Annotated in this window: 41 protein-coding genes (1 of these 41 running past the window's edge); 6 read left to right on the top strand and 35 right to left on the bottom strand. The window is 65.8% G+C overall.

The genetic code is table 11. The features are described from left to right. From BLW05_RS31030 to BLW05_RS31000, 7 genes are all read right to left on the bottom strand, one after another. Positions 1–717, bottom strand: the 5' portion of a protein-coding gene (locus BLW05_RS31030; RefSeq protein ID WP_256330570.1) for an acyl-CoA dehydrogenase family protein. Its footprint begins 426 nt before the window's first position; 717 of the gene's 1143 nt are visible here — the first part of the coding sequence; its start codon is at positions 715–717; its stop codon lies beyond the left edge, outside the window. 24 nt (positions 718–741) lie between these two features. Next, entirely contained in the window at positions 742–1983 is a 1242-nt protein-coding gene (locus BLW05_RS31025; RefSeq protein WP_093167926.1) for a thiolase family protein, read from the bottom strand. A gap of 25 nt (positions 1984–2008) precedes the next feature. Continuing rightward, positions 2009–2761 carry an enoyl-CoA hydratase/isomerase family protein gene (locus tag BLW05_RS31020; RefSeq protein WP_371126994.1) on the bottom strand — a complete coding sequence of 251 codons (753 nt, stop codon included), beginning with the start codon at positions 2759–2761 and terminating at the stop codon, positions 2009–2011. A gap of 55 nt (positions 2762–2816) precedes the next feature. Continuing rightward, positions 2817–5264 (bottom strand): efflux RND transporter permease subunit, encoded by a 2448-nt coding sequence (locus BLW05_RS31015; RefSeq protein WP_093167922.1) that lies wholly within the window; start codon positions 5262–5264, stop codon positions 2817–2819. Continuing rightward, positions 5261–6361 carry a WD40/YVTN/BNR-like repeat-containing protein gene (locus tag BLW05_RS31010; RefSeq protein WP_218135251.1) on the bottom strand — a complete coding sequence of 367 codons (1101 nt, stop codon included), beginning with the start codon at positions 6359–6361 and terminating at the stop codon, positions 5261–5263. The genes BLW05_RS31015 and BLW05_RS31010 overlap by 4 nt, the downstream gene beginning before the upstream one ends. A gap of 135 nt (positions 6362–6496) precedes the next feature. Beyond that, positions 6497–7846 (bottom strand): DUF1329 domain-containing protein, encoded by a 1350-nt coding sequence (locus tag BLW05_RS31005; protein ID WP_093168021.1) that lies wholly within the window; start codon positions 7844–7846, stop codon positions 6497–6499. A gap of 17 nt (positions 7847–7863) precedes the next feature. Further along, a complete protein-coding gene (locus BLW05_RS31000; protein WP_093167920.1) occupies positions 7864–9519 on the bottom strand; it encodes a DUF1302 domain-containing protein in 1656 nt (551 codons plus the stop codon). 226 nt (positions 9520–9745) lie between these two features. Here BLW05_RS31000 and BLW05_RS36930 point away from each other — a divergent pair, with 226 nt between their 5' ends. Next, complete coding sequence (locus BLW05_RS36930) at positions 9746–12148, top strand: DUF1254 domain-containing protein (RefSeq protein WP_218135250.1); 2403 nt, start codon at positions 9746–9748, stop codon at positions 12146–12148. 21 nt (positions 12149–12169) lie between these two features. Here BLW05_RS36930 and BLW05_RS30990 read toward each other — a convergent pair whose 3' ends face one another. Genes BLW05_RS30990 through BLW05_RS30975 form a run of 4 tightly spaced genes read right to left on the bottom strand, consistent with a single transcriptional unit; the run spans position 12170 to position 18226 of the window. Continuing rightward, the gene (locus BLW05_RS30990; RefSeq protein WP_371126993.1) at positions 12170–14155 is read right to left on the bottom strand and encodes an alkyl/aryl-sulfatase; all 1986 of its coding nucleotides are present in this window, start codon (positions 14153–14155) and stop codon (positions 12170–12172) included. Beyond that, entirely contained in the window at positions 14155–15756 is a 1602-nt protein-coding gene (locus BLW05_RS30985; protein WP_093167916.1) for an arylsulfatase, read from the bottom strand. The genes BLW05_RS30990 and BLW05_RS30985 overlap by 1 nt, the downstream gene beginning before the upstream one ends. Before the next feature lie 53 nt (positions 15757–15809). Next, positions 15810–16580, bottom strand: coding sequence for an SDR family NAD(P)-dependent oxidoreductase (locus BLW05_RS30980; RefSeq protein ID WP_093167914.1), 771 nt, complete (start codon positions 16578–16580; stop codon positions 15810–15812). Between the two features lie 14 nt (positions 16581–16594). Further along, positions 16595–18226, bottom strand: a complete 1632-nt coding sequence (locus BLW05_RS30975; protein ID WP_093167912.1) for a wax ester/triacylglycerol synthase family O-acyltransferase — start codon at positions 18224–18226, stop codon at positions 16595–16597. A 203-nt stretch (positions 18227–18429) separates the two neighbouring features. Between BLW05_RS30975 and BLW05_RS30970 the strand changes: the two genes are divergently transcribed. Then, the gene (locus BLW05_RS30970; protein ID WP_093167910.1) at positions 18430–19611 is read left to right on the top strand and encodes an alpha/beta hydrolase family protein; all 1182 of its coding nucleotides are present in this window, start codon (positions 18430–18432) and stop codon (positions 19609–19611) included. A gap of 535 nt (positions 19612–20146) precedes the next feature. On the opposite strand, the gene BLW05_RS30965 is transcribed toward BLW05_RS30970, so the two are convergent. From BLW05_RS30965 to BLW05_RS30900, 14 genes are all read right to left on the bottom strand, one after another. Continuing rightward, positions 20147–21292 (bottom strand): acyl-CoA dehydrogenase family protein, encoded by a 1146-nt coding sequence (locus BLW05_RS30965; protein ID WP_093167908.1) that lies wholly within the window; start codon positions 21290–21292, stop codon positions 20147–20149. A 52-nt stretch (positions 21293–21344) separates the two neighbouring features. After that, a complete protein-coding gene (locus tag BLW05_RS30960; RefSeq protein ID WP_093168017.1) occupies positions 21345–23771 on the bottom strand; it encodes an efflux RND transporter permease subunit in 2427 nt (808 codons plus the stop codon). Positions 23772–23787: 16 nt separating this feature from the next. Next, entirely contained in the window at positions 23788–24837 is a 1050-nt protein-coding gene (locus BLW05_RS30955; RefSeq protein WP_218135249.1) for a WD40/YVTN/BNR-like repeat-containing protein, read from the bottom strand. A 146-nt stretch (positions 24838–24983) separates the two neighbouring features. After that, entirely contained in the window at positions 24984–26339 is a 1356-nt protein-coding gene (locus BLW05_RS30950; RefSeq protein ID WP_093167904.1) for a DUF1329 domain-containing protein, read from the bottom strand. Between the two features lie 16 nt (positions 26340–26355). After that, positions 26356–28035: a DUF1302 domain-containing protein gene (locus BLW05_RS30945; protein ID WP_093167902.1), complete on the bottom strand. Its 1680-nt coding sequence runs from the start codon at positions 28033–28035 to the stop codon at positions 26356–26358. Between the two features lie 101 nt (positions 28036–28136). Beyond that, positions 28137–29048, bottom strand: coding sequence for an SDR family NAD(P)-dependent oxidoreductase (locus BLW05_RS30940; protein WP_093167900.1), 912 nt, complete (start codon positions 29046–29048; stop codon positions 28137–28139). A gap of 104 nt (positions 29049–29152) precedes the next feature. Continuing rightward, entirely contained in the window at positions 29153–29605 is a 453-nt protein-coding gene (locus tag BLW05_RS30935) for a MaoC family dehydratase (RefSeq protein WP_093167897.1), read from the bottom strand. Positions 29606–29617: 12 nt separating this feature from the next. Further along, entirely contained in the window at positions 29618–30361 is a 744-nt protein-coding gene (locus BLW05_RS30930) for an enoyl-CoA hydratase/isomerase family protein (RefSeq protein ID WP_371126992.1), read from the bottom strand. A gap of 144 nt (positions 30362–30505) precedes the next feature. Next, on the bottom strand, positions 30506–33214 hold the full coding sequence (locus tag BLW05_RS30925; protein ID WP_093167895.1) for a winged helix-turn-helix domain-containing protein: 2709 nt from the start codon (positions 33212–33214) through the stop codon (positions 30506–30508). Positions 33215–33339: 125 nt separating this feature from the next. Further along, on the bottom strand, positions 33340–34461 hold the full coding sequence (locus BLW05_RS30920) for an acyl-CoA dehydrogenase family protein (RefSeq protein ID WP_093167893.1): 1122 nt from the start codon (positions 34459–34461) through the stop codon (positions 33340–33342). Between the two features lie 10 nt (positions 34462–34471). Further along, a complete protein-coding gene (locus BLW05_RS30915) occupies positions 34472–35686 on the bottom strand; it encodes an acyl-CoA dehydrogenase family protein (protein ID WP_093167891.1) in 1215 nt (404 codons plus the stop codon). Positions 35687–35700: 14 nt separating this feature from the next. Then, on the bottom strand, positions 35701–36783 hold the full coding sequence (locus tag BLW05_RS30910; protein WP_093167889.1) for a thiolase C-terminal domain-containing protein: 1083 nt from the start codon (positions 36781–36783) through the stop codon (positions 35701–35703). Between the two features lie 23 nt (positions 36784–36806). Further along, positions 36807–38048 carry a thiolase family protein gene (locus BLW05_RS30905; RefSeq protein ID WP_093167887.1) on the bottom strand — a complete coding sequence of 414 codons (1242 nt, stop codon included), beginning with the start codon at positions 38046–38048 and terminating at the stop codon, positions 36807–36809. A gap of 97 nt (positions 38049–38145) precedes the next feature. After that, complete coding sequence (locus BLW05_RS30900) at positions 38146–39288, bottom strand: acyl-CoA dehydrogenase family protein (protein WP_093167885.1); 1143 nt, start codon at positions 39286–39288, stop codon at positions 38146–38148. A gap of 191 nt (positions 39289–39479) precedes the next feature. Between BLW05_RS30900 and BLW05_RS30895 the strand changes: the two genes are divergently transcribed. Next, positions 39480–41051: a class I adenylate-forming enzyme family protein gene (locus BLW05_RS30895; RefSeq protein ID WP_093167883.1), complete on the top strand. Its 1572-nt coding sequence runs from the start codon at positions 39480–39482 to the stop codon at positions 41049–41051. A 76-nt stretch (positions 41052–41127) separates the two neighbouring features. Here BLW05_RS30895 and BLW05_RS30890 read toward each other — a convergent pair whose 3' ends face one another. From BLW05_RS30890 to BLW05_RS30870, 5 genes are all read right to left on the bottom strand, one after another. After that, complete coding sequence (locus tag BLW05_RS30890; protein ID WP_218135248.1) at positions 41128–42474, bottom strand: DUF1214 domain-containing protein; 1347 nt, start codon at positions 42472–42474, stop codon at positions 41128–41130. 12 nt (positions 42475–42486) lie between these two features. Then, positions 42487–43959 (bottom strand): DUF1254 domain-containing protein, encoded by a 1473-nt coding sequence (locus tag BLW05_RS30885; RefSeq protein ID WP_093167881.1) that lies wholly within the window; start codon positions 43957–43959, stop codon positions 42487–42489. 116 nt (positions 43960–44075) lie between these two features. Beyond that, positions 44076–44924, bottom strand: coding sequence for an acid phosphatase (locus tag BLW05_RS30880; protein ID WP_093167879.1), 849 nt, complete (start codon positions 44922–44924; stop codon positions 44076–44078). A gap of 107 nt (positions 44925–45031) precedes the next feature. Continuing rightward, positions 45032–45751, bottom strand: coding sequence for an SDR family NAD(P)-dependent oxidoreductase (locus BLW05_RS30875; protein WP_371126991.1), 720 nt, complete (start codon positions 45749–45751; stop codon positions 45032–45034). A gap of 14 nt (positions 45752–45765) precedes the next feature. Beyond that, a complete protein-coding gene (locus tag BLW05_RS30870; protein ID WP_093167877.1) occupies positions 45766–47391 on the bottom strand; it encodes a wax ester/triacylglycerol synthase family O-acyltransferase in 1626 nt (541 codons plus the stop codon). A 208-nt stretch (positions 47392–47599) separates the two neighbouring features. Between BLW05_RS30870 and BLW05_RS30865 the strand changes: the two genes are divergently transcribed. Further along, positions 47600–48781, top strand: a complete 1182-nt coding sequence (locus tag BLW05_RS30865) for an alpha/beta hydrolase family protein (protein WP_093167876.1) — start codon at positions 47600–47602, stop codon at positions 48779–48781. 68 nt (positions 48782–48849) lie between these two features. On the opposite strand, the gene BLW05_RS30860 is transcribed toward BLW05_RS30865, so the two are convergent. Genes BLW05_RS30860 through BLW05_RS30840 form a run of 5 tightly spaced genes read right to left on the bottom strand, consistent with a single transcriptional unit; the run spans position 48850 to position 54523 of the window. Further along, positions 48850–50280: a DUF1254 domain-containing protein gene (locus BLW05_RS30860; RefSeq protein WP_093167874.1), complete on the bottom strand. Its 1431-nt coding sequence runs from the start codon at positions 50278–50280 to the stop codon at positions 48850–48852. A 28-nt stretch (positions 50281–50308) separates the two neighbouring features. Next, entirely contained in the window at positions 50309–51355 is a 1047-nt protein-coding gene (locus BLW05_RS30855) for a DUF1214 domain-containing protein (protein ID WP_256330567.1), read from the bottom strand. A gap of 34 nt (positions 51356–51389) precedes the next feature. After that, positions 51390–52499, bottom strand: a complete 1110-nt coding sequence (locus tag BLW05_RS30850) for a CaiB/BaiF CoA transferase family protein (protein ID WP_093167872.1) — start codon at positions 52497–52499, stop codon at positions 51390–51392. A 7-nt stretch (positions 52500–52506) separates the two neighbouring features. Then, positions 52507–53685 carry a lipid-transfer protein gene (locus BLW05_RS30845; RefSeq protein WP_093167870.1) on the bottom strand — a complete coding sequence of 393 codons (1179 nt, stop codon included), beginning with the start codon at positions 53683–53685 and terminating at the stop codon, positions 52507–52509. Positions 53686–53713: 28 nt separating this feature from the next. Continuing rightward, on the bottom strand, positions 53714–54523 hold the full coding sequence (locus BLW05_RS30840; protein WP_093168010.1) for an enoyl-CoA hydratase/isomerase family protein: 810 nt from the start codon (positions 54521–54523) through the stop codon (positions 53714–53716). 221 nt (positions 54524–54744) lie between these two features. Between BLW05_RS30840 and BLW05_RS30835 the strand changes: the two genes are divergently transcribed. Together BLW05_RS30835 and BLW05_RS30830 are read left to right on the top strand one after the other, a co-directional pair. Continuing rightward, positions 54745–56568: an acyl-CoA dehydrogenase gene (locus BLW05_RS30835; RefSeq protein WP_093167868.1), complete on the top strand. Its 1824-nt coding sequence runs from the start codon at positions 54745–54747 to the stop codon at positions 56566–56568. Between the two features lie 360 nt (positions 56569–56928). Continuing rightward, the coding region (locus BLW05_RS30830; RefSeq protein ID WP_093167866.1) for an electron transfer flavoprotein subunit beta/FixA family protein at positions 56929–57671 on the top strand (743 nt) is incomplete at its 3' end.

Genomic DNA, 57671 nt, shown 5'->3' with positions numbered 1-57671 from the left:
GCGCGCCTTCTCGAACATCTTCATCGTGTTCTTCAGGCCCGCGCCGCGCTCCCAGACGATGCAGCTTGCGGGCACCCGGCAGTCGGTGAAGAAGACCTGCGCGGTCGACTGCCCGTTCATCGCGATCTTGTCGATGTTGCGCGACTCGAAGCCGTGCTCCTTGCGGTCGACCATGAAGTGCGTCAGCTCGTTCGGGCCGGTGCGCGCGGTGACGGTGAGGAAGTCCGCGTAGTGGCCGTTGGAGATCCAGGTCTTCTCGCCGTTGATGATGAAGTGGTCGCCGTCTTCCCTCGCGGAGGTCTTGAGGTCGGCCACGTTCGAGCCCACGTCGGGCTCGCTGATGCAGGCGCCGCCGAAGAGGCGGCCAGCCAGGATGCCTGGCAGGTACTTGTCGCGCAGGTGCTTCTGCGGCAGCTCGGCCAGGAAGTTGGCGGTGCCCTTGTTGATCATCACGCACAGCGCGACATCGCAGGACACGGCGCACAGCTCCTCGAAGAGCATCGCTTCCATGACGTAGCCCAGGCCCATTCCCCCGTGCTCCACCGGCACGCTCGCGCCCGGCAGGCCGAACTCGGCGATGCCCTGCGTGATCTCGCGCATCTTCTCCTTGGGAATGTGCTGGTCGCGGTACTGCTTGACGACGGGGCGCAGCTCGGTGTCGAGGAACCTGCGGAAGCTCTCCACGGCGAGCTTCTGCTCCTCGGTGATCATGTTCATGTGCATGTTGCTTGTCTCACTTGTTCAGGCACGGGCGAAGATGCCGATGTGCTCGGTGGCCTCTTCCACGCGCCACAGGCCGCCGCCGTTGCCCTGGATCGCCAGGCGCGCGCCTTCGACCTGGCGCGGGCCGCATTCGCCGCGCAACTGCGAGACGAGTTCGAAGATCTGGCCCAGGCCGGTAGCGCCGATCGGATGGCCCTTGGACTCCAGCCCGCCCGAGGGGTTGACCGGGATCGAGCCGCCGAGGGTGGTTTCGCCGCGCTCGGCGAGCTCACCGCTCGCGCCGGGCTCACGCAGGCCGAGCGCCTCGAACGAGAGCAGCTCGCCGATGGCGGTGGCGTCATGCACTTCGGCCACGTCGATCTCGCCCGGCGCGACGCCGGCCTGCTCGAAGGCCTGCAGCGCCGCCTGGCGCGTGCAGCCGGCGTCATGGTCCTCGGCATCGCGCGCCGAGGCGGAGCGCACGACACTGGCCAGCACCTTGACGGCGCGGTTGCGGTCGAAGCCGTATTTCTTCAAGGCCGACTCGGTGCAGACGATCGCCGCGGCCGCGCCGTCGGAGATGGGCGAGCACATCGGCAGCGTCAGCGGATACGTGATCGGTGCCGCGGCCAGGATCTCCTCGATGGCCATCGGCATGCGGTACTGCGAGCGCTCGTTGTGCATCGAGTGCCCGTGGTTCTTCGACGCCACCGCCGCAAGCTGGCGCTGCGTGATGCCGTAGCGCGCCATCAGGCCGCGGCCCAGCGAGGCATACACATCCATGAAGGGGCTGTAGGGCTTGTCGGACTGCGAACCGGCGGGCGGCACGATGGCCTTGCCCATCTCGACAAGGTAACCCTTGTTGGCCTCGAAGGTCTCGATGTCCCAGGCCGACTCGAAGCACGAGAACATCTTGGCCTTGTCGCTCGTGTACATCTTCTCGGCGCCGACTGCGAGGGCCACGTCGGCCGCGCCCGCGCGCAGTTGCGTGACGGCGAGGTTGAAGGCATGGCTCGACGATGCGCACGCGCCTTCGAGGTTGTAGATCGGGATGCCCTCGATGCCCAGCGGCAGTAGCGCCACCTGCCCCCGGATCATGTGCTGTCCGTCGAAGTGGCCCTGCGTGGTGTTGCCGAAGAAGGCGGCGCGGATGGCCTTGCGGTCGCAGCTGGCGTCCTTCAGGGCGTCTTCCACCGCCCAGGCGGTGAGCTGCTTGACGCTCTTGTCCATGTGGCGGCCGAAGGGCGTCATGCCGACGCCGACGATGTAGATGTTTTCCATGCTTGGGAACTCCGGTGTTCTATCATCAATAGCCGCGGAATTGCGGCTTGCGCTTCTCGGTGAAGGCGGCGAGCCCCTCCTGGATGTCCCAGGAACGCTGGTGGTTGCGCAGTTCGAGTTCTTCGTCGCGCAGCGCGTCGCGCGCCGACTTGTCGGCCGCTTCGTTGGCCACGCGCTTCATGCGCGAGAGCACGAGGGGGCTCTTGGTGGCGAGCTTCTCGCCGAGGGCCTGGGCGCGCACCGCAAGTTCCGCATCGGCGACGACCTCGTTGACGAGGCCGTAGCGCCGCATCTCTTCCGCCGGCAGCGAGTCGCCGGTGAAGAGCAGGTACTTGGCCACGTTGGCCGGCACCTTGCGCGGCAGGATCGCCGCGCCGCCGCCGCCGGGGAACACGCCGAAGTTGGAATGCGCGTCGCCGAAGCGCGCGCCCTGCCCGGCGATCACCAGGTCGCAGCACATCACCGTTTCCAGACCGCCGGCCAGTGCCAGGCCATTGACCGCCGCGATCACCGGCTTGGGAAAGGCGCGCAGCAGGTTGAAGAAGTCGACGATGACGTCCAGGTAGTCCTTCTCGCCCGCATCCACCGGGTCACCGGCCTGCTTGAGGTCGGCGCCCGCACAGAACGCCGCGCCTGCGCCGGTCAGCACCACGACGCGCACCGCCGGGTCCTGGCGCCACTGCAACAGCGTCGCCGTCATGGCTTCGACCATCTCGCGGGTCAGGGCGTTCATCGCCTTGGGTCGCTCCAGGGTGATCCAGCCCACTTGCGCCTTCATTTCGAACGAAACACTCACGACGTATCTCCTTGATGTCATCCGTCTTGGATTCAGTCTAGGAGGCGATCGCCCCGGATGCGCCTCCCCTTTCAAGGGGGGAGAGGGAGGGCGCGCGAAGGCGGGCGCCCCCCAGCAGGAAGTGCGAGAGCGCAGGGATCAGGACGAGCGCGCCGAGCATGTTCCACAGGAACATGAAGGTCAGCAGGATGCCCATGTCGGCCTGGAACTTGATCGGCGAGAAGGCCCAGGTCACCACGCCCGCCGCCAGCGTCACGCCGACCAGCGCCACCACCTTGCCCGTGAAGCGCAGCGCGTGGCGGTATGCGTCCTTCAGCGATGCGCCGGCGCGCTGCTGCCCGAGCTGGATGCTCAGCAGGTAGAGCGCATAGTCCACGCCGATGCCGACGCCCAGCGCGATCACCGGAAGCGTCGCGACCTTGACGCCCATGCCCAGCGCCACCATCAGCGCCTCGCACAGCACCGAGGTGATCGCGAGCGGCACGACGGCCACCACCACCGCGCGCCAGCTCCGGAAGGTGATGAAGCACAGGACGATCACCGCGGCATAGACGTACAGCAGCATCGTCGTGTTGGCCTGCTTCACCACGATGTTGGTCGCGGCCTCGATGCCGGCACTGCCGGCCGCCAGCAGGAACTGCCGCTCGGGCGTGCTGTGCGCACGGGCAAAGCCGTCGGCCGCGGCGACCACGCGTTCCAGCGTCTCGGCCTTGTGGTCGGACAGGTACGCGATCACCGGCATCACCGAGCATTCGGTGTTGAACAGGTCCGGGTTGCCCGTGACCGCGGTGCGCACCGCGTAGTTCAGGATCTCCTGGTTGGGCGACAGGGTCAGCCACTTGTTGCTGCCCTCGTACGAACCGGCGGTGACCTTGCGCACCGCGTCGGCCAGCGACACCGTCGTCTGCACGCCCGGCACCTGCTGCAAGGCCCAGCCGAGGCGATCGGTCTCGACCAGGGTCGGGTATTCGAGGCAGCCTTCGGGCCGCGTTCTGACGATCACCGCGAAGGGATCGCTCGACAGGGCATAGCGACTCGTGATGTAGGTGTTGTCGAGGTTGTAGCGCGAGCCCGGCCGCAACTCCGAAGCGCCGGCGTCGAGGTCGCCGATCTTGAGGTGCGTGCTCATCGCGAAGCCACCGAGTGCGAGCACTGCGGACACGGCCAGCGCCACCGAGGCCCAGCGCCGCTCGGTGAAGCGCTCCAGCGTGCGCCAGAGCGGTCCGGCCTCGCGCTGCTCGGCGCGCAGGCTGCGCGCGGCGGCCTCGGGACTCACGCCGGTGTACGACAGGAGCACCGGCAGCAGCACGAGGTTGGTCACCACCAGCAGCGCGACGCCGATGCTGGCCGTGACGGCCAACTCCTGGATGACCGGGATGTCGATCAGCATCAGCACCGCGAAGCCCACCGCATCGGCGGCCAGCGCCGTGAGCCCGGCGAGGAACAGGCGCCGGAAGGTGTAGCGCGCGGCCACGAGCCGATGCGTTCCGCGGCCCACGTCCTGCATGATGCCGTTCATCTTCTGCGCGCCGTGCGACACGCCGATCGCGAACACGAGGAAGGGCACAAGGATCGAGTACGGATCGAGGTCGTAGCCGAGCCAGGTCACCAGCCCCAGTTGCCACGCCACCGCGACCAGCGAGCACGCCAACACCAGCGCCGTGCTGCGCACGCACCGCGTCCAGCCGAAGATGATGAGCGCGGCGATCACCGCGGCCGCCGCAAAGAAGATCACCATCTGGTCGAGCCCGTCCAGCAGGTCGCCCACCACCTTAGCGAAGCCGACGATGTGGATCGAGACTTCGGCATCGCCGTGCGCGCCCGAATACTTCGCGCGGATCGCTTCGAGGCGATCGGACAGCGCGCGATAGTCCAGCGCCGCGCCGGTGCGCACGTCCTTGTCCAGCAGCGGCACGTAGATCATGCTCGAGCGGAAGTCGTTGCCGACCAGGCTGCCCAGGATCTGCGCGCGCGCGATGTTCTGCCGAAGCTGCTCGATGTCCTTGCGAGATCCGGCGTAGTTGTCCGGCATCACCGGCCCGCCGGTGAAGCCTTCTTCGGTGACCTCGTTCCACCGCACCACCGGCATCCACAGCGACTTGACGTTGGCCCGGTCCACGCCGGGCGTGAGGAACAGCTCGTCGTTGATCTGCTTGAGCACCTGGAGGTAGTTCGGGTCGAAGATCTCGCCGCGCTGGTTCTCCACGACCACGCGCACCGCATTGCCGAGGCCCCGCAGTTCGTCGCGGTTGTCGAGAAAATTGCGGATGTAAGGCTGGTGGTGCGGGACGGTTTTCTCGAACGCGGCGTTCAGGCGCAGATGCGTCGCCTGCCAGGCCAGCGCCAGCGTGGCCAGCGCGCACGCGATGAGCACCAGCAGCCGGTGGTTGAAGATGAGCCGTTCGAAGCGGTTGCCCGAGTTGCGGTCGAAATCCTTGAGCTCGGCAATGGCCGGCATCGTGTGGTTCACGTCGTTCGTATTCATGGCTTGCGGGCGTTGGCCCCGTCCTGTTTCACTGCATCGAGGCGCTCGATCCGAACGCCGCGGAATCCGGCGAGCGCCAGGCCGCCCTGGCCCGCTTCGGCGACGGCGAAGACCGGTGCCTGTTGGGTGGTATTGATGCGGGCGAAGCTTGCGCCGGCATCCGTGCTCAGCAGCACCTCGCCCGCCTGGCTGGCGAGCACCACGGAGCCGTCGGCGCGCACGACAGCGCTGGAGAGCCCGGCCGTGGTGCCGGTCTCGACGCGCGTCCAGTTCGCGCCGCCGTCCATGGAGCGGAAGGAATGGCCGCGCAGTCCGTGGACGAGCACCATGTCCTGCGTGCCGACCACGCCGAACAGGGTGCCCTCGTAGGGCAGTGCAACGCGCACGAAGCGCTGGCGCTCGCGGTCCAGCCGCAGCACGAGTCCCTGCTCGCCCACGATGAAGACCGATCCGCCGGCCGGCCGGATCGCATAGAGATGCAGGCCCTTGGGGTTGTCGACATGGTCGAGCCAGGGCGTCCAGTTCTTGCCGCCGTCCTCGGTGCGAAGGATCAGGTTGAAGGCACCGACCGCGAAGCCCTTCTTCTCGTCCTCGAACCAGACATCCAGCAGGGGCTTGTCGGCCGGCAAGGCGGCAAAGCCCGCCGCGCTCTTCTGCAGTTGCTGTGCGGCGGCATCGTCGGGGTTGGCGGGCGTGCCGTAGCGTTCGACCAGCAGCCGGGTGATCTTCTGCGCGTCGAGCTGCCGCTGCCAGGTCACGCCGCCATCGGAGGTGTGCAGCACGACGCCCTCGTGTCCGACCGCCCAGCCCTGCTGCGCCGTCGGAAAACTCAACGCCGTCAGGTCGGCGCTCAGGGGCACATCGGCCTGGGTCCAGGTACCTGCGGCGTCCGAATAGAGGATGTGGCCACGCTGCCCCGCGACGACATTGCGCTCACCCGCGCGCGCGAGCGCATTCATCGGCGTGCGCTGGGCCAATCCACTGCGCGCGGCGGGCACTTCGGAAGGCGGAAGGAAGGTTGTGGCAGCCGCGCTCGATGCGGCGAGGACAGCGGCAAGCACGGCGGCCGCAATCGGTTTGGCGGGGTGATGGGGCACGATGGGCCTTTCTTGCACGGGCATCGGAAGCGCGCAAACGCGCATGCGCGGGCGCCGGCCCGCCACTGCATCGGCAGCCGTGGTGGCCGCGCCCGCGGCGCATCGCGCGCACGGATGCGTGGGTGAGGTTTCAGGTCAGCGCACGCCCTGGCTCGCGAGGGCGTCGCCGGTCCAGGACGCGTCCGGCAGATGGGTGTCGGACAGCTTCACGCCGCCGGTGCCCGGCCAGATGTTCATGTAGTAGGTGCCGGCGATGAGGTCGTAGTGGCCGGCCGTCAGCGTGGTGGGCACCGGCATGTCGTACGACTGGGTCAGGTACGCGAAGCCCGCGCGCCACAACTGGTTGCGCCCGTCGTACTGGTCGCTGGCGAGCGCAGCCCAGCTGTCCTCGTCCAGGTAGAAGGTGCGGCGCGAATAGACATGGCGCTTGCCTTCCTTCAAGGTCGCATCGACGACCCACACGCGGTGCAGCTCCCAGCGCACGACCGAGGGGTTGATCGACTTGGCCTGGAACACCTCTTCGGGCTTGTCGTTGTAGGTGAAGCGGTAGGTGTTGTAGGGAACGTAGACCTCCTTCTTGCCCACCAGCTTGAAGTCGAAGCGGTCCATGCGCCCGTTGAACAGGTTCACGTCGTCATAGGTGGCCATGCCGGCGGTCGACGGGTTCGGGGTGTCGTAGGCGAGGTCGGGCGCCAGGCGCACGCGGCGCTGGCCCGGCAGGTACTGCCATGCGCGGCGTCCGCGCTCGCTGTCAATGGCGTCCACCACCATGATGGCCTCGCCGGCACGCCGGGCCGGGCCGGTGTAGTCGGTGCGCACGCGGTTGAGCAGGGTGAGCTCGGTCTTCGCTTCGTCGTAATAGACGCTTTCCTGCAGGTAGGCGCCCTGCGAAGCCAGCGTGACCTTGCCCGCGCTGTCGGAGTTGTAGGCGCTGAACTTCGGCACCAGGAAGGTCATGCCGTGATAGCGCGCGACGAAGTTCTGCATCGCCTCCACGCCGCTCTTGGGGATTGGGAACGGGATGCCGGCGCGGGCGCCTTCCAGGTCGCCCTTGGCATCGAGCTTAGCGCGCGTCGCGTTCTTCAACGTGTTGTCGAGCACGAACTTCGGATAGGCCGCGGTGCGGTGCGTCGGGTAGACATCGATGCGGTAGTCCGCATTGGCCTTCATCAGCGCCTTGGTGCCTTCGCTGAGCTTGTCGGCGTACTTGTCCATGTTCTTCGCATCGATCGAGTACAGGGGCTTCTCGCTCGCGAAGGGATCGATCCGCACGTTCTTCGACTTGTCGAAGCCTGCGGGCGGCGTGGTGAGGCCGCCGGTGTATTCGGGGATGGTCCCTTCCTTGTTGCCGGCCTTCTCGGCACCGACGGCGGTGAGCTCGGCGCCGAGCTTCTTCGCCTCGTCGGCCGACACCGCGGCCTGGATGGTTCCCGCATACGCGGCCAATGCGCCGGCGCAAAGCAGGGTTGCTGCTGTCTTGTTCATGATGGTCTTGTCTCCGCTCAAAGCGTGGTCTTGAAGGTCAGGAAAACTGCGCCGCGATCGCGCAGGTAGGTGAAGGTGCCGTTGGCGACCGCGATGGCGCCGTTGGCAGCGAGCGTGTAGTCGCCGAAGTAGCCGATGTACTTGAGGTCGAAGCGGTACTTGCTGTACAGGTCCAGCCCCAGGCCCACCGCGAAGCTGCCGGCGTTCTTGTTGCCGCCCGAGGCCACCGCGGAGTTGCCGCTCAGGCCGACCGAGTAGCTCAGCGGCATCGAGAGGTCGGCGCCCGGGAACACCTGGTACCAGGTCGGCGTGAAGTTCAGCGCGAGGCCAAAATAGTCCTTGCTGACCTTGTCGATCGCCGTGTAGCTGTCGCGGCCCTTGAAGTACTGGGCACCTTGCGTGACCGAGGTCCAGCGGTTCCAAGTCAATTCAGTCGACCACGAGGCGCTATTGAAAAGTGGCGTCGAGGGCACCGAACCGATCGCATTCAATACACCGTGCAGCGTGTTGCCCCGCGCGCCCAGCAGGTCGCCCGCCGCGGGCAGTTGCGACAGCGAGTTAATCTGCACCACGTCGCTGTTGAGCGGCATGTTCTTGCGGTAATTCAGGTCGGCGCCGATGCTCACGCCGGCGATCTGCTTGGCCAGGCTGAGGCCGTACATGTCGATTTCGTCGCCGTACGTCAGGAAGTACTGGCGCGGGGCGGCGGCCTTCACGACGAGCTGCGGCAGCTTGTCGGAGAAGTTGCGCACGTAGGCACCCACAGTGCCGTCCAGCCATTGCGGGCTCCAGCGCGACATCAGGCCCCAGTCGCCGCTGTTCTTCGGCGTCAGGTCCGAGCCGCGGAACGCTCGCACGCCCGGTGCCAGCAGCAGCGATTCGCCGCCGTTCTGCAGTGCATCGTTGAAGCCCAGGTAGCTGCCGGTTTCGGGGAAGCGGCTCGCATCCCACTGAAGGAAGTACTGCGCCGCGAACGACAGTTCGGGCGTCGCCTGCAGCGTGCTGCTGATCTGGTTCAGCGGTCGATAGAGTTCCTTGGCTTCGATGCCGGGGCTGGCAAAGGACTTGGCCAGGTCCAGCGGCGCCTGCCCGTAGGTAATGCCGTGGATGGCTCCACCGCCGAGCAAAGCCTCGCCCCAGTTCACCGTATGGCGGCCCACGCGCAGGCTCAAGGGCATGTTGCCAATGTCGAAACCGCCGAAGACAAAGGCATCGAGCACCTCGCCCGAGGGGCCCTTGTAGTAGCGATCGGTGTAATTGCTCAGCCCCAGCGCCGGCTGGCCGTTGACCACGTGGTTGGAAGTCGCAAGGCTCGTGTTGTCGAAGCTGCCCGAGTAGGCGTTGTCGTACCAGCCGGCGCCGCTCACGCGTGCACCGAATTTCCGCTGGTAGACCACGTCGAATTCGCTGAGCAGGTCAACCCGGTTGTTGACGGTGCTGTGGTTGCCGAAGTTGCGGTCGCCGTCGTCGGCGTTGAGGTTCTTCAGGATCACCGGATCCTGGCCCTGCACGCGATGCCCGAAGTTGTAGCGCACGGTGTTGTCCCACCGTACCTGCAGATCGTCGTTGCCGGTGTCGAACTCGAACGCGTGCGCGCTCATCCACGTGCCTGCGCACAAAGCCAGGGCCGCCGCACTGAGCGCCTGCCGGCGAATTCCCGGGTGTTTCGTCATGCTGATTCTTCTCCTGTGATGGTTTCTTGAGCCGCGCAAAGTTAAGGCGCAGTGCACCCGGCGCATCCCCCCCTTTCTTGAGAGGCGGGATAACCGCATCCGGCTTTTCCCTCACCCGTCCAAAGAGGGGGGGACGTGGTTCGCGATCGCGTCCCTACGCTCACATGGCGCGCAGCTCGAACGCGGCTGCGACGCGGCAATCCCTAACGGAAAGACAGGAGACACAGTGGAAGGACGACTCAGAAACATCGGCCTGCGTTGGGCGCGCCGATTGATTGAGGTGGCGGCGCTCGGCGCAGTCGCCATCGGCGCATGCGGCGTGGCTTCGGCAGCCCCGGCGAAGGACCTCACGCCTGCCGAGGCAAGGGCCATCGCGAAGGAGGCGTACGTCTACGGCTATTCGCTGGTCGACCATTACCGCATCCAGCACGCGTTCTTCGTCGACCGCGAGAACGCCGAATTCAAGGCGCCGTGGAACACGATCCGGAACGAAGCGAGAGTCTTCACGCCCGAGGACAAGGCGATCCAGACGCCCAACTCGGACACGCCCTACTCCTACGTCGGTGCCGACCTGCGCGCCGAGCCGCTGGTGCTGACCATGCCGGCTGTCGAGGGCAAGCGCTACTACGGCGCGCAGTTCATCGACGCCTACACCCACAACTTCGCCTATGTCGGCAGCCGCGCCACGGGCAATGAAGCCGGCAACTACCTGCTCGCAGGGCCGGGCTGGAACGGCACCAAGCCCGCTGGGATCAAGGACGTGATCCGGTCCGAGACCGAATTCGCTTTCGTGTTCTACCGCACGCAGCTCTCGGGCCCAGCCGACATCGAGAACGTCAGGAAAGTGCAGGCCGGCTACAAGGTGCAACCCCTGTCTGCGTACCTCGGGACGCCCGCGCCGGCAGCTGCCGCCAGGATCGATTTCATCAAGCCACTCACCATCGAGCAGGAGCGCAGCTCGCTCGAATTCTTCGACGTGCTGAATTTCGTTCTGCGCTTCTGCCCGACTCACCCTTCCGAACGCGAGCTGATGCAGCGCTTTGCCCGGCTCGGCATCGGCGCTGGGCTCGCCTTCGACGCCCAGGCGCTGTCGCCCGAACTGCGACAGGCTGTGCAGGACGGCGTTGCCGACGCGTGGGCCGAGCAGGCAAAGCTGGAGAAGCTGGCCGCCGCAGGACAACTCGGTAGCGGCGAGCTTCTCGGCAGCCGCGAGCAACTCGGGAACAACTATCTCCACCGGATGCGCGGCACCGTGGCCGGCATCTATGGCAACTCGAAGGAAGAGGCGGTCTACCAGGGCTACTACGCCGATGCCACCGGCCAGAGGCTCGATGGCGCGAACCGGTATGTGCTGCGCTTCAAGGCCGATCAACTTCCACCCGTGAATGCCTTCTGGTCGCTCACGATGTACCGACTTCCCGCGCGCCTGTTGGTCGCCAATCCGATCGACCGCTACCTCGTCAACTCGCCGATGCTGCCGCAGCTGCAGCGCGATGCCGATGGCGGGCTCACGCTCTACATCCAGCGCGAATCACCGGGCAAGGACAAGGAATCGAACTGGCTTCCCGCGCCGGAGGGGCCTTTCCTGATGGCCTTGCGGTTGTTCTGGCCGAAGCCGGAGATCACGAGCGGGCGATGGAAGAAGCCGGAGATCGAACGTGCCGAGCCAACGACCGCCGCGACCGTGCCGGTGACCGTCGAGAACTTCACGCGCGCAGAGTCGCACTGGTACTTCACCAACGTCGCGCGGAACGGGGGCTTCGGCCAGTTCCGCCATAACCGCGCGCTCGCATCCGTCGATCGCCAGCTCGTGGTGCGGATGAACCGCGACACGCTCTATTCCAACGCGGTCTTCGATCTCGACGCTGGCGCGGTCACCGTGACCTTGCCCGATGCGGGCAAGCGCTTCATGTCGATGCAGTCTTTCAACGAGGACCATTACACCCCCCGGGTGATCTACCAGGCGGGCACCTATACCTTCAGCCGCGAATCGGTCGGCACGCGCTATGTGCTGATCGGCATCCGCACGCTCGTTGACCCCTCCGACCCCGAGGACCTCAGGCAGGCCCACGCGCTGCAGGACGCCATCGTGTCACGCCAGGCGGCCAAGGGGAGTTTCGAGCTGCCCAACTGGGACCCGGTGAGCCAGAAGAAAGTCCGCGACGCGTTGCTCGCACTCGGCTCGACCGTGCCGGACCTGAAGCGCAGCTTCGGCCTGCGCAATCAGGTCGATCCCATTCGCCACCTGATCGCCTCGGCGACGGCCTGGGGCGGCAATCCGGAGAAGGACGCCACCTACCTAAGCGTCGCGCCGGCACGCAACGACGGCAGCACCGTCCACCGGCTGGTGGTCAAGGACGTGCCGGTCGATGCGTTCTGGTCGATCAGCGTCTACAACGCGCAGGGCTACTTCGAGCCGAACAGACTCGACGCCTACACGATCAACAGCATCACCGCGGCAAAGGGCGAGGACGGCTCCGTGGCGGTGCAGTTCGGCGGCTGCGATGGCGTGGTCGCAAACTGCCTGCCGCTCACGCCGCGATGGAACTACCTGGTGCGGCTGTACCGTCCGCGCGCGGAGATCCTCGACGGCCGGTGGACGTTCCCGCAGGCACGCGCAGTGAACTGAGCGCGCCTCGTCAGGAAGGGCTCAGGGCGTGACGATGTTGAAAGCCGGCTTGAAGGTGGACAGCATGCCGAGCAGTTCGGTCAGCTTGCCGGCATTGCCTTCGACGCGGATGTCGCCCTGCCTGAGCGCAGTAGCGAAGTCGAGCTGCCGCAGGCTGATGCGGTCGAGCACGGACTTGTTCATGCGCACCGAGACGTCGGACTTCGCGTGCTGCGTGCCCTCGCGTTGCGTGAGCACGCCATTGCGCAAGGTCAGCGCGAACGACTGGTGGACATCGTCGAAGCGCCAGTTGAGCGTCATGTCGTGTCCCTGTGCCTTCTCGGTGTCGAGCCGCACCGCCAGGAAGTCGAAGAACATCGCCGGCGTCGCGGCCTTGACGAGGTCTTCGGTCGCGCGTGTCGCCAGTTCCGGCACGCCTTGCCGCAGGTCGCTGGCGCCCGAGAGGTACATGTTGCGCCAGGTGGCCGCCTCGCTCTGGTAGGCGAGCTGCTCGAGCGCTTCGGCCTGCGCCTCGCGCGCTTCCTTGTTGTCAGGCTCGGCAAAGACGAGGTGATTGCCGATCTGCGCCGCCCAGCGGTAATCGCCCTTGGCGATGGCGTCGCGCACCAGCGCGAGCACCGATGCCGACCCGCCCATCGCGGCGACGTAGCGCCTGGCCGAATCGACGGGCGGCAACGGGTCCAGGTTGGCCGGGTTGGCGTCGTAGAAGCCCAGATAGCGCTGGTAGACCGCTCGCACATTGAAGCTGAGCACGCCGTAATAGCCGCGGGCGTACCACTTCTTGTCCAGCTCGCCCGGCAGCTTCTGGATCGCCTCGGCGATTTCGTTCGGCGTCAGCCCCTTGTTCATCAGGTGCAGCGTGCGGTCGTTGATGAACGCGTACATGTCGCGCTGATCGGCCAACAGCGTGCGGATGCCCTCCCCTCCCCAGGTGGGCCAGCCGTGCTGCGCGAACAGCACCTCGGCCTTGTCGCCATAGCGCACCAGACTGTCGTCGAGGTAGCGCGACCAGCCCTTGGCATCGCGCACCAGCGCGCCGCGCGGCGTGAGAACGTTGTGCATCGTCCGCGCTACGTTCTCGGCCATGCACAGGGCCCGCAGCGTGGGCAGGTAGAGGTTCATCTCCGAAGGCGCCTCGGTGTCCGGAGTGAGCTGGAACTCGATGCGCACGCCGTCGACGACATGCGTCTCGAAGTCCTTCGCGATGAGGTTCGTCGGCGGGATCAAGGTGATCGTCGCACTGCGCGGCGCACCCTTGCCAAGCCCCGCGTCGATCTGGCCAAGTGCGCCGCGCGGCAGAGTCGAGCCGCCCTGATACATGCCGCGGCGGAACATGGCGGTGCCGGCGAACAGGTTCTCGCTGATCGCATGCCCCAGGAAGCCTGCGGGCGCGTAGATCTTCACCTTGCCGGCCTTCACGTCGGCTTCGTCGACCACACCGCGCACGCCGCCGAAGTGATCGACGTGGCTGTGCGTGTAGATCACGGCGACCACTGGTGCGGCCGGACGGTACTTCCGGTACAACGCGAGCGCGGCGCGCGCCGTCTCGGTGCTCATCAGCGGATCGATGACGATCAACCCGCGGTCGCCCTCGATCACCGTCATGTTGGCGAGGTCCATGCCGCGGAGCTGGTAGACCCGGTCGGTCACCTTGAAAAGGCCGGCGTTCGAATTGAGCTGCGCGTGCCGCCAGAGGCTCGGATTCACGGTGGCCGGCGCGGTGTCATCGAGCAGGAAGTCGTAGGCGTGCGAGTCCCACACGACCTCGCCGTTGGCGTTCCTGATCTTTCCCTCGAATGGCGCAATCAGGCCGCGTCGCGCCGCTTCGAAATCGGCACGGTCGCCAAATGGCAACTGCTGGAGCACCGCGGCGTTGCGCGAGGCCGTCGCCGCACTCGCGGCCTTGGCGGACGACGCGGATGCGCCATCGACCGGCGCGGCGCGGATGGAATGGAAGGCCAGCGCGAATGCGATCGCGGCCGCCACGGGCGTGAGTTGCCTGTTCATCATTGCTGCCGCTTGAAGTTCTGCAGGAAGTCCTGCACGAGGTTCGACCGATCGAAAGACTTCGCGGTCTGCACCGGCGGATACTCGGCCAACGTCTTCAGGTGCGCACCGATCAGCTCGCCCATCGGCCCGGAGATCCATGAATTCTTCTGAACCAGATGGCCGTACGAGTCCTTGCTGGCGTAGCTCTCGAAAGGATCGCTGCGCAGGTTGAACATCAACGGTGCGAACAGCGGCTGCACGGGCGAGTAGTAGTCCTCCTTGGTCGAGAAGTGCAGCTTCCACGGGCCCATGCGCACCGCCGTCAGCTTGCTCTCGATGTAGTAGAGGAAGCTGTTGCGCGCACTCTCGGGCGACTTGCCGGTCCAGTAGTCGAGGTTGTTCACACCGTCGATGTACTGTTTCTTCTCCAGCTTGACCTGCTCGGCCACGTCGGGCACGCCTGCCGCGGCGGCGAAGGTCGTAAACATGTCCTGATGTGCCTGGATGCCGTTCTTGATCTGGCCAGGCTTGACCAGGACCGGCCAGCGCAGCATCGAGATCACGCGCACGCCGCCCTCGTAGGTCGTCATCTTCTCGCCGCGGAATGGCGTGGTCGCGCCGTCCGGCCACGACGAGTGCTCGGGCCCGTTGTCGGTGGAGTACCAGACGATGGTGTTCTTGTCGAGGCCACTCTTCTTGAGGTAGTCGAGCACCAGACCGATGTCGTGATCGTGCTGGAGCATGCCGCTGCCGTGCAGGTCGCCCTCGTGCGTGTACTTCGCGGCCGCATAGCGCCACTTCTCGTTGAGGTGGGTGTACATGTGCATGCGGGTCGTGTTGAGCCAGACGAAGAAAGGCTTGTCCGCCTTCTTCGATTGCTCCATGAAGTCGATCGACCGGGGGATCAGTTCCTCCGCATCGAAATCTTCCATGCGTTTCATCGTGAGCGGCCCGGTGTCCTCGATGGTCTGCCTGCCGACGCGGCCGAAGCGCGGGTCTACCGTTGCATCGTCCTGGGCGGTCGCGACCGTGTGCAGAACGCCGCGCGTCGCGAATTTTTGTGCGTAGGCCTTGGGGCCGCCGGGGTACTTGTTGGCGTATGCCTTGTAGTCCAGGTACTCGTGCTGCTCCTCGGTGTTCAGGTGGTAGAGGTTGCCGTAGAACTCGTCGAAGCCATGCACGGTCGGCAGATTGGCGTTGTTGTCGCCCAAGTGGTTCTTGCCGAACTGACCGGTGCGATAGCCAACCTTCTTCAAGACCTCGGCCAGGCTGGGCGAGGCGGCCTGGATGCCGAGCTTGTCGCCAGGCTGGCCGACCGTTGTCATGCCCGAGCGGATTGGGTACTGCCCGGTGATGAAGGCCGCGCGGCCGGCCGTGCATGAGGGCTGGCCATAGTGGTCGGTGAAGCGGATGCCCTCCATGCCGATGCTGTCGATGTTCGGCGTGGTGTAGCCCATGGTGCCCATGCCGTAGGCACTCACGTTCTGCCAGCCGACATCGTCGCCCCAGATGACGAGGATGTTGGGCTGCCTCGCGGGCTGCGCCGTCGCCAGCGCCGGCCCCATGAGCGCAACGACCACGCCGGCTGCGTGCAGTGCCCGCCTGATGCTGTTGACCATGAACTGTCTCCTTATCGTGGGCCGGGTGCCTCGTCCGGCCGGCTTCGTACGTCCTACAGAGTCGAGCAGAGATGCCCGCCATCGATCGGCACGCAGGCACCCGTCATCCACGCGCCTGCATCGGTCGCCATCAACAGCAGCAAGCCATTGAGCTCTTCGGGCTTGCCGAGGCGGCGCATCGGAATGCGCTGGATCAGCGCCTTGCCCTGTTCCGTCTCCCACATGCCATCGGTCATCTCGGTGCCGATGTAGCCCGGCTCGATCGCGTTGACGCGGATGCCGTGCTCCGCCCATTCGAGCGCCAGGCTCTTCGTCATGTGCACCACCGCCGCCTTGGAGATCGAATACGGCGTGACTCTGTGCTTGACGCGCTCGCCCTGGATCGAAGCAATGTTGACGATCGAACCGCCGCGGCCCGCTTCCTTCCACCGCCGCGCGGCTCGCAGGGCGACCAGAAAGGCGCCGCGCACATTGGTGGTCATCACCGCATCGAAGTCCTTCGTCGACACCGTGAGCGCCTCGCCCGCGGTGCCGATGCCGGCGTTGTTGACGACGACGTCGAGCAGGTCGCCCGACGCGTCGATCGCGGCGAAGGCATCCGCGATCGATGCTTCCGAAGCGACGTCCATCTCCACGACCGTCACCTGCGGCGAGCCGAGGCGGCCGAGTTCGTCGGCCAGCGCGTCGAGGCGCGCCTTGCGCCGCGCCGCGATCACCACCTTGGCCCCGCAGCCGGCGGCCAGCCGCGCGAAGTTCTCACCGAGCCCCGACGAGGCGCCGGTCACCAGCACCCGCTTGCCCGCGAGCATTGCGCCGAGATCCATGTCTGCTTCCTTCCTTACTGCTCGACAGGCACGGAAGCCGCTACCTTGCGGGCGGTTGCCTTCTTCACAGCGACAACCGGCCTCCTGGCGGCCGGCTTGATCGGCGCGGCCGCGACCTTCTTCGCCGGCAATTTCCTGGCCGGTGTCTTCTTCGCAGCGGTCTTCCTGCCATCGGCAGCCTTCAAGGCCGGCAGCGCCGTTGCCGCGACAGCGGCGGCGGCGGCCCTCGTCTCCTCGAACGACTCGCGTAGGCAGTTCGCGAGAAACTCCGGGTCCGGCACCACGTTGGGCGCACTCGTGAGCGAAATGAACACCTTGCCGCAGTAGCTGGTCGGATTCCAGATCAGCGACATGCCGTCCGTCACCGGTCCCACACCGCCCCAGTGGATGAGCTTGGCGCCCAGCATGTACAGGGGCGCGTTCGGTCCCGGCACGTTGGTCACCAGGCAGTTGTGAAGCACCAGTGGCCCCTTGCCGCCCGACCCGGTCGCCGCCGCGAGCCGGCCCGCCAGCCCGAGCGTCGCGGGCGGCGCGAACTTCTGGATGTCCGTGAGCTGCTTGGCGCCGATCGCCTTCTGCATTTCCTTCGATTCGACAGTCGCCGCGTGCACCGCCTCGAGGCGGGCGATGGGGTCCTCGATGTCTGTGCCCATCGGAAAGCGCAGCATCGCGATGGTGTTGCCGGCGGCGGTTTCCTTCGCGCCCTCCTCCCGCGTGTTCACCGGTGCCATCGTCCACATCGAACGTTCCGGCAACTCGCCCTTCGACGCCAGGTAGCGGCGCATCGCGCCGCCGATGATCCCGATCAGCGCATCGTTGACGGTGGCTCCCGGCACCACACTCTTGATCTTCTTGACCTCGGCGAGGTCGAAGGTCACCGAATCCCACACACGATTCGCCACCACGTCGGCGTTGAAGCGGGTCTGGGGCGCGGTCAGTTCAGTGCCCTTGCCGAGCTGCAGCAGTGTGCCCATGCGCGCCAAGGTCGCGCGCGACAGGACCTGCGCCAACGGGGCAGCCATACGGCTGAGCCCCAAGAGGTTGTCGACGAAGGCCCGGCTCAATGTGTCGACGACCTTCAAGCTGGCGGACTGCGACGGCACCGGATGGGCCGGATCGACCACGGGCTGCCGGCCACCCGCTGCGCGCTGGACTTCGTGAAGCGCCCAGGTTAGCTCCACGGCCGCCATGCCGTCCATCGCCGCGTGGTGGATCTTGCTCAACACCGCGAAGCTGCCTTTCGGGATGCCTTCGATGTTGTCGAGGCCCTCGATGACGTACATCTCCCACGGCGCCCGCGCAAGGTCGATCGAGCGCGCATGGATGCGCGACACCATGATGCAGAACTGCCGCCAGTCACCGGGCTTGGGCAGCGCGAAGTGCCGCACGTGGAAGTCGATGTCGAACAGCTCATCATCGACCCAGAAGGGATAGCCCAGGCCGTAGGGCACCTGGACGATCCTGCGGCGAAGCACGGGCGATGCATCGAGGCGGCTTTCGATGTGGCGGACGATCTCGCGAAAGCCGAGCGTCTTGCCGCCGAGGGGCGACTGGTCGTAGATGTAAAGCATCATGCCGTGCGAGGCGGCATGCGGCTGGTCGACGTGCAGGAACATGGCGTCCTGGCCGGAGAGCTTGTCGTTCATGGTTGCTTGGGTCTGGGGGTGTTCTTCGGCATGTAGCGTAGGTCTCGGGCGCCTTGCCTGTTCCACCCCCTTTTGGGTGGGTTTCCTGCGATCCGCGCGCATCCGCAACAACGGCTCCCCCCCAAAAAGGAAGGGAGGTGGCGGGGCCGCTTGCCCCTATGGTCGGTGCAACCTCACTCCCTTCACGACCGTTGCACAGATCAATGAGACCCACACAAGCAAGGAACGGCACACCAGGTTCTCCCTGGTGGGAGCAACTGCCGGACGACTTCCGCGGACATATCGGCGACACGGAACTCGACGCCAGCCATTGGCTGCAGGTGCAGAGCGTCGCCGCGCTCGAGCGGTTCGTTCGCGTCCCGTTGGCGACCGCGGTGGCCACGGCGATGACGACGTCGCTGTCAGAGCCGGGCCGCGTCGCCCGGGAGTTCGAGGCGTTGCGCTTCTACGAGCCGCTGGCGCGCGCGGGCGACGCCACGCGTGTGTTCGTTGCGCCACCGAAGGACGTTCCGATCGAGGCACGCCCCCTCTGCTCGACATGGTGGCGGGGCACAGAGATCAAGCGCCGCGAGCTGCGCTTCACGAGTCCTTTCGTTCCGTTGAACCCCGCTGCAGCGCCGGGCTTTGCGCGTCTGAAGCGCAATGCCGTCTCGCATGCGGAGCATTGGTGCCATGGCGACACGCCGCGGCCGACGTTGATCGTGCTTCATGGCTTCGCAGCCGACATGCCATGGGTGAACGCGAGCGCACTGGCGCTGCATTCGCTCTACCACGCCGGGCACGACATCCTGCTCTTCACCTTCCCGCACCACGGCCCTCGCGCAGAACCCTGCGCGCCGTTCCGGGGCTACGGCGTGTTCGGCAACGGGTTGCTGCACTTCAACGAAGTGACCTTGCAGGCGATTCACGACCTGCGCGTGTTCATCGACCTGTTTCGTTCGCGCGGGGTCGAGCGGATCGGCGCCGCCGGCATCTCGCTCGGCGGATATACGGCAGCACTGCTGGCGAGCGTCGACGACCGGCTGGATTACTGCATTCCCGTGGTGCCCGGGGTGAGCCCGATCGACGCGTTCCTCGATTGGCAGCCCACCGGCATGCTGCTGTCGAGCCTGATGCGAAGCCAGGGTGTGGGTGTGGCCGAGATGCGAGGGCTCGTCGCGGTCCACAACCCCCTCAGCTACGAATCACCGATGGCGGGTGAACGGGTCCTGATCATCGGCGGCGCGGGTGACATTGTCACGAGGCCTCGCCATGTCGAGCTGCTGCACCACCACTGGCCGCGCAGCACCATGCACTGGTTCGCAGGCAGCCACCTGCTGCACCTCGGACGCGACGACTACCTACGGCGTATGCGGGTGCATATCGATCGGTGGAGCCAGCAGTAGCCAGATCCCACTATCTCGGCATCTAGCACCTGACGCCAGCCGGTCTGCATCATTTCGTCTCACGCGTCGGGCAAGGAGTTCTTTCTGAAAGCACGGGGATCCGCCTGATGTCGAAATTGAAGTCGTCCGAGCAACTTCGCAGCGATCCTCCCTACGACGGGAATACTCGCGCAAGCGGCCGTTGGCATATGGCCGGTTGCTCCAGTTCGACAAGCTCACCCAGATGTCTGCAAGGGGCACGAAGGAGCAGTTCCGCACTGCCCTCCCGGTCGACTGCTGTCGCTGCACACCTGCAGAACGAGGGTCGCCCTCGGAGGGCAGAGTAGGACCCCCTGCCGTCTCTCGACTCTTCGACCTGAACTTCCGCTCCGCAGTGCGAAAGTAGCCCTTCACGCTCTCCCGTTCAAACTTCCGCAGGTGGGCTGCGAGCGGAACTCAGCATGTCTAGGTATGTCTCTCGAGAGTCGAGGTCGAGCCTCGACTGCCGTCAGGGCAGATGGATGAATCAGCCGGCCTGACACCATCTTCACCTGGCTCAAACCAGGCTGCGTCCGATGATGAGCTTCTGAATGTGGCTCGTGCCCTCATAAATCTTGGTGACGCGCACGTCCCGGTAATAGCGCTCCACCGGGAAGTCGTTGAGATAGCCATAGCCACCGTGGATCTGCAGGGCATCGGAGCAGACCTTCTCGGCCATCTCGCTGGCAAACAGCTTGGCCATCGCGGCCTCCTTCGCGCAAGGGATTCCTGCCTCGCACAGGCGCGCCGCGTGCAGCATGAACTGATGCGCCACCTCGACCTGGGTCGCCATGTCGGCGAGATCGAAGCTGACGCCCTGCAGCCTGATGATGGGCGCGCCGTAGGCCTCGCGCTCCTTGGCGTACTTCACCGCCGCATCGAGCGCGGCGCGCGCGGTGCCGATGGCCACGGCTGCGATGGCCACGCGCCCTTCAGAGAGCGAGGCCATGATGCGCCTGTAGCCCGAGCCCTCCTCGCCGACGATGTCCTCCACCGGCACGCGGCAGTCGTCGAGCTGAATCTGCGCCACGTGCGCGGAGCGCTGTCCGAGCTTGTGCTCCACGCGCGCAACCTTGTAGCCCGCGGCCTTGCCGTCGACGATCAGCAGGCTGCTGCCGTTTTTTCCCGAGGCCTTGTCGGTCACAGCCAGCGCCAGCCCTACGGCGGCCTCGCTGCCGTTGGAGATGAACTGCTTGCTGCCGTTGAGCACGTAGTGCGATCCCTCTCGCCGCGCGAAGGTGCGAAAGGCCGCCGTGTCGGAGCCGGCGTGCGGCTCGCTCAACAGGAAGGCGCCGATATGCTCACCGGTTGCGAGCCTGCCGAGATACTTGCGCTTCTGTGCCTCGGTCCCGGCCTTCGAGATCGTGAATCCAACCGAGTTGTGCACGTGCATCAGCGTCGCGAAGCCGGCATCGGCCGCGGCGAATTCCTCGATCGCCAGGCAGTACTCGACAAAGCTCGCACCCGAGCCGCCATAGACCTCGGGCGTAAGCATGCCCATGAAGCCGAGTTCGCCAACGGTCTTCAGTTCATCGCGCGGCCAGGCGCCGGTGCGGTCACGTTCGGCAGCGGTAAGCGCCACGACTTCCTGCGCCACCTTGCGGGCGCTGTCGCGGATCATGGTTTCCTGTTCGCTCAGGAAGGCGGAAGAGGTATCTGTCATGGGATGTCCAAAAAGGGGTTCTGCGTGTGCGGAGGGAGCCACCTGTCCTGTCTCAAGGCTGGACCACCGTAGCTGCGCACCCTTCGCCAGTAAGGGTCTCCGGATGACTTGGCGCACGACTTGCAGAGACATCCCGCAGCAGGAAGTGCGACAGCGCGGGAATGAGCACCAGTGCGCCCAGCATGTTCCAGAGGAACATGAACGTGAGCAGGATCCCCATGTCCGCCTGGAACTTGATCGGCGACCACGCCCAAGTGAACACGCCCGCCGCCAGGGTCACGCCCACCAATGCCACCACCTTGCCGGTGAAGCGCAAGGCGTCGCGGTAGGCCTCGGCCAGCGTGCAACCCGCGCGCTGCCGCGCCAGCTGGATGCTCAGCAGGTACAGCGCGTAGTCCACGCCGATGCCCACCCCCAGGGCGATCACAGGCAGCGTTGCGACTTTCACGCCCATGCCCAGCATCACCATCAGCGCCTCGCACAGGACGGACGTGAGAGCCAGCGGCAGCACCGCCACCACCACCGCACGCCAGGACCGGAAAGTGATGAAGCACAGCACGATCACGGCCGCATACACGTAAATGAGCATGCTCACGTTGGCCTGCTTGACCACGATGTTGGTCGCGGCCTCGATGCCGGCGCTGCCGGCTGCAAGAAGGAACTGGTGTTCCGGCGTACTGTGCGCCTCGGCGAAGGTCCCGGCCGCTTTCACCATGCGCTCCAGCGTGTCGGCCTTGTGGTCGGCCAGGTAGGCGATCACCGGCATTACCGAGCATTCGGTGTTGAACAGCTCGGGGTTGCTCGTGATGGCCGTGCGCGCGGCGTAGTTCAGCACATCCTGGTTGGGAGAGATGCTCATCCACTTTGGGTTGCCCTCGTAGGAGCCGGCGGTGATCTTGCGCACCGCGTCGGCGAGCGACACCGTGCTCCGTACGCCCGGCACCTGTTGCAGTGCCCAGCCGAGGCGGTCGGCTTCCATCAGCGTCTGGTAGGTCAGGCAGCCTTCGGGGGGTGTCTTGACGATCACCGCGAACTGATCGCTCGACAAGGAGTACTTGCCGTTGATGTAGGCGTTGTCGAGGTTGTAGCGCGAATGGGGGCGCAGCTCGGACGCGCCCGGGTCGAGGTCGCCCACGCGCAGGTGCGTGCTGACGGCAAACCCGGCCACGGCCAGCACGGCTGCCACAGCAAGCGCTGTCGAGGCCCAGCGCCGCTCTGCAAACCGCTCCAGCCATCGCCACATGCCGCCCGTTTCGCGCTGCTCGGCACGCAGGCTGCGCTCGGCCGCCTTCGGGCTGACGCCGGTGTAGGACAGCATCACGGGCAGCAGCACCAGGTTGGTGACCACCAGGAGCGCCACGCCGAGGCTGGCCGTGATCGCGAGCTCCTGGATCACCGGGATGTCGATCAGCATCAGTACCGCGAAGCCCACCGCATCGGCCACGAGTGCCGTGAGGCCCGCTAAGAACAGGCGCCGGAAGGTGTAGCGTGCCGCCACCAGGCGATGCGTGCCGCGTGCCACGTCCTGCATGATGCCGTTCATCTTCTGCGCGCCATGGCTCACGCCGATGGCAAACACGAGAAAGGGCACCAGGATCGAATACGGGTCGAGCTCGTAGCCCAGCACCGTGACCAACCCGAGCTGCCACAGCACTGCCACCAGCGAGCAACCCAGCACCAGCGCCGTGCTGCGCACGCAGCGCGTCCAGCCGTAGAGGATGGCGGCGGCAATCGCGGCCGCGACGGCAAAGTACCCCATCACCTGCGTGAGACCGTCAAGCAGATCACCCACGACCTTGGCGAAGCCGACGATCCGGATGTCTACGTCGGCGCCGCCCGCCTGCGCGAAGCGGCCGCGGATGTCCTCCAGCCGCTGCGAGAGCGCCTGGTAGTCCAGAGGCGCACCGGTGCGTAGGTCCTTGTCGAGCAGCGGCACGAAGATCATGCTGGAACGCCAGTCGGTCCCCACCAGGCTGCCCAGGATCTGCGCGCGGGCGATGTTCTGCCGCAGCTGTTCGGTGCTGGCGGGGGAGCCGTCGTAGCGGTCGGGCATCACCGGCGCACCGGTGAAGCCTTCCTCAGTCACCTCGTTCCAGCGCACCACCGGCATCCATAGCGACTTCACGTTGGCGCGGTCCACCCCCGGTGTAAGGAAGAGCTCGTCGTTGATCTGCTTGAGCGCCTGCAGGTAGGCCGGCTCGAAGATGTCGCCGCGCTTGTTCTCGACCACCACGCGGACGGCATTGCCCAGCCCCTTGAGCTCGGCGCGGTTGTCCAGGAAGTTGCGGATGTAGGGCTGGTGATGAGGAATGGTCTTCTCGAAGGCCGCGTTGAGCGTGAGCCGGGTCGCCTGCCAGCCCAGCAGCACCGTGGCCAGCACGCACAGCGCGACCACCATCAGGCGGTGATTGAAGATGAGCCGCTCGAAGAGGCTTCCGCTGCGCGAGTCGAAGTCTTTCAGGTCCCGGATCACCGGCATGGCCTGGATGTTGTTGTCACTGAGCACGACTTGCCTCCTTGTTTTTCAGCCATTCCATGCGCACGCCGTCCGGTCCTCCCAGGGCCACGGCCTGGGTGGTGGAAGCGGCGAGCGCAAACACGGGTGCGACGCGACCCAGCGCCACGCGATCGAAGCTGGCACCGTCGTCCGTGCTGCGCAGCAGTTGTCCGGCCTGGCTGGCCAGCAGGATCGAACCGTCACTGCGCGCCGTGCCGCCGGCGAGGCCCGCGTTCACGCCGGTGTTTGTTCGCGTCCAGCTCGCGCCGCCGTCGGTACTGCGCCAGGCGTTACCGCGGAGACCGAACACCATCACCATCTGCGGCGTGCCGAGAACGCCGAACAGGGTTCCCTTGTAGGGAAGCGGCACGCGGACGAACCGACCCCTCTCGCGGTCGAGCTTGAGCGTCAGGCCCTGCTCACCCACCATGAAGAGCGTGCCTGCGGCGGGCCGCATGGCATACAGGTGCAGGGCGTCGGGGTTGTCGACGCGATCCAGCCACGGCGTCCAGCGCTGGCCACCGTCTTCGGTGCGCAGGATCAGGTTGAAGGCGCCGATGGCGAAGCCCTCCCGCTCGTTCTCGAAATAGATGTCGAGGAAAGGCTTGTCCGCGCCTTGGGCGGCGAAAGTGGCTGCGTCGCGCGCGAGGCGTTCGGCCGAGGCATCGGCGGGCTGCGAAGGTTGCCCGTACTGGTGCACCACCAGTTGGGCGGCCCGCTGACCGTCGAGTTGCAGTTGCCAGGTCGCGCCGCCGTCGGCACTGTGAAGGATCACGCCCTCATGGCCGGCGGCCCAGCCCTGGCGGGCATCGACGAAGAAGATGGCGGTGAGGTCCGAACTGACAGGCACCGCCGCTTGCGTCCAGGTCTTGCCCTCGTCGTCGGAGAACAGGATGTGGCCGCGTTGGCCGGCGGATACCAGGCGCGTGCCGGCCATGGCCAGGGCATTGACGGGGGCGCGGCCGGCCAGGGCGCTGGGGGCCGAAGGCAGAGTCAAGGGCGACTGGAAGGCCGGCTGGCTCATGGCCGTGCCCGCGAGCACGGCCATGCCAGCGAGCGACCATCGAAGCAGTCTGAGGATGTGCAACGACATGGGTTGCTCCGAGAAGAGAAGACGGGGGCGACGGCGCAGGTGGTCCGGCCGTGCTCCCGGATGAAATCGGTAAGGGCACGGACGCACCGTGCCCCGCAAACTCAGCGGACCCCTTGGGACGCCAGGGCGTCGGAAGTCCACATCGAATCGGACTGCAGGGTGTTGAGCACCTTGATGCCGTTGGCACCCGGCCACTGGTTGATGTAGTAGGTACCGGCGATCAGGTCATAGTGGCCCGACACCGCATTGCTCGGCACCGCCGACTCGTAGTGCTGCGTGAGGTAGGCGAAGCCCGGGCGCCAGAGCTGGCCGCGCCCGTCGTACTGGTCGGAGGCCAGGATCATCCAGCTGTCCTCGTCCACATAGAAGGTGCGACGCGAATAAATGTGGCGCGCGCCCTCCTTCAGCGTAGCTTCCACCACCCACATGCGGTGCAGCTCCCAGCGCACGAAGTCCGGATTGATGAACTTGGCCTTGAACAAGTCCTCCGGCTTGTCGTGATAGACAAAGCGATAGTCGTTGTAGGGAACGTAGATCTCCTTCTTGCCCACGAGCTTGAAGTTGAAGCGATCCTGGCTGCCGTTGAAGAGGTAGATGTCATCGATGGTCGACATGCCTCCGGTGCTCGAGTTGGGCGTGTCGTAAGCGAGGTCGGGTGCCAGGCGAACGCGGCGCTGACCGGGCAGGTACTGGTAGGCGCGCCGACCCTTGCCTTCATCGACGAAGTCGTTGGTCATCACCGCCTCCCCCGCCCGGCGGGCGGGCCCTGTGTAGTTGGCCTTGGCGCGCGTGAAGAGGGTCGGATACGCAGCGTTGCTGTCGTCGTAGAAGGGAAGCTCCACCGTCCACACGCCCTGCGTGCTCAACACCAGCTTGCCTGCGGCATCGACGTTGTAGGCCGAGTATTTCGGCATGACAGTGGACACGCCTTGCCACCGGGCAATGTGATTGAACATCACCTCATTGCCGTTCTTCGGAATGGGAAAAGGAATGCCGCCGCGCGCGCCGGTCAGGCCCAGGCCGTTGTCCGAGAGCTTGCCGCGCGTGGCGTTCTTGACCGTGTTCTCCAGAACAGAAGCCGGATACGCGACCGTGCGGTGCGTCGGATACACGTCGACGCGGAAGTCGGCGTTGGCCTTCATCAGCGCCTTGGTCCCCTCGGTGAGCTTGTCGGCAAACTTGTCGACGTTCTTCGCGTCGATCTGCACCAGCGGCTTCTCGCTGGCAAACGGATCGGGGCGAACCCCCTTGTCCTTGTCGTAGCCTGCGGGCGGCGTGGTGAGCCCGCCCGTGTAGGCAGGAATGGTGCCGTCCTTGTTGCCGGCCTTCTCGGCGCCGACCTCGGTGAGTTCGGCGCCCAGCTTCTTGGCTTCGTCCGCGGACACCGCCGCGAGGGCCGCACCCAACGGCGCGGACAGCAACCCCGCGCAGACCCATGCTGTGGTCAGTTTCTTCATGCTCGATGTCTCCGTTCTAGAACGTGGTCTTGAAAGTGAAAAAGACGGCGCCCCGGTCCTTGAGCAAGGCCTGGGTGCCGTTGGCGGCCGAAACCACCGTGCCGGCTGGGTTGAGCGCGAGGTCGCCGAAGTAGCCGACATACTTCAGGTCGAACCGGTACTTGCTGTACACATCCAGTCCGAGGCCCACGCCGAAACTGCCGGCGTTCTTGCTGCCGCCCGTCGCCACGGCCGAGTTGCCCGACAGACCGAGGGAGTAGCTCAGCGGCATGAACAGATCCATGCCCGGGAAGACCTGGTACCAGGTGGGCGTGAAGTTCAGCGCAATTTGAGTGGCACTCTTGGAGACCCGGTCGATGCCCACATAGCCGTCGCGTCCCTTGAAGTACTGGGCCCCCTGCGTCACGGACAGCCATTCGCTCCACGTCAACTCTGTGGACCACGTGGCGCTGCCGAAGAGCGGCGTTGCGCCGATGGATCCGATCGCATTGAGCACGACGTGCGCCGTGTTGCCGCGCGCACCCAGCGTGTCGCCCTGGGCCGGCAACTGGCTCGCAGACCTGATCGAGACGATGTCGCTGACCAGCGGCATGTTGCGACGGTAGTTCGCGTCGAGGCCGAAGCTGATGCCGGCAATCTGCTTCGACAGGCTCACGCCGTACATGTCGATGTCAGACGCGTAGTTGAAGAAGTACTGGCTCCGTGCGCCAGGCAGCAAGATGACCTGCGGGATGGTGTCGGAGAAGTTGCGGGCGTAGAAGCCCATCGTGCCGTCGAGCCACTGCGGACTCCAGCGCGACATCACGCCCCAGTCGCCGGTCTCTTTCGGCGTGATGTCCGCGCCGCGAAAGGCCCGTCCACCGGGCAGGGCCGGGTTGATCAGCGATTGGCCACCGGACAGGTAGAAGTCGGCAAAGCCCAGGTAGGTCCCCGACTCGGGGACGCGGGTGTTTCGCCACTCCAGGAAGTACTGCGCACCGAAGCTCAGCTCCGGCGTGGCCTGCAGCGTCGCGGAGAGCTGTTCGCGCGGCATGTACAGCTCCTTGGCCTCGACGCCAGGAATGGACAGTGCCTTGCCTTGATCGAGCGGGGCCTGCCCGTACGAGACGCCGTGGATGGCGCCGAGGCCGAGCAGCGATTCGCCCCAGTTCACGGTCGTGCGGCCCAGGCGCGCGGTAAGCGGCATGCTGCCCAGCTGCGTGTTTCCGAAGATGAACGCATCCAGGATTTCGCCGGACGGGCCTTCGTAGTAGCGCTGCGCGTAGTCGCTGATGCCGAACGCAGGCTTGCCGTTGACGAGGTGGTTCTGGGTGGCCAGGCTGGTGTTGGAGAAGCCCCCAGAGTAGGCAGCGTCGTACCACGAGGCGGCGCTCAGGCGTGCACCAAAGGTCTTTTGATAGACAACGTCGAACTCGGTCAACAGGTCGACGCGGTTGTTGATCGTGTTGCCCTTGGCGAAATTGCGATTGCCGTCGTCATAGTTGGGGTTGTTGATGATGACGCGGCTTGGCTCTTGCACGCGCTGCCCGTAGTTGTAGCGGACGGTGTTGTCCAGCCGCATCTGGACATCGTCGTTTCCGGTGTCGATCTCGAACGCACCCGCGCTGCCGCATGCGGCCGCACAGACGGTCAGCGCGGCGATGCTCAATGCGTTGCGGCGCAAGCTCGGTCGGCTTGCCGGTTTGAAACGATCCATGTGCTTATCTCCTCGGTAGTTCTTTGATGAAGGGATCTGTCGTGTGGGGAATGCCATTGCTGCGCGAGTGCTGGGCTGCAGGGCGCCCGGCCCAGCGTTCATCAGGCCTTCAGGCCCTTCATGACGGCTTCCATGAGCGCCTGCACCTGCCCGTTGGAATGCTCGTAAGCGCGCTGCGTGTCCCAATCGGTGATGGCGGCGAAGTGCTCAGCGACGCCTTCGACCGAACACTCGTTGCCCGCGAGGTACACCGGTGCGGTGTCCACGATGCGTGCGGACGAGAAGGCGCCGCCGCCGGCGGACAGCGTGATCCTGGAAGGTGCGTCTTCGCTCACGAGGAATAGTGCGGCCGGGGTCACCTTCTCGGGCTGCACCGCAGCGAGCATCTCGGGAGGCATCACGTCCTCGGTCATGCGGGTCGCACCGATGGGCGCGATGGTGTTGACGCGGATGTTGTTCTTCGCGCCCTCGATATGCAGCATGTGCATCAGCCCGACCAGCGCCATCTTTGCGGCGCCATAGTTCGACTGGCCGAAGTTTCCGAACAGGCCCGAGGCCGAGGTCGTCATCAGGATGCGGCCGTAGTTCTGCTCGCGCATCGTCTCCCACACGGCCTTGGTGCAGTTCGCCGAGCCCATCAGATGCACATCGACGACAGCTTGGAAGTCGGCGATTTCCATCTTCGAGAAGGTCTTGTCTCGCAGGATGCCGGCGTTGTTGATGAGCACGTCCACGCGACCCCACTCGGCCTTGGTCTGCGCGACCATCGCCTGCACCTGCTCGAAATCGCAGACATTCGCGCCGTTGGAAATGGCCTCGCCGCCGGCGGCGCGGATTTCCTCCACGACCTTCTGCGCGGCTTCGGACGAACCACCCTTGCCATCGCGGCTGCCGCCGAAGTCGTTGATCACCACCTTGGCGCCGCGGCGCGCCAACTCCAGTGCATGAACGCGGCCCAGGCCATTGCCGGCGCCCGTCACGATGGCCACACGGCCGTCAAATCGAATCGTCATCTCGTTACCTCAAAAAACGTAAAAAAAGAGTCCCCTGCCGGCCGATCGATATGACCGCCGGACGGCTCGAGGAAGGCGCAAATGCGCCTAGTGAAAGGAAGTAGTCAGTAGCGTCGGGTGATGGACTCGGCCACGCACACAGGCTTGTCCGAACCTTCCATCTCCATCGACACCTCGATGGAGAGTTGCGCGCCGCCGTTGTCGATCGGCTCCCAGCCCACGAGCTTGAAGTGACCTCGCACGCGGCTGTTCACAGGCACCGGCTTGATGAAGCGGACTTTGTTGAGCCCGTAGTTCACGCCCATCTTGCTTGCGCGGATGTCGAATGCCGTCCCCATGAAGGCCGACATCAGGCTCAGCGTCAGGAAGCCATGTGCGATCGGCGTGCCGAACGGGCCGCTCTTCGCGCGCTCGGGATCGACGTGGATCCACTGCGTGTCGCCAGTGCACTCGGCGAACATGTTGATGCGCTGCTGGTCAACGAGGATCCAGTCGCTGGTGCCGATGACCTCGCCCACCAGGGGCTTGAGGTCGGCCAGGGTTTCATAGCTCGTCATTTGGTTCTTGCCTCAATAGCCTTTGAACTGCGGCTCGCGCTTCTCGACGAAGGCGCGCAGGCCTTCCTGGATGTCCCAGGAGCGCTGGTGGTCGCGCAGTTCGTGCAGCTCGTGGCGCAGCGCATCGGCCGTGGACTTGTCCGCCGCCTCGTTGGCGACCTTCTTCATGCGGGCCAGCACGAGCGGGCTCTTCTTGGCGAACTTCTCGCCCAGCGCTTGCGCACGGTCAGCCAACTCGGCATCGGCGACGACCTCGTTGACGAGGCCGAAGGCCTTCATCTCGTCGGCGGAGATCGCATCGCCGGTGAACAGCAGGTACTTGGCCACGTTGGCCGGCACCTTGCGGGGCAGGATCGCCGCGCCGCCGCCGCCGGGGAACACGCCGAAGTTGGAATGGCCGTCGCCCAGGCGCGCACTCCGGGCAGCCAGGACGATGTCGCAGGCCAGCACCGCTTCCAATCCACCGGCCAGGGTCAGGCCGTTGACGGCCGCGATCGTCGGCTTGGGAAAGGCGCGCAGCGTGTCGAAGAAAACGACGATGTGGTCGAGAAAGTCCTTCTCGCCGGGCGCCACGGGAGCGCTGGCCGTCTTCAGATCCGCGCCGGCGCAGAACGCGGGGCCGGTGCCGGTGATCACCACGGTGCGGACTTCAGGGTCGTCGATCCAGGCCCGCAGGGTCGCGGTCATGCCTTCGATCATCTCGCGGCTCAGGGCGTTCATCGCCTTGGGCCGCTCGAGCGTGATCCATCCGACCATGCTCCTCTTTGCTTGCGCAAAACTCATCCAGTACTCCAAGTCTCTTTCGATTGCCTGGAGCTGAGTTTGGGGGACCGGGTCTTGCAACACCCCCTTACTTTGGAGTGGGTGGGTGGTGAGGGGCTCGTAAACCCCGAGGGGCTGCTACTCGATCAAGCCCTGCTTGCGCGCCCACGTCATCGCGTCGTAGCGGCTCGACAGGTCGAGCTTCGTGAGGATGTTGCGCACGTTCCACTTCACGGTGTCCAGCGAAATATGGAGCGTGAGCGCGATGCGCTTGTTCGTCATCGCCTGCCCCACCAGGGCCAGGATCTCGAGTTCGCGGGGCGTGAGGTTGATGCCCTCGGGCACACTGGCGCCGCTGCGGCCCGGCACGGGCGCTCGCGGGCCGTCGGCCTTGCCGAAGCGCGTGAGCAGGTCCTCGAGGTGGGCAGCTTCCGCTTCGTCGAGCCGTGCGTCGCCCCTCACGCTTGCCAGCAGCGCACCGGCGCGCGCGCCTTCGTCCAGTAGGGTCCGCAGCAGGCCGAAGCGGGACGCAATCTGCACCGCCTCCACGAGGCGCGTAGCCATCTCGTCCACGCGCTTGAGGTCGTCCAGCGCGAACGCCGCCAGCAGGTTCTCCAACACCTGCATGCGCGCACGCTTGTACTGCTGCGCAAGATCACGCGCGACCGGCAGCGCCGACAGCGCCTCGTGGGGATCGTTGCTCGCAAGCGCGATGCGCGCACGCGTCAGCGCCGCCACGGCCGAAATCTCGGCGCGAACGCCATCTGCGTTGCGATGGAGCGCATCCAGCTCGTTCAGGCGCGCCGAGACGGTCGTCGCCCGCGCCTTCTGTCCCACGCCGAGCAGGATCCTCACCTGCTCCGCATGCATGTAGGCCACCAGCCGGTGCAAGCCCAGCCCCTGGTAGTGAACCGCCTGCGACTCGAGGAAGCCCAGCACGGCCTCGGGCGGCAGATGCCGCGAATCCAGCCGGGCCGTGACCAGCGCGGCGCTCAGCATCACCGGCGGCATGGAGGACTGCATCACCAGCCGCGCGCGGTTGGCGAACAGCTCGCGGGCTTCGTCGATGCGGTCGAGCTCGTAGTAGGAATCACCGAGCGTGGTGGCGGATACCGACGCACTGACCGAGCGCCTCCCATGCAGCGCTTCGGCCGCTGCGACCAATTCGGCGCCGATGCGCGCCGCCTCCCTGACCTTGCCCTCGGTCAGCAGCAGCAGCCCCCTCGAACCCTCGGCAACCAGCGCGATGTCGTTCTTGCGCTCGGCGGGGTCGATCGGGTTCGCGTCCAGCAGCCTGTGCGCATCGGCATAGCGCCCGACCGAGGCGTAGGCGTACCCGAGCAGGCAGAGGTGGAAGTGCAGCAGGTACGGGCTCTCGGACACGATGCCGTGCAAGGGCTCCAGCAGGTCGATGACGCGCCGTGTGTCGTCGCGCTGCAGCGCCACTGCCGCGTCCGCGAGCGGCAGCTTCGACGAGATCGCAGGGTTCTGCGCCGCGCCGCTCTCGCGAACCTGCGCGAGCCAGCGTTCGGCCTTGGCATGGCGCGCCGTCACCGACAAGGTCAGGCAACCAAGGAAGAAGAGGCGCGGATGCGCGAACAGCGTCTCCTGCGGCAGGCGATCCAGCAAGTTGAGCATCAGACTGATGAAGCTCAGGCTCCAGGTGTCCTTGGCCGCCTGATCGATCGCATCGGCGGCGAATTCGAGCTCACCGCCCCATACAGCATGACGCACCGCCTCCACCAGCAGCCCATGCCCCGCGAACCACTGGCTGGCCCGCCTGTGCAGCTCGTTGACATCCGACACGCCACGCCGCGCCAGGCGCGTGGCCAGAAACTCGCCGAACAGCGGATGGAAGCGATACCAAGGCAGCCGGTCGTCCGACTCGACGCGGTACATGAGCAGGTTCTCGTCCTCCGCACGCCGAAGGAGCGCCGCTGCATCGGCACTGCCTGTGACCTTGGCGGCCAGCTCGACGTTGAAGCGCCGGCACACCGACACCTGCTCCATGAATTCGATCATTTCCGCCGGCAGATGGGCCACCACTTCTTCCGCCAGATAGGCCTGCAAGTCGGCCGAACTCCAACCCAGCTCCCGCAGGCGGGTGCGAGTTTCTGGCCGTGAGCGCAGCATGATCGCCATCAGTTCGAGACTCGCGGGCCAGCCGCCGGTCTTGTCGTGGATCAGGCGCACTTCCTCGGCATTGAGCTTGACCGTGCCGAGGTTCTGCGCGAGGAAGTTGCGCGTTTCCTCCGCATTGAAGGGCAGCTCGCCGAAGCCGATCTCGGTGACGCGGCCGAGCACGCGCAGGCGGCTGATGAGCAGCGGCGGCGCCGCCCGCGAGGCGATCGCGATGTGCAGGTTGCCGGGGCAGTGGTCGATCAGCTTCTGCACCAGCCGGTGCGCGCGCTGATCATCGACGTGGTGGTAGTCGTCGATGATGAGGTAGAGGTCCTTCGGAATACCGGCGGCTGCGTTGAGCGTGGCGGCCACCACGTTCTCCATGGCCTTGGCCATGTCGCCGTCCAGCCCGTCGAGCAGCATCTCGTCCTCGACAGGAATGCCCAGGCGACGCAAGGCGGCGGTGAGGTAGGTGGCAAAGCTCGCGAGCTGCTTGTCGTCATGGCTCAATGAAAGCCACGACACCTCGTCGCCCGCCTTCATCAGCTCCAGGCGCCACTGGGCCAGCAGGATGGTCTTGCCGAAGCCGGCGCCGCCGGTCACCAGCACAAAGCTGCAGCGCTGCCCATCACGCAGCTGGTCGAGCAGGTGCACACGCGGAATGAAGCGCGAACCGATGTGGGGCGGCGCGAACTTCGTGGAGACGAGCAGCTTGTCGAAGTCCATGTCGAGCAATGTGCAGCTTGGGCGGCGCGCAATGAGGACTGTGGATTATCGACTACGCCCCCGCCACGCCAAGGCGTGCGAGGGCATGCGGCATCGGTTGCCGTCGAAGAAAGAGAGCCCGGGTTTCAGACCGTGCACGCCGCCTCGTGCCGGTCGATGCTGCCCAGTTGCAGCTCGGCCACCACGGCGCGCTTGAAGTAGTGGCCGATGAGGTACTCCTCGGTCACACCGATGCCGCCGTGGAGCTGGATGCCCTGCCCGCACACGAACTTGGCCGCGCGTGCGATCAGCGCCTTGGCGCCCGACAGCGTGCGCTGCCGTGCTGCGTCGTCATCGATCTCCATAGAGGCCAACGCCGCATACAGCATGGAGCGCGCAGTCTCCATCTCGATCGCCATGTCGGCCATCCGATGCTGCAGTGCCTGAAAGCTGCCGATCGGAACGCCGAACTGCTGGCGTGTCTTGAGGTAGTCGGCATTCTGCTCGATCACCCTTTCCATGACGCCCACCAGCTCTGCGCCGAGCGCGATGATGCCGTGTGCGAGACCCCATCGCAGCGGCGACAGCCCCTTGCCCGGCTCGCCCAGCACGGCATCGGCGGCGACCTGCACGCCCTCCAGCACCAGTTCCTCGGCCCAGGTGCCATCGTGCAGCGGCAGCGCGTGGCGCCGCACGCCGGGCGCGCCGGCGTCGACGAGGAACAAGCTGATCTCGTCAAGCGGTGCGCCTTCGATGCGCGCGGAGACGATGTACTGCTGCGCGAGCAGCCCGCTCAGCACGAGCGACTTGCGCCCGCTGAGCAAGTAGCCGCCGTCGCGCGGCTGCGCCGAGGTCGCCACGGGCAACGGCATGCCGCGGGAGGCCGGCTCGCTGTAGGCGAGCGCGATGCGCAGCGACCCGTCGGCCAGCGCGGGCAACAGGCGCTCCTTCTGGGTCGTGGTGCCGGCGGCAACCAGTGTCTGCGCCCCAACCACCGCACAACCGAGATACGGCTCCAGCACCAGGCCACGGCCGAACTCATGGGCGATGAGCGCCGTCTCGACGAGGCTGCCGCCCAAGCCGCCACAGTCCTCGGGCAGTGCAGCGGCCAGCCAGCCGTTGTCGGCAAAGGCCCGCCATTGATCGGGGCTCGCGCCCCGGCGCGCTTTGAGCGTCTCGGCGCGGGTTTCGAATGCGTACGCCTTGTCGATGTAGCGGCGCACGCTGTCCTGCAGCAGTTGCTGCTCCGAATTCAGTCTGAAATCCATGTTCTCGTGCTCACAGTCCGAAGAGCAGCTTGGCAACGATGCTGCGTTGCACTTCGCTCGTGCCGCCGTAGATGGTCGAGGCGCGGCGGAAGAACATCTCGTTGGCCAGTCCGCGCGCCAGGCCCTGCAGCGGGAGTTCCTCACACGTCGCCGCGGCCGCCTCGGCCGGATGCGGATAGGCCACCGCGCCGTGGTCGCCGAGCGCCTCCACATGCGCCTCCGTGATGCGCTGCTGCAGTTCGGTCGCGCGAACCTTGAGCATCGAGCCCATCGGATGGGCCTGCGGGTCGTGCGCCATCTCCAGCGCCGCAACGCGCTGCACGAACATGCCGACCGCGTTGACCTCGGCCTCCAGACGCGCCAGCTTGAGCGCGAACTCCGGCCGTTCGCGCAGGCGACCGCCGCCCATGAGGGGCGTGTCCGCCAGTGCATGAAGCTGCCGCAGGTAGTGCTTGAGCATCGGCAGGTCGGCTGTGGTCGCGTGCTCGTTGTTGAGCAGGAACTTCGTGATCGCCCAGCCCGCGCCTTCCTCGCCGATACGGTTGGCCACCGGCACCCGCACGTTGTCGAAGAAGGTCTCGTTCAGGTGATGCGCGTCGTCGATGCTGCGGATCGGCCGCACCGTGATGCCGGGCGTCGTCATGTCGACCAGCAGGAAGCTGATGCCGGCCTGCTTTCTGGCGCTCGTGTCGGTGCGCACCAGCAGGAAGATCCAGTCGGATTCATGGCCGTGGCTGGTCCAGATCTTCTGCCCGTTGACGACGTAGTGGTCGCCCTTCTCGTCATGCTTCAGCTCGGCGCGGGTGCGCAGCGAGGCGAGGTCCGAACCCGAGCCGGGCTCCGAGAACCCCTGGCACCACAACCGCTCGCCCTTGAAGAAGGCTGGCAGGTGCTCTGCCTTCTGCTCGGGCGTCGCGAACGCGTTGAGTACCGGGCCGAGCAGCTTGTGCATCATGCCGTCGAGCGTCGGCGCGCCGGCGGCCACGCACTCCTCGTCGAACACGAGGATCTGCTGCATGGTCCAGCCCGTGCCGCCATGCTTCGCGGCCCAGTAGGGGGCGCCCCAGCCGCGGGCGTGAAGGATCTTCTGCCAGCGCGAGACTGCCTCGGGCTTCGAACGCGAGAACGTGGGTGTCACGCGGAGGTCCGCCGGCAGGCACTCCTTGAGGAAATGACGGACCTCCTGACGGAATGCGTCGAGTCCGGGATCGGGACGAAAGTCCATGTCAATCTTGCTTTTCAGTTTCTGTACATCGTGACCACGGCGGCGCCGCCGATGCCGACGTTGTGCTGCAGGGCGATGCGTGCACCCGCCACCTGGCGCTTGTCGGCGTGGCCGCGCAGCTGCTGCACGAGCTCGAAGCACTGCGCAAGGCCAGTGGCGCCGAACGCATGCCCTCTCGCGAGCAGGCCGCCGGAGGGGTTGACCACGTAGCGCCCGCCATAGGTGTTATCGCCCGCATCGACGAGCTTCCGCCCTTCGCCCTCGGCGCAAAGCCCCAGCGATTCGTAGCCCAGCAGTTCGTTGTGCGCGAGGCTGTCGTGCAGTTCGACCACATCGACATCCTCCGCGCCGATGCCGGCCTGCTCATAGACCTTGCGGGCGGCGGCGCGCGAGGTACCGTAGCCAGCGCTGTCGCCCGGGTCGGTGTCGCTCGTCATGGTCTGCCCGGCGATCCACACCCGCGCGTCGAGGTCGTGCTTCTTCGCGTAGTCCTCGCTGCACAGCACGGCGGCGGCGGCGCCGCAGGCCGGCGGGCAGATCATCGAGCGCGTCACCACGCCGGGCCATAGCGGCACGTCTGCGAGCACCTCTTCGGCGGTGACGATGTTGCGCGACACCGCCAGCGGGTTGTTCGCCGCATGGCGGCTGGCCTTGGCGCGTATGTTGGCGAAGGTCGCGAGCGGAGTGCCGAAGCGCTTCATGTGCTCGAGGCCGGTGGTCCCTACGATGCGAATGGCAGGCGTGATGTCGACGTCGTGGCTCACCTGCTCGAAGCCCAGGGCCAGCGCGATGTCGGCCTCGCCGCTCTCAATGGCCTGGCGCGCCAGGTAAAGGGCCGACGAGCCGCTCGCGCCGCCATTGCGGGTGTTGAAGATCGCGATACCCGTGAAGCCGAGGTCGTACAGCACGCGCTGGCCTGCGGTGGAGTCGCCGTGGACGTAGCCCACGAAGGCCTGCTGCATCGACTCGTAGCCGGCGCGCGCATCGGCCAGGGCCAGTCGCGCGGCCTGCGCGCCCATCACGGCGTAGCTGGCGCTCGCCCCGGGCTTGCAGAACGGGATCATCCCGACGCCGGCCACCACGATCTTCCTCGTCACGGTCTCCCCCCGGGGTCCGTCGATCAGGCGCGGGCAAAGATGCCGATGTGCTCGGTCGCTTCTTCCACGCGCCAGAGACCGCCACCATTGCCTTGCACGGCAAAGCGCGCACCCTCCACCTGCCGCTGTCCGCATTCCCCGCGCAGCTGGCTCACCAGTTCGAAGATCTGGCCGATGCCGGTGGCGCCGATCGGATGCCCCTTGGATTCGAGGCCGCCGGACGGGTTGACCGGAATGGACCCACCGATGGTCGTCTCGCCGCGCTCGGCCAGGATGCCGCTCATGCCGGACTCGCGAAGGCCGAGGCTTTCGAAGGTCAGCAACTCGCCGATGGCGGTGGCGTCATGCACCTCCACCACGTCGATTTCGCTCGGGGCGATGCCAGCCTGCTCGAAGGCGTCCTTCGCGGCCTGCCTGGTGCAGCCGTTGTCATGGTCGAGTGCATCCCGTGCCGAGGCCGAGCGCACCACGGTAGCCAGCACCTTGACTGCGCGATTGCGGTCGAAGCCGTACTTCTTCAGGGCCGACTCGGTACACACGATGACGGCAGACGCGCCATCGGAGATGGGCGAGCACATCGGCATCGTGAGCGGATAGGTGATCGCCGGAGCGGCCAGGATCTCCTCGATGCTCATCGGCTTGCGATATTGCGAGCGCTCGTTGTGCACCGAGTGGCCATGGTTCTTCGACGACACCGCGGCGAGTTGACGCTGGGTGATGCCGTAGCGCTCCATCAGGCCACGGCCGAGGGCGGCGTACACGTCCATGAAAGGGCTGTAGGGCTTCTCGGACTGCGAGCCGGGCGGCGGCACGATGGACTTGCCCATCGCGGAAAGGTAGCCCTTGTTCGCCTCGAAGGTCTCGATGTCCCAGGCCGACTCGAAGCACGAGAACATCTTGGCCTTGTCGTCGGAATACATCTTCTCGGCGCCCACCGCCAGGGCCACGTCCGCCGCGCCTGCGCGCAGATGCATGACGGCGAGGTTGAAGGCGTGGCTGGAGGATGCGCAGGCACCTTCGAGGTTGTAGATCGGGATGCCTTCGATGCCCAGCGGCAGCAGGGCCACCTGGCCGCGGATCATGTGCTGGCCATCGAAATGACCCTGCGTGGTGTTGCCGAAGAAGGCGGCACGGATGGCCTTGCGGTCGCAGTTGGCGTCCTTCAGGGCATCTTCCACTGCCCACGCGGTGAGCTGCTTGACGCTCTTGTCCATGTGGCGGCCGAAGGGCGTCATGCCGGCGCCGACGATGTAGATGTTTTCCATGTTGGTCTCGATGTCCTTGTAAACGGGTGATGAGGTCGAAGTTACGTGAGGCGATCCGGCGATTCCCCCCTACTTTGGGATGGGGGGCATCGGTCACTCACAAGCTGCGGCCGATGATCAGCTGCTGGATGTGGCTCGTGCCCTCGTAGATCTTGGTGACGCGTGCGTCGCGGTAGTAGCGCTCGACCGGGAAGTCGGTGAGGTAGCCGTACCCGCCGTGGATCTGCAGCGCGTCGGAGCAGACCTTCTCGGCCATCTCGCTCGCGAAGAGCTTGGCCATCGAGGCTTCCTTGGTGCAGGGGATGCCCGCTTGATGCAGGCGCGCGGCATGCATCACGAACTGATGCGCCACTTCGACTTGCGTGGCCATGTCGGCCAGATCGAAACTCACGCCCTGCAGCTTGATGATGGGGGCGCCGTAGGCCTCGCGCTCCTTGGCGTACTTCACGGCCGCATCGAGCGCGGCACGCGCCACGCCGACCGCGACGGCCCCGATGCCGATACGGCCTTCCGACATGCCGGAAAGCATCCGCGCATAGGCGCTGCCCTCTTCGCCGAGCAGGTTCTCGGCCGGTACGCGGTGGTCTTCGAGCACGATCTGCGCGACGTGCGCCGAGCGCTGGCCCAGCTTCTCCTCGACGCGGGCCACCTGATAGCCAGGGCCTTTGGGATCGACGATGAACAGGCTCGCGCCGCGCTTTCCCGCGTTCTTGTCAGTGATGGCCAGCGCGAAGGCGAAGCCGGCTTCACTGCCGTTGGAGATGAACTGCTTGGTGCCGTTGAGGACGTAGTCGCCGCCCTCGCGCCGCGCAGTGGTGCGGAAGTTGGCCGTGTCGGAGCCGGCCTGGGGCTCCGTCAGCAAGCCGCAGGCGATCGTCTCGCCGCTGGCGATACCGGGCAGGTACTTGCGCCGCTGCGCATCCGTGCCGTAGCGGTTGACCCAGTCGCCCATGCCGTTGTGCACGTGGATGATGGTCGCGAAGCCGGCGTCCGCGGCGGCGAATTCCTCGATCGCGAGGCAGTACTCGACGAAGCCGAGCTTGCTGCCGCCGTATTCCTCGGGGATGTGCATCCCGAGGAAGCCAAGTTCGGCCACGGCCTTGAGTTCGCTGCGCGGCCACGCGCCGGTGCGGTCGCGCTCGGCGGCCGTGGCCGCGACCACTTCCTGCGCCACCTTGCGCGCCGAGTCGCGAATCATGATTTCCTGTTCGCTCAGGAATGCGCCCGAGTTGTCTTGCATCGTCAGTCTCCTTGAAGCTTGTGTCTCGGGGAGCGACTATGGTGGAGCGCATCGTCCTCAAGCCCCTCCCTTTGGAGTGGGCAGGCAGCATCGAGGTGAAAACCCTTCCCCATCCCGTTGGAGTGGGGATACCGATGGCCGCCGCCGGAATAATTCGGCATCCTCAAAGAGCCGACACTGGAGACAGGAAGATGAAGACGAATTTCGCGCGCGTGATGGGCCATCTCGCCCTGCGCTTCGCCGACCAGGAAGCCGTGGTCAACATCGAGCGCAAGCGCCGCTACACCTACCGCGAGCTGCACCGCGTGACCAACCGCATCGTGAACATGATGCGCGAGCGCCTGCAACTCGGGCGCGGCGACGTCTACATGTGCATCCTCGAGAATGACAACCTCTCGCTGCTGCACGCCTGGACGGCCTTCAAGGGCGAGGCCGCCGTCGCCTATACGAACTATCGCGACTCGATCGATGAGCACCGCTGGCAGGTCGAGTTCATCAAGCCGAAGGTCGTGTTCATCGAGAACGCGCTGCTGGACAGCCACTTCGACATGCTGCGCGAGCGCGGCACGACCATCGTGTGCATGGACCGACCGGCCACGCCGCGCGATGGCCTGCTCGTCTTCGAGGACTTGCTGGAGGGCGTGTCCGACACCAATCCCGACGTCGAGTCCGACTCGATGAAGGACATCGTGATCTACCGCTTCACCGGCGGCACGACGGGCAAGAGCAAGTGCGCGCAATACACCATGGACAACTGGCTGGCACTGCGCGACTCGCTCTACACCGAAGGCGAGCAGATCTACGACCCCGATCAGCGCTACCTTCACATGGCGCCGCTGAGCCACGGCTCGGGGCTCGGCGTGCTCGCAACGCTTTTCCGTGGCGGCTGCACCGTCACGCAGAACGTGCCGGACCTGAAGACCTGGTGCCGCAACGTCGAGAACGAGCGCGCGACGACTACCCTGATGCTGCCCACGCTGGTGTATCGCCTGCTCGAACTGCCCGAGGCGAAGCAGCATGACCTCTCCAGCCTGCGCACCATCGTGTATGGCGGCGCCCCCATGAGCCCCGCGAAACTGCGCCAGGCACAGGAACGCTTCGGCAACATCTTCGTGCAGGTCTACGGCGCGACCGAGTGCCTGACGACGGCGGCGATGCTGACCAAGGCCGATCATCTATCGACGGGCGATGACAAGCACTTGTCATCCGCCGGCCGCGTCTCCACTGTGGTGGAACTCAAGATCGTCGATGACGAGGGCAAGGAAGTGAAGCACGGCGAGACTGGTGAGATCTGGCTGCGTTCGCGCGGCACGATCACCGGCTATCTGAACAACCCCGAGGGCACGGCAGCGGAATTCCAGGACGGTTTCTGGAAGTCTGGCGACCTCGGCTACCTCGACGACCACGGCTTCCTGTACCTGGTCGACCGCAAGAAGGACATGATCATCACGGGCGGCTTCAACGTCTACGCCGTCGAGGTGGAGGCAGCGCTGAACTCGCATGCCGCCGTGGCGATCGCGGCGGTGGTGGGCGTGCCGCACCCGGAATGGGGCGAGGCCGTGCACGCCGAGGTGGTGCTCAAGGAAGGCGCCCGGGTCAAAGCCGAGGAACTGATCGACCATGTGAAGAGCCAGCTCGGCCGGTTCAAGGCACCCAAGGCGGTGGTCTTCGTGGAGCAACTCCCCGTGAGCGTGGTTGGCAAGGTTCTGCGTCGCCACGTGCGCGACAAGTACTGGAAGGACCAGACGCGTCGGGTGTCGTAGGAAGCAATTGCCTGGCTGATGCCCGTTCCGAGGCGGACCTGGCGGGACGTCGCAGAGACAGCGACGCCCCTCTGCCTCATTGCTTGTCCAGCTTCGGCGGGAAGTAAGTGCGCTCGGCCACCGCGCCCTTGGGACGATAGAACCGGAAGGTCAGGCTGTAAGGCACCCCCTTCGGTGTCGGCAGCCAGTTTGCCTGCGGTGCTTCAGAGGGCTTTTTGTCGCCGAAGTACAGCGTCAGCGAACCGTCCGGCGCGTATTGCAGCTTCGATTCCTTGTTCAGAAGGTAGCGCTTCAGCGGATTGGGCAGCACGCGCCGCTCGACGGAGTCCACCGCGATGACCGACCAGAAATGGGTCGCGTACTGGGCCGGCAACTGCTCCTTCGTGAAGCGCAGCGAATAGGCGTGGTCGCCCGAAAGCGGTACGCCGTCCACGTCGGCAAAGGCCTTGTAGTAGATGACTTCCTCTGGCACGTTGGCCCAGATGCCACCGTAGTTGATCAAGGTGCGTACAAGCCAGTTGTCGCCGTAAACGCCCGAGGTCGAAGGCAAGACCCAGCCGTTCTCGACTTTGCTGCCGCCCACCGTCGGCAGCGCCTTCTTGATGTCGGCAAAGGCCTTGCCGCGCACGACCTGGTCGATACGCTGGCGCTCGGCGGGGTTCTTCACCGCCTTCGCAATCGCACGGGTGCTGGCTTGGAGCTTTTCCATCCCCGGGTTGATGTCCACCTCGCTATCCAGCGCTGCGTCGGCGGAGACGAAGGCCTCGGCGCCAGGCAGCTTGTTCATCTCGAACATCACCGTCTTGGGGATGCTTGGAAGAGCGGGCTTGCCCGTTGCGCGGATGGCGAATTTCTTCTGCAGCGCCACGGCCTGGTTCCAGTCAGCACCAAGCTCGACTCGCGAGAGCACACGCATGTACTTCACCGGCACGTCGATGCGCTGGACCGTCGCCGGCAGCTTCGCCTCTGCACCCTTCAGGCACATAGCGAACTGGCCATCGGGATGCGCGGGGAAAACCCGTTCGTTGATGTTGGCCACGGTTTCGCCCCAGCCATTGAGAAACTGCACGGTGTAGTACCGGCCAGTGATTTTCGGCACCGTCACCAGCGCGCAGCTCTTCTCGTCGACCGCTACCCAGGCTTCCGAATAGGCCACATCGAGGTTCGGATTCGGCCAGGCAACTTCGCCAGGCTTGCGGTGGACAAGCTGGTTCCACTTGAACCCCTCTTTGAAGTCCAGCTGTTGCTGACGCAAGACCAGCAAGCGGCCGAGCAGGTAGATGTAGCTGTCGCTGATTTCCTGATCGCTGGGCAAAGCCGAGGCAGGCGGCTGTTGCGCGAGACAACTTGCACTCGCGCTCGACAACATGGCCGTGAAAGTCAGTGCACGCAGGGTGCGCGTGCGTACGGATGGCATGCTCATGGAGGTCCTTTGCTAGTTTGTCTGTTCTGCTGCCGGCGGAATCCAACGCCCTTCGAGGATGTCCGCCTTCGGCCAGTAGGCGCGGATATACAGCGAGAACTCGTCGGGCGGTGTCGGCACCCAGTTGCTCTCCTTTTCCTGCCCCGGCGACTGGTGCTGGAAGTAGAGCGTGAGCGAGCCGTCCGCATTCTTCTTCATGTCCTTGCTCTTGGTGCCCAGCGAGAAGCGGTTGAGCGCATTGGGCTCGAACAGGTGCTCCTTGTTGTAGACCGTGAGCGACCAGAACCCGTTGACCGGCGGCGTCTGCCCCGGCGCGAAGGTCACGCTGTAGCGCTTGCTGCCGTGCAGCCGCTGGCCGGCCTTGTCGAGGTCGGTGTAGATGTACCGCGTTTCCTCCGGCGCGTTGTCGTACATGTTGGACCGCGCGGTCGCGGCGCGCGAGAGGTAGTCGTAGCCCCAGCGCGCGCCGTTGGGCGGAGAGTTCCAGCCGTTGCCGATGGGCCGCCCGTTGTTGCGGAACTCGAAGAGCGGCTTGATCAGCTCGTCCTCCGCCGCGACCGCGCTTTGCACCAGCGCGGCCTTCAGCTCGGGGTTCTTCGCGGCCGCGTCGAGCACCGATCGAATGGTCGAGTACAACGCTTCCTCGCCCGGCAGCGGCGGCACTTCCCTCATGACGATGGGCAGCTCGTCCCAGAACTTCTCGGGCACGACCCACTTGGTTTCACCCGCGCCCTGGCCCGGCGGCGCAGGAAAGGACGGCGTCTTGCTCCAGTCCTTCGTTTTCATCGTGCCGGTGTACTCCGACAGGGGGTAGACCATGACCCCACGCAGAACCGCCTGTATCGCCTGCTTGTCCTGCGGCGTATCGTCCTGAAAGACGCGCGGCAATATCGCCGCCAGGTCGGTGGGAGAGCGCAGCACAGCCTGAACGCCCTTGGGTGTCCGCCCCTTCCAGGCGGGCCCAACCACCAGGTAGAGTCCCGGCTTGGTTCCGTACTGCTTGCCCAGCTTGCCGAAGGCATTGGTGCGAGCGTCGGTGAGTTGGTACACCCAGAAGCGCTGCCCGAAGTCCGGAACCTGCACGATGACCGGCTGGCTGTTCAGTCGATGGAAGCCCGCGCCATACACCGTGTCCTGGTTGGGGCAGGTGACGAACCGCTCCCCCGCGTCGATGTAGTCCGTGAGCATGGAGACATAGCCCGGCGGTGAGACCGGAACGATTCCGCCGAGGCGGCCCGGCTCGGGCACATCCTTCATCGCAATGGAGCGATTCAGGTTGTTGACCAGCGGCCAGCCCCACACGTAGGCCATGCGGCCGACGGTCGCAACGTACTCCTTGCTCATCACCGTGTCGGCAGGCGTGCCCGCAATGCCTGGAGCCGGTGCCGTCGTATTCGACGGGCTCTGCGCATGGGCTGCGCATCCGATGGCCAAGGCGGTCAGCAGGCCCACATGGCGGCTCAAAAGCCTCTTACTGGATTTCATAAGGTTCTTGCCTCTCCGGTAGCGTTGAAGTCGGGGGGACACTGCCCGGTTTGTACGCCGGGCCGAGAAGCGCGAGAGCTTGAGCTTGCACTGCACGCCTCACGCTCCCTTCGGGATCAGGGCGCCAAGGAACTCGACGCTGCGATGGTCGCGGTCTCGGCGGCGCATGCTGGCGCAGGCGGGGAGCCGACAGCACGCGCCTTGGCGACTTCGTCACGTGCGGCGGCCATCTGCGCGTTGAACACCGGGTTCGCCTGCAGGCGCGCCACCGTCGCGGAACCGACCAGGCGGCCGGCCTCGATGTCGCTCTGCCAGTGAACGCCGCAAATGGCGCGACTTTGCGAGAACGCCCGGCCGCGTTGCAGCAGTGCGTCAGCGCGATCGGGCGCAAGTTCGGTCAACACCAGCGCCCAGCCCCAGCCGATGGCCGAGTGACCGGACGGGTAGGAGCCATCCTTGGCCAGCATGGCTTCTTCCTTCGGCGTGCAGCTTCCAGCCTTCAGCATGACAAACGGCCGGGTGCGCACGTACCTGTCCTTGGCCTTGTAGGTGGCCAGGGCGGTGTCTGTCAAGGTGCGCCGAAGCAGCATGTTCAGGTTGGGCGTGGCCTGCTCGGAAATCTGCACGCCCAAGGCGCACGAGAAGACCGTGGCGGCGTCCGGGAAGCGCAGATTCGCGTCCGACACCGCCATGACGCCGCGCGGCGTCCCTTGAAGCTTCGTGAGGTTCTGGAAAGTGGCAATGTCAGCCGCCAGCGCAGGCGAGCCTTCAGCCGGTGGCGGTGGCAACAGGGCGAGGCTGTCGGGCAGTTCGGCGGGTGCGAGGTAGCCCTTCAGGATGCCGGTGCCGGCCCGCAATTCGCCGACTTCGGTCGGCGAGACGGGGGCGACCACGCGCGGTGCCAAGGTGCACGCGCTGGCGACAAGCGAGAGAGTCAAGACTGCGATGCGTGACTTGCTTTCCATGGTTGCCTCGTTCTGCACTTGAGATGGCACTGTAGCGCCAGGGGATACGCGCCGCTCTTACAACGACGAGCAGAGGTGCCCGCCATCGACCGGTACGCAGGCACCCGTCATCCATGAGCCGGCATCGGTCGCCAGGAGCAGCAACAGGCCGTCGAGCTCTTCGGCTTGCCGAGCCGGCGCATCGGAATGCGCTGGATCATCGCCCTGCCCTGCTCGCTTTCCCACATCCCGTCCGTCATTTCGGTGCCGATGTAGCCAGGCTCGATCGCGTTCACGCGGATGCCGTAGCGAGCCCATTCGACGGCAAGACTCTTGGTCATGTGAACGACCGCGGCCTTGGAGATCGAGTATGGCGTGATGCCCGGCATCACGCGCTCGCCCTGGATCGAGGCGATGTTGATGATCGAGCCAACGTGACGCGCTTGCTTCCAGCGGCGTGCAGCTTGCACGGCGACCAGCCAGACGCCGCGCACATTGGTGGCCATCACTGCATCGAAGTCCTGTGTCGGCAACGTGAGCGCCGCGCCCTCGCCGGCGATGCCGGCGTTGTTGACGACCACGTCCAGGATGTCGCCCGAGGCATCGATTTCGGCAAAGGCGCCATCGATCGATGCCTCGGAAGCGACGTCCATCTCGACAACGGTGACCTGTGGCGATCCGAGCCTGCCGAGCTCTTCGGCGAGGGCTTCGAGCCTGGCCTTGCGCCGCGCCGCGATCATCACCTTGGCCCCGCAGCGGGCAGCCAATCGCGCGAAGTTCTCGCCGAGGCCCGACGAAGCCCCCGTCACCAGAACCCGTTTGCCCGCGAGCTTGGCGCCCAGGTCCATGACGGCTCCGGTCTTCATTGTTGAGCCCCCGCAGACAGTGCGGCCTTGGTCGACCGGATCTTCTTCGGCGCGGCGCCGGTTTTCCTTGCCGGCGCCTTGCTCGCCGCCGCAGCCTTAGGCGTGACCTTCTTCGCCGGAGCCTTCTTGGCGGGCCCCTTCTTCACTGCAGCCACCTTTCCCTCATGCGGTGACTTCTCGGCAATGGCCGTTGCAGCCGCCTTCATCTCGTCGAATGACTCCCTCACGCAATGCGCCAGGAACTCGGGATCGGGCACCACGTTGGGCGAACTCGTGAGCGAGATGAACACCTTTCCGCAATAGCTCGACGGATTCCAGATGAGCGACATGCCATCTGTCACCGGTCCGACGCCGCCCCAGTGCACGAGCTTCGCGCCAAGCATGTACAGGGGCGTCGCGGGCCCCGGAATGTTGGTCACCAGGCAGTTGTGGATCGGCATCATCCCCTTGCCGCCCGATCCGGTCAGCCCCGCGAGCTTGCCCGCGAGTCCCAGCGTGGCGGGCGGCGCGAACTTCTGCAGGTCGGTGAGGTGCTTCGCGCCGATGGCGTTCTGGATTCCCTTCGACTCCATGGTGGCGGCACGCACGGCCTCGAGGCGGGCGATGGGGTCCTCGATGTCGGTTCCCATCGCGAAGCGCAACATCGAGATGGTGTTGCCGCTGGCGGTCTCCTTTGCACCTTCCGGCCGCGTGTTCACCGGCGCGAGCGTCACCAGCGACTTCGCGGGCAACTCGTTCTTCGCCTGCAGGTAACGGCGCATCGCGCCGCCGATCAGCGCAATCAGTGCATCGTTGACCGTGGCACCGGGCACCACGCTCTTGATCTGCTTGACCTCCGCCAGATCGAGCGTTACCGAGTCCCAGACGCGGCTTGCCGTCACGTCGCCGTTGAAGCGCGTGCGCGGAGCGATCAGGTCAACGCCGCTTCGCGTTCGCTGCAGCAGGCGCAGGCCGGCCGTTGTCAGGCCCGGCAGGGCCTGCGCCAGCGGGAGCGCCATCCGGGCCGTCGCCAGCAGGTTTTCGGTGACGGCATTGGTGAGTGTGTCGAAAGACCGCAGGCTCAAGGTCTGCTGTGGCATCGGCCGCGACACATCGACCACCGGCTCGGCCTGGCCCGTCGCGCGCTGCACGTCATGCAGGGCCCAGGTCAGCTCGGTGGCTGCGGTACCGTCCATGGCTGCATGATGGATCTTGCTGAGGACGGCGAAGCTGCCCTTCGGAATGCCTTCGATGTTGTCCAGGCCCTCGATCACATACATTTCCCACGGCGCCCGCGCGAGATCGATCGTGCGGGCGTGGATGCGCGACACCATGATGCAGAACTGCCGCCAGTCGCCCGGTTTGGGCAGCGCGAAATGGCGCACGTGGAAGTCGATGTCGAACAGCTCGTCCTCGGCCCAGAAGGGATAGCCCAGGCCAAAGGGAACCTGCACGATCTTGCGCCGCAACACCGGCGAAGCATCGAGGCGGCTCTCCATGTGGCGAACGATCTCGCGAAAGCCCAGTGTCTTTCCGCCGAGGGGCGATTGGTCGTAGATGTAGATCATCGTGCCGTGCGAAGCGGCGTGCGGAAGATCTGCGTGCAGAAACATGGCGTCCTGGCCCGTGAGTCGATTGGTCATGGCTTTGAGAATGGATGGGAGGTCTCATTCGATCGTAGGAGAGAGTGGATCGTGCGGCCCCGCCCCTTTGGGATGGGCTAACTACCATCCGCGCCACACTCCCTGCACGAATTCACGCTGCCCCATTCCAAAAGGATGGGCACGGTCAGCGGCATTGCTCCTATGGTCGACGTATGCATAAGCAAACTCACGACACGTACGCACACCGATGAACCCTGAACGAGCACGGAACCGCACATCGGATACCGCCTGGTGGGAGAACCTGCCGGACGACTTTCGCCCCAGCGCAGTCGACACCGGCCTGGACGCACGCCATTGGCTGCAGGTGCAGGGCGTCTCTGCCCTCGAATGGTTCGCACGGGTGCCGCTCGCCGGCGCGGTCGCCATGGCGATGGCAACCTCGCTGGCCGAGCCTGGCAAGACGGCCCGGGAGTTCGCGGCGCTGCGCTTCTACGAGCCGCTGGCACGGGCCGGCGATGCCTCGCGCGTGTTCGCGGCGCCACCGAAGGACATCCGCATCGACGAACATCCCCTGGCTTCGATCGAATCGGATGGCGCGCCGGTCAAGCGCAGAAGGCTGCGCTTCACCAGCCCTTTCGCGCCGCTGAATCCGGCCGCCGCACCTGGCTTCGCTCGCATGAGGCGCGGTGCCGTCTCGCATGCCGAGCACTGGTGCCACGGCGACGGGGCGCGCCCGACGCTGATCGTCGTCCATGGGTTCGGAGCCGACATGCCGTGGCTCAACGCCCACGCGCTGGCGCTCCAGACGCTCTATCACGCCGGCCATGACATCCTCTTCTTCACATTCCCGCATCACGGGCCACGCGCCGAGTCGTGCCTGCCGTTCAACGGCTACGGCGTGTTCGGCAACGGAATGCTGCATTTCAACGAGGTGACGCTGCTCGCCATCCATGACCTGCGCGTGTTCATCGACCATCTGCGCGCGAGCGGGGTCGAGCGGATAGGCGTCGCGGGGATCTCGCTCGGCGGCTACACGGCGGCGCTGCTGGCGAGCGTCGATGATCGGATCGACTACTGCATCCCGGTGGTGCCCGCGGTGAGCCCGATCGACGCCTTCCTGGACTGGCAGCCCACCGGCCTGCTGCTGTCGAGCCTGATGCGAAGCCAGGGTGTCAGCACGACCGAGATGCGCGGACTGGTTGCAGTGCACAACCCGCTCAGCTATGTGTCACCGATGGCCGGGGAACGGGTGATGATCATCGGCGGGGCGGGCGACCGCGTCACCGAGCCACATCATGTCGAATTGCTTCATCGGCATTGGCCAGGCAGCACGATGCACTGGTTCGCGGGCAACCACCTGCTGCACTTCGGGCGCCGCGAATACCTGAGCCGCATGCGCGCGCACGCCGGGCGCTGGAGCGGGCTGTAGTTGCGTCCGAGGTCGACATTGCGTGCGCCACCTGCTCCGGTCGGCCGCACCGGACAGCAGGTGGGCTGTCATGGCGTCGTGATCGAGCCCGACTCCGCCGGCTGCAGCGCAGGCCTCTTCCATTCGCCGTTCAGCGCTTCGGGCTTGGGCCAGTACACACGCAGCGCCGCGAAAAACGTGCCCTCCGGCGCAGGCAGCCAGTTCGATTCCTTGTCCTTGCCGGGCGAGTCGTGCTGCACATAGAGCGTGATCCCACCGTCGGCGTCGCGCTTCAACTCGGGCAGCATCGGCGAGTTGATCAGATAGCGGCCGAGGGGGTTGCTGACCAGCGTGCGCGAGGGCAGCTCGTACATCGTCAACGACCAGAACGCGTTCGCCGGCGGCAGTTGACCCGGCGCGAAGCGCATCGTGTAGCGCCGGTCGGCGCCGTCGAGCTTGCGGCCGGTGGCGTCGACGTAGTAGATGGGATAGAGGGCCTCTTCCTGATCCATGCCATAGATGCCGCCCACTGCGGCGCGCATGCGGTAGAGGTAGTTGTTGTGCAGGTGCTCGCGCGAGCCGAACAGGTCGCGGCTGGTGATCTCACCGGAGGCCAACTGCCTGTCAAGGACGGCGAGTGCCTGCCAGGCGTCGGTCATGCCGGCTTCGATGGCTGCCTTCAATTCGGGCGACAGCGCCCGGATGTCGATGTGCCGCCCCGCCCCGACGTCGAGCCGGGCTAGCCGTTGCATCAGCGCCTGCTCGCTCGGATGCAGCGGGCAGAACTGCAGCACGAAGTTCAGCAGGTTGAAGAACTCGAGCGAGTTGCGCTGCTCGGCGACCGACAGCGGCCGGGGGAAATCGACGGCAGGCGCCTGCGCCGCGGTCCGACCCATGTAGGACGACAGGGTCTGCACGCGGTAGCCCGCCTGCACTTTCTTCACGTTGCCGATGTCCTGCGGGCCGAGGAGCTGGGTGCGAAACATGACGAAGGCGAACTCGGTCTCGGAGCGGATCACCGAGGTGACGCCCCCGGGCTTCTCGCCCGACCATTGCGGCCCCGCCAGCAGGAAGCGCCCGGAGCCGTTGCCCGTGGTGCGGCTGCCCAGGAAGGCGAAGTTGTGCGTATATGCATCGACGAACTGAAGCGAGTAGTAGCGGCCCGCCTCAACCGCCGGCACGGTGATCACCAGCGGCTCGGCGCGCAGGTCCGCGCCGATGAAGGAATACGGCGTGTCCGAGTTGGGCGACTGGATCGCGCGGTCGTCGGGCGTGTAGACCCGCGCGGTGTTGTGGACCTGGTTCCAGGGACCCTTGTACTCGGGGCCGCCGCGATCGACGAAGTACGAATGCTGGATGCGGTAATGGTCCACCATCGGATAGCCGTAGATGTACGCCTCTTTGGCGATGGCGCGGGCTTCGTCGGCGGAAAGCGCGATGGCTTGCGCGCCGCCGATGGCGGGAAACAGCATGGCGCCGAGCAGCATGAAGAAGGCTGCGATCCTGTGGAATTTCGACATGGTCTCGATCCGAATGATGGATGCGGCTTCAGCGTGCCACGGGCTGCGCCTGCGGGAAGGTCCAGCTTCCGTCCAGGATCTCGGCACGGGCGCGGTACAGCCGCACCATGTAGTTCCAGCCCGGCATCGTCGGCAGGCAGTTGGCGATCTTGCCGTCACAGCCACCGAACTGGATGTCGACCGAGCCGTCGGCACTCCGCCTGGCAGTGAGGTCATTGAGCGCATAGGCCTCGTAGGGGTTTGGCTTGAAGAAGCCGTTCTCGTCGTACACGCTCACCGACCAGAAGCCGTCCACCGGCACGTCCTTCACATGCATGCGGTAGATGGTGGCGCCGTCGTTGCGGCTCGGCGTCACGTTGAGATAGAGCGCGTCCTTCTCCTGGTTGCCGCCCCATGCGATGGCGGAGCCGATCAGGTGCCTCACCGGTTTGACCTGCTCGCGGGTGCCGAACATGCCCCGCGAATCAGGCACCGTCTTTCCCAGCTCGAACAGGGCTTCGCGCATGCGCTTCAGGCTCGCCGGGTCCCACGCCGGCACCTCGAAGCGGCCGTTGCCATCCTGGCGCGTGCTGATGGCGTCCTGCAGCGCATGGACCCGCTTGCGGTCGTCCGCATCGGTCGGGTCGAACAGCACGCGAATCCCGAACATCGCGTAGCGGGTGCCCAATTGATCCCGGGTGAAGGTGTAGCTGCCCGGCTTGTAGATCGCGGGCGATGCATAGTGGTCTTCGTTGTAGGCGACCAGCGAGATGTAGCGTTTGCCCGCATCGGGCAGCGTCACCGTTACCGGCCCTGCGTCGAGGTCGAACACGCCCACCGAGTAGAGCGTGTCGCGGTTGATACGCACGACGGCCACCTTATCTAGCGGCACGAAGTCGCGGTAGTGCCTGAGCTTGCCGAAGGCGTACGACGCGATGTTGCCGAAATAGCGGTCGGTCTCGGCGCGAATGAAGTTGTCGGGGGTGACGGCCACGGCCGGCTCTTTCGCCGAGTCCGGCTGGGCCGACGCCGTGGTCAGCGAGGCTGCGCAAGCCAGCACGGCCAATGCGCAGCGCGAATGTTTTTTCATCTTCATGTGTCTCCTGCTACTTTCCTTGTGGTTCTGCACTTCAGGCATTGAGCCAGTCCCGAAGCACTTCATGCTGGTGCTGGCCGCGCTGCGGCACCGCGCCGGCGGCGCCGGGCGTGCGTGAGAAGCGCGGCGCCGGGCTGGCCTGGAGCACGCCGTCGATGCGCGTGTAAACGGCACGCGCGGCCATGTGCGGATGCTCGGCCGCCTCGTCGGGATCGAGCACCGGCGCAAAGCACGCCTCCGTGCCTTCGAGCAACGCGCACCATTCATCGCGCGTGCGCGTGGCAAACAGCTCCGCGAACGCCTGATGCGATTGCGGCCTGCACCCCGGACTTCCTTGGCTCGCGAGGACGGGATCACCGGAGAGACCGAGCTTCTCTATCAGCACGCGATGGAACTTCGGTTCGAGCGCGCCCACCGTGATGAAGCCTCCGTCCTTGCAACGATAGCTGCGGTACCAATGCGGGCCATCGAGCAAGCTCCGACCACGCTCGTTGCTGAACTGGCCGGCGGACTTCAGACCCATCAGCAGGTTCATCAGATGGGCGCTGCCGTCGACGACGGCAGCATCGATGACCTGACCCTCGCCGGTCGCGCGGGCGTGCATCAACGCGGCCAGCAGGCCGACCGCGAGGTACATCGCCCCGCCGCCCATGTCGCCCACCAGGCTCGGCGGCGTCATCGGGGGCTCACCGGGCTGGCCCGAATACCACAGCGCGCCCGAGAGCGCGATGTAGTTGAGGTCGTGGCCCGCCGCCTGCGACAGGGGCCCCGACTGGCCCCAGCCGGTCATGCGGCCGTAGACGAGCTTCGGATTGCGCGCGAGGCACACATCGGGCCCCACGCCCAGGCGCTCCATCACGCCGGGGCGCATGCCCTCGATCAATGCGTCGGACTGCTCGACGAGTTGCAGCAGTGTCGACACACCCTCGGGCGTCTTCAGGTCGAGCGCGATCGAACGCTTGCCACGGTTCGTGACGGCGTGCCGACCGAGATCGCGCTCGTCCGGCCCTGGTGTCGAGCGGTCGACCAGCACCACATCGGCGCCGAGGTCCGCGAGCAGCATGCCGCAGAAAGGCGCCGGCCCGATGCCGTGGATCTCCAGGACCCTGAGGCCCGCCAGCGGACCGACCCGACTTGCACGCATGACGAGCTCAGATGCGGTACATCGTGACGACAGCGGCACCGCCGATGCCGACGTTGTGCTGCAGCGCCACGCGAGCGCCTTGCACCTGGCGCTTCTCGGCAGTGCCCCGCAGTTGCGACACCAGCTCGTAGCACTGGGCGAGACCTGTCGCGCCGATCGGGTGGCCCTTGGAGAGCAGGCCGCCCGAGGGGTTGACCACATAGCGGCCGCCATAGGTGTTGTCACCGTCGTCGATGAACTTCTGCGCGCCGCCTTCAGGGCACAGGCCCAGCGCTTCGTAGGTCAGCAGTTCGTTCTGCGCGAAGCAGTCATGCAGCTCGACCACGTCGACGTCCTCGGCGCCGATACCGGCCATCTCGTACACACGTCTTGCCGCGGCGCGCGACATGCCGAAACCAGCGAGGTGGCGCATGTCGCCGGAGTTGAAGGTCTCGGGGCCATCCGTTGCCAGTGCCTGGCCTGCAATCCACACGCGCGCGTCGAGACCGTGCTTCTTCGCATAGTCCTCGCTGCACAGCACCGCGGCGGCCGCGCCGCAGGTCGGCGGACAGGCCATCAGGCGCGTCATCACGCCGGGCCACATGACCTGGTCAGCCATCACCTCCTCGGTGCTGACGACCTTGCGGAACACCGCGAACGGGTTGTTCGCCGCGTGGCGGCTGGCCTTGGCGCGGATCTTGGCGAAGCTCTCCAGTGAGGTGCCGAAGCGCTGCATATGCTCCTGGCCCGCTGCGCCGAAAAGGCGCAGCGCAGGCGCCACGCCCTCGGGAACCACGCTGGCGCAGGCCTTCTGGAACAGCTCGAGAGGCGCGGGCCGGTCGGTGTACATGTCGCCGAGGGCGCCCGGATTCATCTGTTCGAAGCCGAAGGCCAGCACGACGTCGGCCTCGCCGCCGGCAATGGCCTGACGCGCCAGGTAGAGCGCGGACGAACCGCTCGCGCAGTTGTTGTGCACATTGATCACGGGGATGCCGGTCATGCCCACGTCATACAGCACGCGCTGGCCGGCGGTGGAATCACCGAAGATGTAGCTGGCATAGGCCTGCTGCACGGCGTCGTAGCCCACGCCGGCGTCCGCCAACGCGAGCCGCACGGCCTCGGCACCCATCACAGGATAGGTCTCGCTTTGGCCCGGCTTCTTGAACGGGATCATCCCGACGCCCGCCACCACTACTTTGCTTGTCATGTATTGCTCCTGTTGAATGCTTGAAATCTCACAGCCCCGAGGCCTCGAAGCGATGCGCTCCGCCATAGGCAGGTGTGCTGCGCGAGAGGAAGCGCTGGAGCGCCTCGGCGTGATAGTTGCTGCCGGCCAGGATCCCCTGCAGCGCGGCTTCCCATTGCGCCAGTCCATATCGATCCGTCTCGAAAGACCGGTTCAGGATGTTCTTGGCGAGGCCCAGCACGTGCGTGGGTGCTTCGTCGAAGCGGCGAGCAAATGCGAGCGCCGTGTCGAGCAGGCGCGTTGCCGGGACCACGGCCTGCACCAGACCCATTTGCAGCGCCTCGTCGGCAGGGATGTCGCGTGCGCTGAACGCGATCTCCTTCGCGCGGGCGAGGCCCACGAGCCGCGGCAACACATGCAGAAGCGACAGGTCCGGCACGAACCCCACGCGTGCAAAGCTGGCCGCGAACTTCGCACGGTCGGAGGCGACAACAAAGTCGGCCCCGAGCGCGAGCGAGAAGCCTGCGCCCACGGCGAAACCGTCGACTGCGGAGATCACCGGCTTTTCGAGATCGGCCAGTTCCGCGAACCAGCGATGGGCGTCGAGCAGCAGTTCCCGAACAGCGAAGGGCTTTTCGATCCCGTCCCCGCTGATGGATAGTTGCGCGCCAGAGCAGAAACTCCCGCCAGCGCCCGTCAGAACGACCGAGGCGACCGACGGGTCCTGGCGCGCGGCGCGAATGGCCGCAGGCATCGCCGCCCGCAGCGAATCATCGAGCGCGTTCTTGTACTTGGGCCGGTTCAACGTGATGACCGCTGTCTTGCCCACTTTCTCGTAGATCAGGACCTCTTCGCTCATCTCGTTCTTGTTCGGTTGCTGGATAGACATGCGCTCAGGTTAGAGATCGCAGTCGCGGAATTCCCCACCCTTTGGGGATGGGGAGGGCCCGTCGCACCACCGAAGGCGAGTCGCCGACGGCACTTTTGCCGCCCCTCACTTTTGGGTGGGGCGCGACATGGGGGTCCTGTGGTCTCCTTGCGGGCTGCCTCAAGTCGCGACCGCGAGTCGCCCCCGCCCGTATGACTCAAGAACTCATCCTCTCCCGCAACGACCTCGATTTCCTGCTCTTCGACTGGCTCAAGGTCGAGGCCCTCACCGATCGCCCCCGCTTTGCCGGACAGGACCGCTTCGACTACGCATCGGTGCTGGACACCTACGCCCGGATCGCCACCGACCTGTTCGCCACGCACAACAAGAAGAACGACAGCCAGGAACCTTCGTTCGATGGCGAGTCGGTGACCGTCATCGACGAAGTGGGCGTGGCCATGCGCGCGTTCTCGGAGGCAGGGCTCATGTCCGCGGCCTTTCCCGAGCGATGGGGCGGCATGGGCCTGCCCTCCGTGGTGGAGCGTGCCGGCATGGCCTACGTCATGGGCGCCAATGTGGCGACCGCGGGCTATGCCTATCTCACGATAGGAAACGCCAACCTGTTGATGGCGCATGGCGAGCCGGCGCAAGTGGCGAAGTACGTGCCTGCGATGGCACAGGGGCGCTTCTTCGGCACGATGTGCCTCTCGGAGCCGCAGGCCGGCTCCAGCCTCGCCGACATTCGCACCAGGGCAGTGCCTGTCTCCGACGGCCGCTATCGACTGTTCGGCAACAAGATGTGGATCTCCGGCGGCGACCATGAGGTGTCGGAGAACATCGTGCATCTCGTGCTCGCCAAGATCCCCGATGCCAACGGGCAGCTCCCGCCCGGCGTGCAGGGCATCTCGCTATTCACCGTGCCACGTCGGCTGGTCAACGAGGACGGCACCCTGGGCGAGCGCAACGACGTCGTGCCCGCAGGCGTGAACCACAAGATGGGCCAGCGCGGACTGGTCAACTGCCTGCTCAACTTCGGCGAAGGCAAGTTTCGGCCGGAAGGCGAGGCCGGCGCCATCGGCGAGATCGTCGGCGAGCCCGGCAAGGGCCTCGCGTACATGTTCCACATGATGAACGAGGCGCGCATCGGAGTGGGTCTGACGGCCTCCGCCCTCGCCTATACGGGCTATCTGCACGCACTCGACTATGCGAAGACGCGTACGCAGGGCCGCACGCGCGGCCAGCGCGATCCCGCGTCGCCCCCGGTGCCGATCATTCAACACACCGACGTGCGACGCATGTTGCTCGCGCAGAAGGCCTATGCGTCCGGCGCGCTGGCGCTGTGCCTGTACTCGGCGCGCCTCAACGACGACGTGCATTCGCTGGAGGATCAGGCCGCGCGCGACGACGCCCACCTGCTGCTCGAATTGCTGACACCGATCGCCAAGAGCTGGACTGCGCAATGGGGCCTGGTCGCCAACGAACTGGCGATCCAGGTGCACGGCGGTTACGGCTACACCCGTGAATACAACGTCGAACAGTTCTACCGCGACAACCGGCTCAACCCGATCCACGAAGGCACCTTCGGCATCCAGGCGATCGATCTGCTGGGACGCAAGACACGTGTCGAGCAGGGCCGCGCCATGCAACTGCTGTCGGCGCGCATCGCAACTAGCGTCAACGCCGCGGTGCGCGTGCAGACCCTCCGGGACCATGGCCGCGCGCTGGAAGCGGCCTGGGAGAAGCTGTGGACCATCACGCGTCAACTTCACGCGCTGGACGATGCCGAACTGCAACTCGCCAACGCCGGCCCCTATCTCGAAGCCTTTGGCCATGTCGTGGTCGGCTGGCTGTGGCTCGATCAGGCGCTCGCGGCAGCCGACTTGCTCAATGGCGCCAAGGCCAGCGACTTTCATCGCGGCAAGCTCGCCGCCTGTGACTACTTCTTCGGTTGGGAGATGCCCAAGGTCGCCGCTTGGCTGGCGGTGCTCGATCCCGTCGAGCGCACGCCGCTGAACACACCCGCACACTGGCTCTGAGCGGCGGGCAGGCCGGTGGCGCTGTCCGCGCCACCGGGCCCCGCATCGCACCAGAGGTCCTCCGGCGAGGTCCATTCGCGGCGCCTCACGCGGAGTTCCATCAGACATTGACGAAGTAGCGCCATCTTCGAATCTCCTTGGGCTGTGAGTGCGATTTGCGTTCAAGACGCGTCATAGGCAAAAGATAGCCGCCGCACCGACCGCACGTCCCCACCATTAAGGAGGGGGGCCTGCCTCGAAGACCTCCTCCTCCCCCCTCACAAATGGTGGGTGGAGGACAGAGATCGGCGGCTATCGTCACCTCGTGACATCGACAACGCTCCGGAATCGGAGCAATCCCATGGAAAGACGAAGCAACAAATGAAGGTCCTGGTAGCAGTCAAGCGCGTGATCGACGCGAACGTGAAGGCGCAGGTGAAGTCCGATGGCTCGGGCATCGAACTGGCCAACGTCAAGATGAGCATGAACCCCTTCGACGAGATTGCCGTCGAAGAGGCGGTTCGCCTGAAGGAGAAGGGCGTGGCGACGGAAATCATCGCCGTGTCCTGCGGCGATGCGAAGTGCCAGGAGACGCTGCGCACCGCGATGGCCATCGGTGCTGATCGCGGGATCCTCGTGGAGACCTCGGAAGAGCTCCAGCCGCTCGCGGTTGCCAAGCTCCTGAAGGCCCTGGTGGACAAGGAACAACCCTCGCTCGTGATCCTCGGCAAGCAGGCCATCGACGACGACAACAACCAGACCGGCCAGATGCTGGCGGCTCTCGCGGATCTGCCCCAGGCCACCTTCGCTTCGAAGGTCGAGGTCGCGGGCGACAAGGTGAGCGTCACCCGTGAAGTGGATGGTGGCCTGGAAACCCTCTCCCTCTCGCTCCCGGCCGTCCTCACCAGCGACCTGCGCCTGAACGAGCCGCGCTACGTGACGCTGCCCAACATCATGAAGGCCAAGAAGAAGCAGCTCGACACCGTCAAGCCCGAGGACCTCGGCGTCGATGTGAAGCCGCGCCTGAAAACCCTGAAGGTGGCCGAGCCTCCCAAGCGCGGTGCCGGCATCAAGGTGCCCGACGTCGCCACGCTGGTGGACAAGCTGAAGAACGAAGCCAAGGT

It is taken from the genome of Variovorax sp. YR216, assembly GCF_900107745.1.
Taxonomy (GTDB): Bacteria; Pseudomonadota; Gammaproteobacteria; order Burkholderiales; family Burkholderiaceae_C; genus Variovorax.
The sequence above is the reverse complement of the archived record's forward strand: the minus strand, read 5'-3'. Positions and strand labels throughout refer to the sequence as shown.

What these genes read in the sequence shown, in the direction of transcription:
- BLW05_RS31025 (WP_093167926.1), bottom strand. Translation starts at nt 1,983, where the DNA reads ATGGAAAACATCTACATCGTCGGCGTCGGCATGACGCCCTTCGGCCGC.
- BLW05_RS31020 (WP_371126994.1), bottom strand. Translation starts at nt 2,761, where the DNA reads ATGAAGGCGCAAGTGGGCTGGATCACCCTGGAGCGACCCAAGGCGATG.
- BLW05_RS31015 (WP_093167922.1), bottom strand. Translation starts at nt 5,264, where the DNA reads ATGAATACGAACGACGTGAACCACACGATGCCGGCCATTGCCGAGCTC.
- BLW05_RS31005 (WP_093168021.1), bottom strand. Translation starts at nt 7,846, where the DNA reads ATGAACAAGACAGCAGCAACCCTGCTTTGCGCCGGCGCATTGGCCGCG.
- BLW05_RS31000 (WP_093167920.1), bottom strand. Translation starts at nt 9,519, where the DNA reads ATGACGAAACACCCGGGAATTCGCCGGCAGGCGCTCAGTGCGGCGGCC.
- BLW05_RS30990 (WP_371126993.1), bottom strand. Translation starts at nt 14,155, where the DNA reads ATGAACAGGCAACTCACGCCCGTGGCGGCCGCGATCGCATTCGCGCTG.
- BLW05_RS30985 (WP_093167916.1), bottom strand. Translation starts at nt 15,756, where the DNA reads ATGGTCAACAGCATCAGGCGGGCACTGCACGCAGCCGGCGTGGTCGTT.
- BLW05_RS30980 (WP_093167914.1), bottom strand. Translation starts at nt 16,580, where the DNA reads ATGGATCTCGGCGCAATGCTCGCGGGCAAGCGGGTGCTGGTGACCGGC.
- BLW05_RS30975 (WP_093167912.1), bottom strand. Translation starts at nt 18,226, where the DNA reads ATGAACGACAAGCTCTCCGGCCAGGACGCCATGTTCCTGCACGTCGAC.
- BLW05_RS30970 (WP_093167910.1), top strand. Translation starts at nt 18,430, where the DNA reads ATGAGACCCACACAAGCAAGGAACGGCACACCAGGTTCTCCCTGGTGG.
- BLW05_RS30965 (WP_093167908.1), bottom strand. Translation starts at nt 21,292, where the DNA reads ATGACAGATACCTCTTCCGCCTTCCTGAGCGAACAGGAAACCATGATC.
- BLW05_RS30960 (WP_093168017.1), bottom strand. Translation starts at nt 23,771, where the DNA reads ATGCCGGTGATCCGGGACCTGAAAGACTTCGACTCGCGCAGCGGAAGC.
- BLW05_RS30955 (WP_218135249.1), bottom strand. Translation starts at nt 24,837, where the DNA reads ATGGCCGTGCTCGCGGGCACGGCCATGAGCCAGCCGGCCTTCCAGTCG.
- BLW05_RS30950 (WP_093167904.1), bottom strand. Translation starts at nt 26,339, where the DNA reads ATGAAGAAACTGACCACAGCATGGGTCTGCGCGGGGTTGCTGTCCGCG.
- BLW05_RS30945 (WP_093167902.1), bottom strand. Translation starts at nt 28,035, where the DNA reads ATGGATCGTTTCAAACCGGCAAGCCGACCGAGCTTGCGCCGCAACGCA.
- BLW05_RS30940 (WP_093167900.1), bottom strand. Translation starts at nt 29,048, where the DNA reads ATGACGATTCGATTTGACGGCCGTGTGGCCATCGTGACGGGCGCCGGC.
- BLW05_RS30935 (WP_093167897.1), bottom strand. Translation starts at nt 29,605, where the DNA reads ATGACGAGCTATGAAACCCTGGCCGACCTCAAGCCCCTGGTGGGCGAG.
- BLW05_RS30930 (WP_371126992.1), bottom strand. Translation starts at nt 30,361, where the DNA reads ATGGTCGGATGGATCACGCTCGAGCGGCCCAAGGCGATGAACGCCCTG.
- BLW05_RS30925 (WP_093167895.1), bottom strand. Translation starts at nt 33,214, where the DNA reads ATGGACTTCGACAAGCTGCTCGTCTCCACGAAGTTCGCGCCGCCCCAC.
- BLW05_RS30920 (WP_093167893.1), bottom strand. Translation starts at nt 34,461, where the DNA reads ATGGATTTCAGACTGAATTCGGAGCAGCAACTGCTGCAGGACAGCGTG.
- BLW05_RS30915 (WP_093167891.1), bottom strand. Translation starts at nt 35,686, where the DNA reads ATGGACTTTCGTCCCGATCCCGGACTCGACGCATTCCGTCAGGAGGTC.
- BLW05_RS30905 (WP_093167887.1), bottom strand. Translation starts at nt 38,048, where the DNA reads ATGGAAAACATCTACATCGTCGGCGCCGGCATGACGCCCTTCGGCCGC.
- BLW05_RS30900 (WP_093167885.1), bottom strand. Translation starts at nt 39,288, where the DNA reads ATGCAAGACAACTCGGGCGCATTCCTGAGCGAACAGGAAATCATGATT.
- BLW05_RS30895 (WP_093167883.1), top strand. Translation starts at nt 39,480, where the DNA reads ATGAAGACGAATTTCGCGCGCGTGATGGGCCATCTCGCCCTGCGCTTC.
- BLW05_RS30890 (WP_218135248.1), bottom strand. Translation starts at nt 42,474, where the DNA reads ATGAGCATGCCATCCGTACGCACGCGCACCCTGCGTGCACTGACTTTC.
- BLW05_RS30885 (WP_093167881.1), bottom strand. Translation starts at nt 43,959, where the DNA reads ATGAAATCCAGTAAGAGGCTTTTGAGCCGCCATGTGGGCCTGCTGACC.
- BLW05_RS30880 (WP_093167879.1), bottom strand. Translation starts at nt 44,924, where the DNA reads ATGGAAAGCAAGTCACGCATCGCAGTCTTGACTCTCTCGCTTGTCGCC.
- BLW05_RS30875 (WP_371126991.1), bottom strand. Translation starts at nt 45,751, where the DNA reads ATGGACCTGGGCGCCAAGCTCGCGGGCAAACGGGTTCTGGTGACGGGG.
- BLW05_RS30870 (WP_093167877.1), bottom strand. Translation starts at nt 47,391, where the DNA reads ATGACCAATCGACTCACGGGCCAGGACGCCATGTTTCTGCACGCAGAT.
- BLW05_RS30865 (WP_093167876.1), top strand. Translation starts at nt 47,600, where the DNA reads ATGAACCCTGAACGAGCACGGAACCGCACATCGGATACCGCCTGGTGG.
- BLW05_RS30860 (WP_093167874.1), bottom strand. Translation starts at nt 50,280, where the DNA reads ATGTCGAAATTCCACAGGATCGCAGCCTTCTTCATGCTGCTCGGCGCC.
- BLW05_RS30855 (WP_256330567.1), bottom strand. Translation starts at nt 51,355, where the DNA reads ATGAAGATGAAAAAACATTCGCGCTGCGCATTGGCCGTGCTGGCTTGC.
- BLW05_RS30850 (WP_093167872.1), bottom strand. Translation starts at nt 52,499, where the DNA reads ATGCGTGCAAGTCGGGTCGGTCCGCTGGCGGGCCTCAGGGTCCTGGAG.
- BLW05_RS30845 (WP_093167870.1), bottom strand. Translation starts at nt 53,685, where the DNA reads ATGACAAGCAAAGTAGTGGTGGCGGGCGTCGGGATGATCCCGTTCAAG.
- BLW05_RS30840 (WP_093168010.1), bottom strand. Translation starts at nt 54,523, where the DNA reads ATGAGCGAAGAGGTCCTGATCTACGAGAAAGTGGGCAAGACAGCGGTC.
- BLW05_RS30835 (WP_093167868.1), top strand. Translation starts at nt 54,745, where the DNA reads ATGACTCAAGAACTCATCCTCTCCCGCAACGACCTCGATTTCCTGCTC.